The sequence below is a fragment of the Mesorhizobium sp. M1006 genome, from assembly GCF_040318825.1.
Lineage (GTDB): Bacteria > Pseudomonadota > Alphaproteobacteria > Rhizobiales > Rhizobiaceae > Mesorhizobium.
This window is the reverse complement of record NZ_JAMYMZ010000013.1, coordinates 113,219-159,695: the sequence shown is the minus strand read 5'-3', so window position 1 is coordinate 159,695 and position 46,477 is coordinate 113,219. Positions and strand designations below refer to the sequence as shown.

Here is a 46,477-nt window from a genome sequence, read left to right as displayed (position 1 = left end):
CGAGGAGGTCGCGTCGACCTTAATCAAGACGCTTCGGTGCGAGTGGATCCACGGCTTCATCGCCGACTTCTTCAACACTATCGGTGGAAAGTTGCCATCCAGCCGCTATTGCGCCCGCTTCGCTGTCACCGGCGAACATTACTGAACGCAAACAGATTAATCAAAGCCGTAGCGAGGCTCACCGACATTGCAACAGCAAGACTAGACTTCCGCAGCGGATCGCAGCTTGGCAAGTCTCACGTCTCCGGCCGAACGAACTGGCTGGCGACCTTAGGTTGTAGGCGCGAATGTCACCGTCGGGCGTGATTACCAACTCTGTGATGTTCGCCCGTTGTTTTCGATGTGATAGATCAGGTTGACAAGGTAGACCCTAGAACCCGTCAAAAGTGGGTAAATGGAGCTATTAGGGACAATGCGTTCGCAGGAAGAATGGTCAAGCGAAGAAGACGCTCGTGCCTACCGAGAGCTCCGAACCTTGGTCGATAAATGGAAACGCCTCGGATACAAGACCTATCCGGATGGAACCGAGTGGATTGGCCATACCCCGCATCGAGCGCCTCAAGCGTATTTGCATCAGCTGTACGCACCACTTGGCGCCATCGGAATTGGGCAGATGGAGTCTGAAATTTCGCGTCGACTCCCAGATAATTTCCGTTGCTTTCTCATGCTCCACAACGGGATAGGTCTGTTTGCGAATTATATAAGCGTCTATGGGCTGCGACGTAGCTGGTCACGCACAAATTTAGTGGAGGCGGGTCAACAACCCTTCTCCATACTGGAACCAAATATAAAGAGACGACCAGGCAATGCACCAGACGATGTTCTCTTTATTGGTGCGCTAGGGGACAATGACGATTTAATTGGCATGAATCCGGACGGGGGGATCTTTCGCTGGGAGAGTGATGATCCTCTGTCCGGTTCGACCAAGTCCTACTCAAGCGTGTTCACCTTCCTGCTGGAAGAAGCCAATGAGGCGGCGGCCCTGTTCGACCCGGATGGGCGCGAACGCGACTGAACTCGGGCAGCAGGCGACAGGTTGACATTCAGACTGAATATCCCCGGTCGCTTTTTTCACAACGGATGCCGGAAGACCCGGCGACGCTGCGTCGCGCCCAAGCCTAGGTTAGAGCCGAATTCCGGAGCCAGCCGTATCCACCATGCAGACCTATGATTTCATCATCGTCGGCTCCGGTTCGGCCGGCTCGGTCCTGGCCGAAAGACTGTCGGCTTCCGGCCGCTTCTCGGTGCTGGTGCTCGAGGCCGGCGGCAGCGACCGTCGCTTCTACGTGCAGATGCCGCTCGGCTACGGCAAGACCTTCTTCGACCCGGCGGTCAACTGGAACTACAAGGCCGAGCCGGATCCCGGCCTGGCCGGCAATGCCGACCACTGGCCGCGCGGCAAGCTGCTCGGCGGCTCGAGTTCGATCAACGCCATGGTCTGGATCAGGGGCGCGCGTGAGGATTTCGACGCTTGGGCAGCGGCCGGCAATCCCGGCTGGGGCTTCGATGACCTGCTGCCCGCCTTCAAGGCGCTGGAGGATAATCAGGCCGGCGCCGACCAATGGCGCGGCGTCGGCGGGCCGCTGCATGTCACCGACTGCTCGACCTCCGTCCATCCGCTCACCAAGCGCTATCTCGCCGCCGCCAACCAGGCCGGCCTGCCGCTCAACCCGGATTTCAACGGCGCCTCGCAGGAAGGCGTCGGCGTCTACCAGATCACCACCAGGAACGGCCGCCGCATGTCGGCGGCGCGCGCCTTCCTGCGCCCGGCGATGAAGCGCAAAAATGTCCGCGTCGAGATCAACGCGCTGGCGACAAAGATCCTGTTCGAGGGCAAACGCGCCGTCGGCATCGAATATCTCCAGAATGGCGCGACGAAAACCGCCCGTGCCGGCCGCGAGGTCATCCTGTCGGGCGGCTCGGTCAATTCGCCCCAACTTCTCCAGCTCTCCGGTGTCGGCCCGTCGGCGCTTCTTGGCGCGCTCGGCATTCCCGTCGTTCACGCCAACGAGAATGTCGGGGCAAACCTGCAGGACCATGTCGGCATCAACTACACGTTCAAGGGCAGTCTGCCGACGCTCAACCAGATCCTGCGCCCGTGGTGGGGCAAGCTGCTGGTCGGCATGCAATACGTGTTTTTGCGCTCAGGCCCGCTGTCGCTGTCGATGAACAATGCCGGCGGCTTCTTTCGCACCGATCCGGCCACGGCACGGCCCAACATGCAGCTCTATTTCCAGGCGTTTTCGACCGTCGTTCCGAAGAGCGGCGAACGCCCGATCCTGACGCCCGATCCATGGCCGGGCTTTTCCATCGGACTGTCCAATTGCCGTCCGTCGAGCCGCGGCGAAATCATGATCCGTTCCGCCAATCCGCGCGATTATCCCAAAATCGTCGCCAATGCCTTTTCGACCGAGGCGGACGTCGCTGAAATGCTGGCGGCGGTAAAATTCGTCCGGAAGATCGCCTCGATGCCAGCGATGGCGGAGATCATAGAGGAAGAGGTTTTGCCCGGTCCCTCGATCACCTCCGACGCGGATCTCATTCAGGATTTCAGGAAGCGCTCGGGCACCGTCTATCACCCGGTCTCGACCTGCCGCATGGGGCCGGACCCGGCGCGCGCCGTCGTCGATCCGCGCCTCAAGGTACACTGCATCCAGGCGTTGCGCGTCATCGACGCCTCGATCTTTCCGGACAACATAACCGGCAACACCAACGCCGCCGCGATCATGACCGGATGGAAGGGCGCCGAACTGGTTCTGGAGGATCAAAAATGAAAATCACCGACGTCAAGACCTGGGTGGTCGGCAATCCGCCGCCCGGCATCGGCGGCAAGTATTTCATCTTCGTCAAGCTCACCACCGATGGCGGCGTCGTCGGCTATGGGGAGGCCTACAACGCCACCTTCTCGGCACATGTCACCGCAAAAATGGTCGAGGACATGGCAGAGCGCTATCTCGTCGGCCGCGATCCGCACGACGTCGAAAACTTCTTCCGCCGCGCCTATTCATCCGGCTTCACCCAGCGCCCCGACGTGTCGGGCATGGGCTGTTTCTCGGCGCTCGAAATCGCCTGCTGGGACATTATCGGCAAGGAGGCCGGCAAGCCGGTCTACAAGCTGCTTGGCGGCCAGGTGCACGAAACGCTGCGTTCCTATACCTACCTCTACCCGCACAGCGGCAGCGTCCATTCGGAGGACGCCCGCGGCAAGAACGTCTACAACGACCCCGATCTGGCCGCCGCCTGCGCGCTCGAATATGTCGAGCAGGGTTTCAATGCGGTCAAGCTTGACCCAGCCGGCCCCTACACCGCCTTCGACGGCCACCAGCCGCGCCTCGTCGACATCGACCTCTCCGCCCGCATGGTCAAGGCGATCCGCGAGGCGGTCGGCACAAGAGCCGACATCCTGTTCGGTACGCACGGCCAGTTCACCGCATCGGGCGCGCTGCGCCTCGCCCGCGCCATCGAGCCCTATGATCCGCTGTGGTTCGAGGAGCCGGTGCCGCCCGACATGCCCGAGGTGATGGCGCAGGTCGCCCGCGCGACCCCGATCCCGATTGCCACCGGCGAGCGGCTAACAACCAAATTTGAGTTCGCCCGCGTCATCGAGAACCGTGCGGCGACCATTCTTCAGCCCGACCTTGGCCGCTCCGGCGGCATTCTCGAAACCAAAAAGATCGCCGCCATGGCCGAAGCCTACCACATCCAGGTCGCGCCGCACTGCTATTGCGGGCCGATCGTCGGCGCCGCCAACATCCAGCTCGCGGTAACGCTGCCCAACTTCCTCATTCTGGAATCGCTGAAGCAGTGGAACGGCTTCCACGAAAAGCTGCTGAAGAAGAAAATCGAATGGCAGGACGGCAACGTCATCCCGTCGAAGGAGCCGGGCCTCGGCGTCGAGCTCGACGAAGCCGTCTGCGAGGCGCATCCCTGGACCGGCAAGGACCTGCATTTGCAGATGATGCAGACGCCGCTGATGCCGTGATCTGTCGAGCGGGCGACAATGTCACGCGATTTCAACGTGTTGGACGTAGGGCTGGAATCACCGCCGAAAGAACTTGAATCAATCCCTCAACGCCTTGATTCAATATCTCAGCGTCAATGCGCCGGGCAGGATTTCGAAGGTCGCCGGTATGCGACCCGGCGATTCGCCGTCTATGTCGATCAGCGCGGCGTTCTTTTGCACATCGCCGAGCGGCTCGACAACCACTTTCTTGCCGCGCAAAATGGTGATCGCCGGATGGTTGCGGTGCCGCCCGCCATAGAGCAGGCGGATGTCCCAGATCAGCTTCAGCTTGCCGGCGGCGCGCAGGATGACGATGTCGAACTCGCCGTCGTTAAGCTCGGCGTCGGGCGCGATCATCATGCCGCCGCCGAAGAATTTGCCGTTGGCCACCGCCACCAATGCCATGCGCGCCTCGACCGGGGCACCGTCGTCAATGGTGATCGCCACCTCCTGGAAGCGGTAGCGGAGGAATTCCCAGACCGTGCGCCAGTAGAACAGCGCCTTGGCCGAAACCTTGCCCTTGCGCTTGTCGGCATTGACGGCACGGTCGGTGGCGCCGGAAAGCCCGAGACTGGCGATGTTGATGAAATGGCGGCTGGCCAGCGCGCCATGGTCGTCGACATAGCTGATGCAGCCGGCATCGACCTTGCGCGGCTTGGCCTCGGCAATCCGCTTCAGCGTCAGATCGACATTGTTCGACAGGCCGAGCCCGCGGGCGAAGTCGATGCCGGTGCCGCACGGCAGCAGCCCGAGTTCGGCCGTCCGGCCGCTTTCCCGGAAAGCCTTCAGCAGCCCGTCGGCGACCTCGCTGGCGGTGCCGTCGCCGCCCGCCGCGATCACCAGCTCGAAGCCGATGGCGGCAAGGTCGAGCGCCAGCCGTTCGGCATCGCCCTCGGCCTGCGTTTCACGCAGCTCGAAATCGCCGAAATGTCTTTTCAGCGAAGCCGCAACCTCGGGCCAATGCCGCTTGAGCCTGCCGCCGCCGGCGATCGGATTGAGAACCACCGCGACCTTCAAGCCTGCCTCCCCAAGGCCATCGAACACGCCTTCCAATCATTTGCCGGCATTGAAGCCCGCGCCGGGCCGCGGGGCAAGGGTCGATTACCCGACAATGCGGCTTCGGCATCGAGGCGGCAAATCCCGACCGGCGGCGGCAGAGATCGGAAAGTCGCTATTTTGGCAGGGTCAGTCCCCGATAATCCCGCTATCCACAGGCTCGCGGCAGTTTCGCCAAACGCTTATCCGACGTACGTTAAAACCCATCTCAGGCGGCTACCGATCGCCACGCCGAAAGGCAAAGCGGAACGGCGGATTTCCTGAGGCCCGTACGGCCCTGAACGAGAACAGGCTTGCTTGTTGGAGGGATGGACGCCGAGACCTACGGGGCCGCGGAAAGCGTGCGAACGCCGACGGCGGACCGATGCTGCCATGAAGGACGGCAAAAACCTTCGATGGCGCGCTGGGCAAAGCTCGCAAGAGTGGAGACCGGCGTGGTCCGGAACGGACGCTGCCTTCGGGCGGCGACTGGCAGGACCGTCAAAATCAAGGCCGGCATGGCGCGACATCTTTCGGGAGTTGCTGCCGCGACCGTGTCCTGATCTGACAGGGAGGCGCTGGGAGAAATCCCGGCGCCGACTGTCTTTGTGGCCCCGCCTGACGATTTTGCCGGCGACGCTTCACGCTGCGCCAAAATCAGCTACTATCCATTTGTCGTCGGGGGCCGTTTAAAGGGGCTGACGGCAGGGGGACATTTCATGATGCTCATCCAGAAGCTTGCTGTTGCCTATGCTTTCCTGTTCTTCGGCGTTGTTGCCATCGGCTATGTGCCGGCTTTCAACGACGCCGGCGGCAATCTGTTCGGCCTGTTCTCGCTGCAATGGTACGACGATTTGCTGCACGCCTTCTCCGGCGTCTGGGCGCTGGCCGCCGCCTTCATCTCGCACCGCCAGGCGGTGTTCTATTTCAAGCTGTTCGGCTCGGTCTATCTGTTCGACGGCGTGCTCGGCCTGGTCACCGGTTCCGGCTGCCTCGATGGCGGCATCTTCATCAACGGCTTCCGCTCCCTGAACGATATCGAATTCCCGGCCCGCTTCTTCGCCAACCTGCCGCACATCTTCATCGGCGGCTTCGCCGTCTACGTCGGGTTCTGGCTGTCGAAACGTGTGTACGACCATTTCGCCACGGCCTGACCGGCCATGTTCCTGTTCCGCTGGCTGAAGCGCATCATCAAGGCGATCCTCTGGCTCGTCGTCATTGTCGTGTTGATCCCGATCGCCGGGCTTGCCTACGGCTTTCTCACGACGCCGTCGCTGGACACAACGCCATTGCCGGGCGTCGCCGAGGGTGCCCCGCCAAAGGCGCTGGCCGACAAGATCCGTGCCGAGATCCCCGGCTACCAGCGGCCGGAGGAATCGACCTTTCTTACCTATCCGGAATGGGCCATCGTCTACGCCGCCCGCGAATATGCCGGCTTCGTCGACAAGAAGCAGCCGAGCGGTTTTCCCTATCTCTCCTATATCGGCCGCTTCTGGCAGGACTATGCGATGGTCATCCGCGCCAGCTCCACCTACAAGTTCAACCTCGACAACCACCAGATGCTGGTGGTCATCGGCACCAGCCACACGATCGAGCACGCCATCCAGTGGGCCTATGAAAATACGATCGGCCGCGTCACCGAAGCGATAGCCGGCAAGCGCACCGCCGTCGACATCTACCAGGCCAAGGTGGCGGCCGATTATGCCGGTTTTCTCGACCAGGTGCCGTGGTACCAGTTTCCCTATGCCGAAAAGCGTGCCGGCCTGTTTGCCGTCCAGCCGGCAGCGGACGACAGCGCCGTCCGCACCAGCGAACGCAAGCTCGCTTTCGGCCTCGCCGACACGATCAAGCAGGGCTATGCCGATCTGATCAAGTCGGCGCTCGCCGCCACCACCGATCCCGCCTTGCTCGATATTCATGTCTGGGCCAAGGGTCCGGTCGGCGAGGTGACGCGCAACGAACCCGACACCTTGCTGGAGCGCGATCTCGGCGCCGACGGCGCGATCTTCGTCACCAGACGCTATCAGGTGTTCACCGACATGATCCCGCGCCTGATCGGCAAGGGCGTCTCCTTCGTCGAGATCGGCGGCAATGACGAGATCATGGTCACCATGCTTTCCAATGACGAGATCAATGTTCCCGAAGGTGCACGCACCTTGTTCAGCTACCCGCTTCCGGCGCAACCTTCGACGCGCCGCACCGGCCTGACCGTCGCCGTGCGCAAGCTGCACATCGTGCTGCCGGCGCTGATGACGGCGGGCGCCAGGCTCGAGCATGTCTACGATTACTGAGGCCTTTCGGTCACAGTCGGCCTCGGCAGGACGTTGCGTGATGCTCCGTCACGCTCATTCCACAATCGCGGCCAAATCCCGCCTTGTTCCGCAACGATTGATGATGCCGTAGACACGTTGTCTTGCGCACATGTGCCAGGCAACTCGGAGGGACACGACCGTGATCAAGACCGCCCTTGTCGCCATGACCATCGTCGGCTGCGATTGCGACGCCAGGCTTTGCGAATATATCGGCGAGACGCCCGCCAAATGGTCGACCATCGCCGAATGCGAAGCGGCGATGAAAAGCCAGATGCTGCACGAGCGCAATTTCGACTATCCGCTGGTCTCCGGCATCTGCCGGATACAGAACTCGTCTTCGTCATCGCAGCTCGCTGCGACCGCTTCCGAGCCTGAATTGACGACGGGCAGTACGGCCGCGACAGACCCGCTGCCACCGGAACTGAGCCATCGGCCCAGTGCTGCGGTCGGAACGCAGGCCACGGCGACGGAAACGGAAGCCGTCCGGCCGGTCGCCTATGAAGCGGCGGTCGATGGCGGCCGCGCCGTGCTCTACCGCACGAAGGCCGGCTACGCCGTGGTCAAGACCGATCTCGGCCGCGCCGCATCGGCAACGATCGGCATCGCCAGGCGTTCGGCGAACTGGCTGGCGGCGAAGCTGCCTGACGGTCTGTAGCCGCCGCTTCAGGCCGTGCCGATCAGTGCCTTGACGGCGCGATAAAAAATCGACGAAAACAGCTCGCCCGGATCGTATTGCAGCTTCTTCGCCAGGAAGGACGGCAGTTCCGGATAGGAGGCAAGCAGTTCCTTGCCTGTGTAGTGGAGCTGGTAGGGCAGGAAAAAACGCCCGCCATGCTTGATCGTCACGTCGATCAGCGCCCTTGTCAGCGTCCGCATCCTGGCATTACCGTCGGTGTCTGTCGGCTGATTGATGTAGAGCACCAGCGAATAGGCCGGCTCCGGCGCATAATTCAGCGCCACATCCTCCTTGTGGACGATGCGTACCGACGCGTTGAGCACCGGCAGGGTCTGGTTGCGCAGGATCTCGCGCGCTTCCGCGATGAACGGGTTATAGGCCGCCCGCGGGATGAAATACTCGTGCAGGATGTCGGTCTCATCGAGCAGATCGTTGAACAGATAGGGCACTGAATCGTGCATCGGATTGTTGCGCGTGACGAGGCAGGCCTCGCCCTCGCCCATTGCCGTCGTCCGCGCCACCGTGCAGCTCTCGAATTGCGGCTCCAGCGTCTTTTCGGTGAACCATTTCAGCTCCTGGAACAGGCTGCCCCATTTCGCCAGGTTAATGATCACCCGCTTGAGCCCGACCGAACCCGGTTCACCGATTGCCGGCTGGTCGGCCGGCGGCTGGTCGGCGACCTTATCATAGCGGTAGACGATCATATCCTCGAGGAAATTGCCCGGCGCAGTCGACAGATGCCCATAAAACAGACCGATCGCCCTGTTTGGCGCCAGAACCTCGGCGAAGAACGTCGGGAAATCGTCCGATTTGATGATCTCGCGCGAGGTCCGGTAGACGGCGTTGTCGACGATGTCGAGTGTCGCCTCCAGCACCACGCCGAACAGGCCGTAGCCGCCGACGACGTGGCGGAACAGCTCGGTATTTTCGGCCGGTGAGCAGGTCGTCACCGAACCGTCCGCCAGCATCACCCGCATCGATCGGATCGAACCGGCGACCGAGCCGGCCTGGTGGTCCATGCCATGCGCGTTGACCGACAGCGATCCGCCGACCGAAAAGATGTCGGTCGACTGCATCGCCTTCACCGCGAAGCGCGGGTGCAAAAGGTTCTGGATGTCGTGCCAGCGCGCGCCCGGCTGCAAGGTCATCGTCTTTGCAGCCGGGTCGATACTGACCTTGTTGAATTTACGCATGTCGAGGACCAGCGCGTTGTCGTCGAAGGCGTGGCCGCCCATCGAATGGCGCACCGCCGCGACCGAGACCTTCAGGCCATTGGCGCGGGCAAAGGCCAGCGCGCTCGCGATGTGGTCTTCCTTGCTGACTTCGATAACGCCGTAGACCGGTGTCATCGACAGGCCGCTGGCATCGTTGATGTTGCCGCCCTTGGTCAGCCATGGCAGCGCCGGATCGTAGGCTGGCGGGCCCTCCAGCGGCTTCTGCGCCAGGTCGATTCCGTCAATGTCGGCGATGCGCCCGGAATTCTTCTGCCCCGACGGACCGCGCGCCAGCCGCGCCACGGTCGTGCCGCCCCAGAGCATCGCGCCGCCGACCACGGTCGTACCCAGCAGCAGCCGCCGCGACAGGCGAAACCCCTTGCGTTCTTCGACCATAGCCCCACCCCACTGCCCCAGGAATAGCGCCTGATGGAGACAAAAACCAGTTGCCAATCAGACGTTCGGCGAACGATGATCCGGTTTGTCTGGCGAAAATGTCGAAAGCAGTCGCATCATGAAGCTTGCAGCCCGTATCGCGCTTGCCCTGTTGCTTGCGTTTGCTCCGGCATCAGCCGACGCGCAGACTCCTGGTCAAGGCGACGACAAGGTCGTCAGCGTAGCTGGCGACGATCCGGAGATGGCGGCCGCTATCGAGCAGGCGCGTGCCAGCCTCGACGACTTCCTGGTATTGGCCGACGCACCGCCATCCGGAACGGCCGACTTCCAATTGAAAGTCGTGGTCAGGGACGGGGACGCCACTGAACATTTCTGGGTCTTTCCCTTCCACCGGACGGCGGCCGGATTTGCAGGAACCTTGGACAACGAGCCGCAGACCGTGCACAACGTCGTGGCAGGCCAGGAGATCGAATTCAGCCGGGACGATATTTCCGACTGGGGCTACATGAAGAACGGCCGCCGGGTGGGAAGTTTCACTGTCTGCGTTCTCTTCAAAAAAATGTCGAAGGAAGACGCCGACTATTATCGCCAGAACTATGGCTTCGATTGCTGACGGCTGAATTCTAGTTCAACCGGCTTCTACATCCTTCACGCCGATCTTGCGGACCAGTGCCGCGGTCGCCAGGATCGTGGCCATGTCGGCGATCATCGGCGCAACATGCTTGGCATAGTCGAGCGGCACAGAGATGTCCGGCAGTTCGAAGAAGTTCTTCGTCTGCGGAAGCAGCAGAAAGCCGTCGCTGCCGTTGAGCGCGACGCGTGCCGGTTCCTTCGGCCATGTTTCGCCAAGCCATTCGAGCGCCTGCGCCAGCCGGCCGGTCACCAGCGGCCGCGCCGCTTCGATGTTGTCGGTGTGGAACTCGTAGGCGGCGTCGAGTTCGGGTACGCCGCATGACAGTTGTTCCGTCTTGCTGCCGAACATGCCTCGGAAGAAACCTACCACCATATTGGCACGGCGCGCCGCCACCAAGATTCCCGGGAACGGCGCAATGGTGTCGAACGCGATAATGACGCCCTTGAACGCCTGAGATGTGGTCTTGCCGTTCCTCTCCAGCAGCGTCACCTCGTAGAGCTCGAACGCAAAGCCTTCATACCGACCGGAGACGACGTCCTCGAAATACGAACGGTTGAACACGCCAATCGTCTCGCGCGGCAGCCGATCGAAGGAGTTCGGCGTTACGCCATGCTGATAGCGCACGTCCTGGATGAAGCCGAAGACGATCGGCAGCAAACTGTTGCGGAACGTCTGCTGCAATTTGCGCGCTGGCCTGATCGCCTGGAGATAGAGCAGGATCGCCGCCAGGAACCCGCCGATATAGAGGAACACATGCGGGGTCGAGAACCACTGCTCGTTGGGGTCGGCAACCGCGTTGAAGAGCCAGGCCACCAGCGCCACGAAGACAACCACCGATCCGATGAAAAGTGGCACCCGCCAGCGCGTCCGGCGATAGGCCGAAGCCCTTTGCGCCTCGTAGGCCTCGATGTCCTTCCTGAGGCCGGCGATCACCGCTTTGCTCGGCATGAAATCCGCAGTTTCCATCACCCACCCGCCCCACAAGCCCGCCCGCGTTGGGCATGATAGCCGGTTTGGTGGACCGCGTCAGCGCAGCTGTCAGCGCCCGGCACCGAAGATCGCATCGAGGCGGGCCAGAACCCTTTGCCTGGATTTTCCCGCCAGCGTTTCAACCGGCATCAGCCGCTCGTGATCGCCGGCGCGCAGCCGCATGAAGGCATGCAGCCGGTAGGCGGCGATGGCCCCGCGCGTGCCGGGATCGTCGCTGATGTCGACGACGAGAATGGCGCCGATGCGGCCGGGCCATGGCTGGCGCGCGAAGGCGGTGCCGATGAAATCGCCGAGCCCATAGGCGACGAGCGTCTTGCCGATCCGCTCGATCGGCTGCACGACATGGGCATGATGCCCGGCGATCAGGCCGACGCCATGTTCGGCCAGAAGTCGCGCCATTGCCCGCGTCTTCGCACGTGGAAAATGCCGGAATTCCCAATCCCAATGCGGCACCGCGCAGAGGAGGTCGACACCCGAAGCGGCAGCGTGCGGCCATTGCGTCGGATCGGCTTGCATCGAGACTCGGCCCGCCAACTGAGCCTCGTCGGTATTGCGCCACAAGGTAAAGGCGGCAAGGCCTATGGTCAGCGAACCAACCGCAAACCGCTCGACCGGAGCCGCACTGCCGATCGTGCGGATGCCTAATTGCTCCAGCGCGGCGACGGTCTCGTCGAAGCCGGCAATACCCTGGTCGAGCACATGGTTGTTGGCCAGCGACAGCACCAGTTTTTCACGCGAAATGCCGGCGGCGGCCAGCGCCTCGGCAAGGAACCGCTCGCTCATCGCGTGGTGCGTGCCGAGCCTGGTGCCCCAAACAGCGCTCGGCCGCTCCACCACCGGGCTTTCGCAATTGCCGACCACCAGATCGGCCGAGGCAAGCAGTGCCGCAATCGCCGGATCGCAGTCTGGCGCGCGGCGATTGGCCACCGCCGAGATATCGCCGACGAAAGCCAACCGCACCGTCCGCGCCGGCAGTGGTTCGAGCAGGGCTGCGGCCGCCGGAGCAAAGCCGCGCGCGTCGCCATTGAGCGAAGGCCGGAGAAAACGCGGCAGCCACGACAGTTTGTAGGAAAGCGGATAGTTCGACACGCGACGCCCAATCGTTTGCCTTGTGTAGACCGTCCGCCGGATTGATTGAAGCGTCGACTGTTGTGGGTGAACCGCAGGCCACAGGCGCAGCGAACCAAATGCGTGTATGATCCACTGCGGAGCGACAAAGGGGCGATCACGATGACGCGTTTTTCCAGGCTGGTGGCGTGCGCCATCATTCTTCTCCTGCCGCTGGCTTCACCCAGCGCCGCGGCTCCCGAAGCGGCGGCCCTGTTCGAGGCAAAAATCGTAGCCGAACGCGACAGCGCTCTTGCCGCTCTGGAAGCCGCCGCGCCAGGCGATCCGGCAGCCGCCTACGCCGCCGGCGCCGGCGAATTCTTCACCGCGCTGGAGATCCTGGCCGGCGGCCTGCACCGCCACGGTTTCGACAGCCCGCAATCCTTCATGCTGCCGCTGATGCGGCTGCCGGTGCCGGACAATGCCAACCCCGAGCCGCTGACCTACGAACAATTCCGCGCCATTCTCGTCGCCTTCCGCGACAGGCTGGAGAAATCCGCGGCCACGCTGGGTTCGGTACCCGCCGACGCGGACATCGGCATGGTCATCGACCTCACCCGCCTCGGCATCGACCTCAACGAGGACGGCACGATCGCGCCGGACGAAAGCGCCGCGGCGATCATGGCGTCTCTGTCACGCGGCGGCGGTGCGCCAGACGCGGCCGCACCCGCCCTCATCTTCCGCTTCGACCGCGCCGACGGCTATTGGCTGCAGGGCTATGCCGAGTTCCTGATGGCGCAGGCCGACTTCTGGCTGGCGCATGATTTCAGAAACACGTTCGACGGCTCCTTCCACATGCTGTTCCCGCGCGCAAAACTGCCGCTGCAGGATACGCTCGTGCCGCTGGACGGTGGCACGAATGGCGGCATCCTGACGTCCGAATGGCGACTAGCCGACTTTATCTCCCTGGTGCATCTCATTAACTGGCAAGTGGTCGAGCCTGAGCGCCGGCAAGCGGCACGCCGCCATCTCATGGAAATGATCCGGCTGTCGCGCGAGGATTGGAAAGGCATCCGCGCCGAAACCGACAATGACCGCGAATGGCTGCCGGGGCCGCAGCAGAAAGGCACCAGCCCGCTGACCGGTCTCGAAGTTGGTGAGCAGCAGGTACAGGCCTGGCTCGCCGCCCTTGATATGGCCGAGGATCTTCTGGAAGGCCGCACCTTGCTGCCGCATTTCCGCATCGCCGACAAAGGCATCAACATGAAGCGCTTCTTTGATGAGCCAAAAACCTTCGACCTGGTGCTGTCGATCACCGGCCCGGCCATCGCGCCCTATCTCGAGCGCGGCAAGACTCTCACCAGCGAGGAGTTCAACCAGATCCAGCGCCAGTTCGGCGGCGCCGGGTTTCTGACGTTCGCGCTTTGGTTTAATTGAGCGGCGCACTTCGACGTTGCTCCTGACAGCCTGCTGTCAGCAGCCAAATTGCGCGCGGCACCCTTCACCACTCCGCTCTTTCCATTTTGGCCGATACCTCCCATATTCGGGGCCATGGCCAGACTCTCCGACAAGAAAACGCCGCCGCCGGCGAATGACGAGCGCGCTTCGCCGCACAAGCGGCGCAGTCCGCTGACCGATTTCCTCGATGCCTCGGAGCCGCTGCATGGCTTTGCCGAAGCGCCGCAGGCCGAATTCACCGGCGCGCCGCTGACCGGCTCGATTGCCGACTGGGCCGAGCAGATCGAGCAGGAAGCCGAGAAGGAAGGGCGTCAAATCTCCCCCCTCGAGGGGGAGATGTCGCCGAAGGCGACAGAGGGGGTCGGCAAAGGAAGCGCTCGGCATCAAGGGTCGCCGAGCACTGCCGCACCGACCCCACCCGGCGGCTCCGCCGCCACCCTCCCCTCGAGGGGGAGGGAAGGCGCCAAGTCTGCCAAGAAAATCCCGGAGCGCTCCTCTTCTCCCGGCCGTACGGCACGCGGCACCTCGATGGGCGGCGCGGCTTCGGCGCGGGAGCGTACCGCGGCCGGTCTCAATCCCGTCGCCGGCCTCGATGTCTCCCTGGAAGAGGCCGAGACCATGGCCTCGGGCGGCGTCACCGCGACCGTCGCGGCGCTGTCGGCGCTGATCGAATCCGGCAATCCGCTGCACAAGGACGGCGTGCTGTGGACGCCGCACCGCCCTGCCCGGCCTGAGAAATCCGAAGGCGGCATCGCCATCAGGATGGTCTCGGATTTCGAGCCGGCCGGCGACCAGCCGACGGCGATCAAGGATCTCGTCGAGGGGGTCACCAGCAACGACCGTACCCAGGTGCTGCTCGGCGTCACCGGCTCGGGCAAGACCTTCACCATGGCCAAGGTGATCGAGGAGACGCAGCGCCCCGCTCTGATCCTGGCGCCCAACAAGACGTTGGCCGCGCAGCTCTACTCCGAGTTCAAGAAATTCTTCCCGGAAAACGCCGTCGAGTATTTCGTCAGCTACTACGACTACTACCAGCCTGAGGCCTATGTGCCCCGGACCGACACCTACATCGAGAAGGAATCCTCGATCAACGAGCAGATCGACCGCATGCGCCATTCGGCGACGCGCTCACTGCTCGAGCGCGACGACGTCATCATCGTCGCCTCGGTGTCCTGCATCTACGGTATCGGCTCGGTCGAGACCTATACGGCGATGACCTTCCAGATGCAGATCGGCGACCGGCTCGACCAGCGCGCGTTGCTCGCCGACCTCGTCGCCCAGCAATACAAGCGCCAGGACATCAACTTCGTCCGCGGCTCGTTCCGGGTGCGCGGCGACACGATCGAGATCTTCCCGGCCCACCTCGAGGACCGCGCCTGGCGCATCTCGCTGTTCGGCGACGAGATCGAGGCGATCACCGAGTTCGATCCGCTGACCGGCCAGAAGACCGGCGAGCTGAAGAGCGTCAAGATCTACGCCAATTCGCACTATGTGACGCCGCGGCCGACCTTGAATCAAGCCATCAAGTCGATCAAGGAAGAACTGAAGTATCGCCTGCAAGAGCTTGAAAAGGCTGGCCGCCTGCTTGAGGCGCAGCGGCTTGAGCAGCGCACCCGCTTCGACCTGGAGATGCTGGAGGCGACCGGGTCCTGCGCCGGCATCGAGAACTATTCGCGCTATCTGACCGGCCGCCAGCCGGGCGATCCGCCTCCAACCTTGTTCGAATACATACCCGACAATGCGCTGGTCTTCGTCGACGAAAGTCACGTCACCATACCGCAGATCGGCGGCATGTATCGCGGCGACTTTCGTCGCAAGGCGACGCTGGCCGAGTATGGTTTCCGCCTGCCGTCCTGCATGGACAACCGGCCGCTGCGCTTCGAGGAATGGGACGCCATGCGCCCGCTCTCCGTCGCGGTTTCGGCGACGCCCGGCGCCTGGGAGATGGAGCAGTCCGGCGGCGTCTTCGCCGAGCAGGTCATCCGCCCGACCGGCCTCATCGACCCGCCGGTCGAAGTACGCCCGGCCAAGACGCAGGTCGACGACGTCGTCGGCGAAATCCGCGAAACCACGAAGGCCGGCTACCGCACGCTGGTGACCGTGCTGACCAAGCGCATGGCCGAGGATTTGACCGAATATCTGCATGAGCAAGGCATACGCGTGCGCTATATGCACTCCGACATCGACACGCTGGAGCGCATCGAGATCCTGCGCGACCTGCGCCTCGGCGCCTTCGACGTGCTCGTCGGCATCAACCTGTTGCGCGAAGGCCTCGACATTCCCGAATGCGGTTTCGTCGCCATTCTCGATGCCGACAAGGAAGGTTTCCTGCGCTCCGAGACATCGCTGATCCAGACGATCGGCCGCGCCGCCAGAAACGTCGACGGCAAGGTCATCCTCTATGCCGACCAGATCACCGGCTCGATGGAGCGGGCAATGGCCGAGACCAACCGCCGTCGCGAAAAGCAGATGGAGTGGAACGCGGCCAACGGCATCACCCCGGAATCGGTCAAGTCGCGCATTTCGGACATCCTGGACTCGGTCTACGAAAAAGATCATGTCCGCGCCGATATCTCGCAGTTCACCGACAGCGCCGGCGCGATGATGGGCAACAATCTGAAAGCGCATCTCGACGCCCTGGACAAGCAGATGCGCGATGCCGCCGCCAATCTCGATTTCGAGAAGGCAGCCCGTATCCGCGACGAGATCAAGCGGCTGCGCGAGATGGAGCTGTCCATCTCCGACGATCCGCTGGCCAAATATGCCGACATGGAAAGCCCGGTCTCGGGCCGCGAAAAGGGCAAGCACAACAAGGGCGTGGCCAAACACCGTACATCGGAGGAACAGGAGCGTTTCCGCAAGCTCGACGAGGCACGTTCGGCCGAAGAGGCGGCCCGGCCCAACCTCTTCCGCAAGCCGGCACTCGACGAGATGGGCGCCGACGGCGCCGTGCCGGTGAAGAAGCCGCTGTTTTCGAAGCCCTCGCTCGACGCCATGGGGCCGGGCACGGATATGCCGACCCCGGCCGGCGCAGTGTCGCGTTCGCTGTTCAAGAAGCAGTCGGCCGAAGAGGCGCACGGCTCCGACTTCGGCATCCCGGGCGAACCGACCAAGCCGCTATTCAAGAAGAACTCGCTCGACGAGATGACCGTGCGGCGGACGGAAAAGCCGGTCGAAGGAAAGGTGCCAGCGAAACCACAGCCGATCTCCCCCCGTGTGGGGGAGATGCGCGGCAGGGCAGAGGGGGGCGCAAAGGAACGCAACGATTCCGCCAAACCCATTGTCCGCCAGCGCAGTGGTATCGGCTCCTACGAAGACCCGGCCGACGCCCGCCGTGAAAAGCGCCGCCCCGGCAAGACGGGGCGCCCGGGACGCTAGCGAGCTTCCCTTCTCCCCTTGGGGGAGAAGGTGGATCGGCGCGCAGCGCCGAGACGGTTGAGGGGTGCTGGACGGATCGCCGTCGGTGCCAAGCTGGAGCACCCCTCATCCGACCGCTTCGCGGCCACCTTCTCCCACAAGTGGAGAAGGGGGAGCCTATCCACTTGCCATCGGGCCTAGCCTTGGTGTAGCCAGTTTCTACAACTCGAACGTCTTGAAAGGAGGGCTGCGTGTTATTTTCTCACCACCGTCAGCGCGGCCCTGTCTTTGCCCTGCGAGCTAGCTTGCAGGGCTGACCAGGGACGGTCCGGGTTTTTCCCCGCTTCGATTTTTTGGTCTGCCCTTCGTGGTGCGCAATGCCGAGCCTAATGGCTGGCACGTGCACCGTCAAAGTGCATTGAGCCGGGCTCCGGCAAGACCAGAGAAATCAAAATGGCCCTGATCAGCCTCAAATCCCTCGGCGTCACCCTGAATGCGCCGCTGTTTTCCAACCTCGACCTCACCATCGGCACCGGCGACCGGCTCGGCATCGTCGCCGCCAATGGGCGCGGCAAATCCACTTTGCTGAAGTGCCTGACCGGCGAGATGGAGCCGACATCAGGCGACATCACCCGTACGCGCGGCCTGCGCGTCGGCTATGTCGAGCAAGTCGTCCCGGCAGCGCTGGCCGGGCGCAGCTTCCAGCAGGTGGTCGCTGATGCCTTGCCGGCCGGACAGGTCGAAAGCGAACAATGGCGCGTCGATGTGGTTCTTGACTCGCTTGACGTGCCAGAACCGATGCGCGGGCGGCCAATGCAGGCGCTGAGCGGCGGCTGGCAAAGGCTGGCGCTGATCGCCCGCGTCTGGGTCACCGATCCCGACGTCCTGCTTCTCGACGAGCCGACCAACCATCTCGACCTCGGCAAGATCAGCCAGCTCGAGACCTGGCTGAACGCGCTGCCGCGCGAGGTGCCGGTGGTGATCGCCAGCCATGACAGGGCGTTCCTCGATGCCACGACCAACCGCACGCTGTTCCTGCGTCCCGAACAATCACCGGTGTTTTCGCTGCCCTATTCGCGGGCGAGGCTTGCGCTGGACGAGGTCGACGCCTCGACCGAACGCAAGTTCCAGCGCGACATGAAAGTGGCGCAGCAGCTGCGCCGGCAAGCGGCCAAGCTCAACAATATCGGCATCAATTCCGGCAGCGACCTTTTGACGGTCAAGACCAAGCAGCTCAACCAGCGGGCAGAGCGCCTGGAAGAAGCGGCAGCGCCGGCACACCGCGAAAAGTCGGCGGGCGCGATCAAGCTTGCCAACCGCGGCAGCCATGCCAAGGTGCTGATCACGCTCGACGAGTTGGTGGTCGGAACACCTGACGGCACGGTTCTGTTCAGCACCGGCAAGCGCCACATCTGCCAAGGCGACCGCATCGTCCTGCTCGGCCGTAACGGCGTCGGCAAATCACGGCTGATCGGCCTGATCCGGAACGCCATCGTCGAGCCGGAAACGGCGGCGCAAAGCCTGAAGGTGACACCGTCGACCGTGCTCGGTCATAGCGACCAGGCGCTGTCCGGCATCGACGGCGATGACACGCCGCTGGCGATGCTCTCGCGCAAATTCGACGTCGGCGAGCAGCGCGCCCGCTCGCTGCTCGCGGGCCGGCGTCAGCATCGACATGCAGGAGCGAAGGATCGGCGTGCTGTCCGGTGGGCAAAAGGCGCGGCTGATGATGCTGGCGCTGAGGCTCGCCAATCCCAACTTCTATTTGCTCGACGAGCCGACCAACCACCTCGATATTGATGGCCAGGAGGCGCTGGAAGCGGAATTGCTGGAACATCAGGCGAGCTGCCTGCTTGCCTCGCACGACCGCTCCTTCATCCGCGCGGTTGGCAACCGCTTCTGGCTGATCGAGAAACGGCGGCTGACCGAGGTCGACGACCCGGAAGCTTTCTTCCGGGAGGTAGCCGAAGCCGGCGGTTAAAAAATTGCGGAAAAAATCCGGCGCTCTGTCGGATGATGATCGCATGCCACGTCCTTAGGTTGCCGACACGGTGATGCCGGCGCCAATCGAGGAGAAAGCATCATGTCTATTCTGTCATCCATAGGTCACGCCGTGACGCGTTACTCGGCGGCTCGCGCCCGTTATCGCAGCGAACGCGCCATCCTTTCATTGCCGATCGAGCTGCGCAAAGATATTGGCTGGCCGGAAATCGTCGTCGACGCGCAAAACAGCCCGCGGATTCGCATCGAAGGTTGAAAGGTGGCAGTTGGCCGTCGCGGCAGGCGCCATTTCGAATCCAAAAAACCATCGGCCGTGTAGGATCGTCGCCGTTCCGTTCGTCCTGTGGTTCGCAAAGGCAAACCAGACGCAAAGAGGAGCATGACATGAATGACCAGCCGCAGACCCAGCCCGCCGCCAAGGTGCTTGGCGGATTGACGCCCTACCTTCAGTTGGATGGCGCTTTCAAAGCCGCCGAATTTTACCAAAAGGCCTTCGGTGCCGAGCAGGTCTTTGCCTATCCGCCGGACGAACAGGGCCGTACCATGCATATCCATCTCCACATCAACGGTTCGACCCTGATGCTTTCCGACTTCTATCCCGAGCATGGAATGGCCGCTGTGAAGCCGCAGGGCTACACCATGCAGCTCCATCTCGGCAGCGACGATATCGACGCCTGGTGGCAGCGGGCCATCGAGGCGGGGTGCGAGGAAGTCGTGCCGTTGCAAGTGATGTTCTGGGGTGATCGCTGGGGCAATATGCGTGATCCGTTCGGCGTCGAATGGGCAATGAACGCACCGGTGAAAGCAGCTTAGCATTCCACACAGGCTGTGTCTGAAATCACCTCTCCCGCTCCAGAGGGAGAGGAAAACGATCGCATGGAGGAAATCAGATGTCCTATGTCGACGGTTTCGTACTTGCCGTACCGAAAGCAAAGCTCGATGCTTACAAGAAGCTGGCGGAAACCGGCGGCGCCGTCTGGAAGGAGCACGGTGCTCTTGCCTACGTCGAATGCGTCGGCGACGACGTCCCTTATGGCGAGCTCACCTCGTTCCCGCGCGCCGTGCAGGCCAAGGACGACGAGGTCGTCATCTTCTCATGGGTGGTCTACGAATCGCGCCAGAGCCGCGACGCGGTGATGGCCAAGGTGATGGCCGATCCTCGTCTCAAGCAGGACTGGGAGACCATGCCGTTCGACGGCAAGCGCATGATCTTTGGCGGTTTTCAGCCCTTCATCGAGCTGTAGGCGCCCCTCGATCAAGTTTATTGAGCAGCGGCTTCAGCCGGTCGCCATAGCGCTTCCACAGGTCGACCGAGCCCTGATACATCGGCTGGCGCACTTGCGCAGCCGACGCCGTTCGCACCGGCCGGTCGGTCTGGTGGAACGACAGCACGGCGTCGTCCCACGGCAGGCCGAGATGGGCGATCAGCGCCCGCGACTGGCCTTCTTGGTCGGCGACGAAATCCTCGTAGCGAACGTCGTGCACGACATCAGGCAGCACGGCATGCCAGTGCGCCATGATGTCGGTGTACAGATTGTGGAAATCGGCGAGCTCGTCGAGATCGTAGCCGTAGCGATGGCTGTCGCCGCGGAAGTGCACCTTGTAGATCGACAGGCAGGTCGCCGCCGCATCGCGCGCGCAATGGATGATCTTGGCCCGCGGCAGCATCATGTGGATGAAACCGACCAACAGGAAATTGCCGGGCATCTTGTCGGTGACGTGTCGAGAACCCGGATAGCGGGCGTGCAGCATGTCGAGATAGGCCTGGCCGGCCTCGGCATAGGCCTTGTCGGGCATGTCGGCGATGCCCCAGGGAAAGCCGCCCTTCATGCTGAGCGGAAACTGCTTGCCGACCGCCGTCTTCAATATGCTGAGCTCGCCGGCGCCATAGACCTGCGGATGGCTGGCGATGATCTGCTCGACCAGCGTGGTGCCGGAACGCGGCATGCCGACGACGAAGATCGGAGTGTCCTCGGCTATCTCGCTCGGCTTGTGCCTTTCAAAAAAGGCCTTGTCGAACACCGCCTTCATCGCCTCGAACTCGCCGCGCGTCTTGCCGGCGTCGTAGTCGATGCCCTGGCGGCGGATCGCGTTGCCTTCGGCGAAATAGTCGAAGGCGCGGCCATACTCCCTGAGGTCGTCATTGGCCTTGCCGAGACCGAAGGAAAGCTGCATGCGCGCCAGGCTGCCTTGCGGCGCCTTGGCGTGCTCCGCCTCCATGCGGGCAAGCTCGGCGTCGCGCTCCTTTTGGCGCTTGACCTGGGTAAGCATCAGCCAGGCCCTCGCCATGCCGGGGTCCACAGCCAGCGCCTGCCTGAAAAGATCCGCAGCCTCGTCGAGATTGCCCTTTTCCATCAGCCCGACACCCAGGCCGTGCAAAAGATCGGCATCCTTCGGCCGGATCGTCAGCGCCTCGCGAAAAACAGCCAGTGCCTCATCCAGCCGGCCCGCTTCCTGCAGCGTTTCGGCAAGCCCGACGCGGGCGCGGACATGGAACGGGTTACGGCCCATCGTGCCGCGATAAATATCCTCGGCGCCTTCGAATTGGCCGAGCTGCTTCAGCGACGAGCCGAGATTGTCACGCGCCGCCAACTGGTCCGGCCGAATCGCCACCACCTTGCGGAAGAGATCGGCGGCGGCCGCGACCCGGCCGAGGTCGCGCAGCACGGTGCCGAGATTGTTGAGGAAATCCGGATTGTTCGGTTGCAGACGCACCGATTGTTCGATCAGCGCCAGCCCCTCAGCGCTGCGCCCGGTCTGGTGCAGCAGAAGCCCGAGGAAATGCGCAGCAGCCGGGTGGTTGGCCTTTTGCGCCAGCACCTGTCGGTAAAGCGCCTCGGCTTCCTGCCGGCGCCCCGCCTGGTGCAACTGCAGCGCTTGCTGCACGTACTGGTCGAGCCCCAGTGGTGGCTGCCCGCCTGAGCCGTAACGTGCGCCTGCCGGTTGTCTCGGATCTCTGTTGATGGGAAACCTGCCGTGTTGTCCGCCTGCCGCGATCTAGGCCATCGCTGCGGCGCGTGCAAGAGCAGAGGCGGTCGCAAGGGAGCGAACCTCGGAACCCACCGAGCTAGCGGAAGTCGGCCGGCGTCAGCACATACATGTTCCTGCGGCCGTGCGAGTAGGCTTGGCGCGCAATCTCGTGGATCGACGAACGCTTGGCGTCGAAGGCGCTGAGAAATTCGGCCTCGGCTCCGCTTGCAGCCGGGTTTGCCGCCGAAAGTGCCGCGACCTCGACAAAGAATGGGACTTCGAGCATGCCGTCATGGCCGACGAAACGAATGCGCTTGGCCGCCGCGTCATAGGAGCGGCTGGGATTGGGAAAATTGAGCGTCATGGCTTGCGCGTCAAATCAGGCGGTTGCTTTCGGCAAGCTGGCGCGCCCGCCGCGCCGTGCCGTCGGTGTCGGCAATCCTTCGCCTTGCCGCCTCGTCGCTTCTTATCGTGAGACGCGGCGACAAGACCTTTATCGGCTTTGCGACAGGACTGACTGCAACTGTCGGGACATCCGGTGTTCTTGCGGAGTTCATGACTCTCTTCCTTCCATTACTAGATAAATACAAATGCCGGAGGAATTTTTTCGGAAGTTCTTCAAATAATTTTCGAGGTGCTCCGGGACCGTATCATCGTTCTGCGGATAACTATAGAAAAGTAATTTGACGTTGGTAGGGGTAAGAGGCCGAAAACTTCTTGAATAAGTCGTATTTTCAGACTAGAGGTATGAAACCGTTTGGGTCATGCTTGGCCCCGCGGTGTCAGGGATTCTCGGCCCGCCAAACTTATCCAAATCGCCGACACCTGGTACCGCAATGCAGGCTCCGCTTCCGGGGCAGGCCGGAAAGAAACTTCAAGGCACGAGAACTTCAAGGCACAAGCGAGAACTTCGAGGCGCACAAGAATGTCTGCTCGCACCACCCATTCCATAGCGCATTTCGCGGCACCTTTCGTGCTTGGCGGGCTGGATGGCATGCAGCCGGCCGGCGACTATGACATCGACCACGACGAAGAACTGATCGACGGCATGTCCTGGCCTGCCTGGCGCCGCGTCGCCACTTTCATCCATCTGCCGGCAAGGACAGTGAAAAGCGCGACCAGCCAGCTTGTCGCCATTGACCATGCCGAGCTCGACGCAGCGCTTCGGCACGACCAGGAGAATGTCACATGATCCGCTTCCAGCAGAATGCGCGGCGCACGGACACGCCGGCGCATATCTTCACCGTCGGCCAGACCGTCCGCATGAAGAGCCGCACCGGCCTTGCCCAAAAGACCGCGGAGCTGTTCCAGATCAAGAGCCGGCTGCCGGTCAAGGACGGCTCGCCGCAATATCGCATCCGCAGCGATCAGGAGACCTATGAGCGGGTCACCACGGAAGACAATCTCGAACCGGTCGACAACCCCGCCAACTGAGCCGACGCGCCGCAACGCTGCTTCACATGCTGATGATGCCGCAGATCCGCGTCGCCTGCGCATCTCCAACGGGAACGGCGCTGAGCTCTACGCCGGGGCCCAGATGGTGCTTATCCGGCCAGGCTGAGGTCGGTGCGCTAGCAGGGCCCGTCATCGACGACGCGATAGTCCGCCGCGCGGGCTTCGCATTCGTTGGGGAATGTGCGCAGTTCGCCATGGCGACGGGCACAGACCGGGCGGTATTCGCGGGTGCAGAATGTCTGCTCGCCGCCGCCACCACCGCCGCGGCACTCGCCCTCGCGAATGATGCGGTATCCGGCCCGTTCGGCAAGGCAGGCATTGGCGAAGGTCTGGCGGTCGCCGCCGCGCCGGGCACAGACCGGGTCATATTGCCTAGTGCAGAATTGCGGCCCCGGCCGTGGCGGGCGCGGCCCCTCATCATCCACCACGACGGTGCAAGCTGCGAGAATTGCCGACAGGAACAGGATGGAAAAAACCTGCCGCGGAAAGATTGCCGCAAGAAACCGCATGAATGTTCCCTCCCTCGAAACTCCTGCCCGCACAAATGGTGCCTGGGTCAGGCCGATCCTCGTCATTCCGCTGCCAGATGCAACCCCTGTTTGCAACTGGCGAGCCAGGGCGGTATGCCGGCGCAAGCCAAGACAGCACCTGCCCCGCTTGCTGGACCATGCCTGGGTGAAGTCTGGCCGATGACCGCGCAGAGAACCGGGACTATCGGTGCGATGCGTCGGGATGCGCCTGTTGGGGCCGCCCGCGGCTGTGTCTTGCAAGCATCACGTTTCCGTGCGATAAATTTTGTGTTCGGGCATTTGCGACCCGGAGAGCGGAACGTTTTGGACGACCTTTCCCCGATACTGTGAATCTCTGACAGCCCCGTTTTTCGGCGGGGGGTTTTACCCATGCGCCAATGCATGACTGCCGAAGCAACCACCGGGACTTGCCCACGGCGCCAGGCGGCGGGCGGAACCACCAAGACTGACACGGGTGAAGGAGTTTCCCCAATGGCCCAGACCGGCACCGTTAAATTCTTCAACGCTACCAAAGGCTTCGGCTTCATCACGCCCGATGGCGGCGCCAAGGATGTGTTCGTCCACATCTCGGCGATCGAGGCTTCCGGGCTGCGCACGCTCGTCGACGGTCAGAAGGTCACCTTCGATGTCGAGCCCGACCGTATGGGCAAGGGTCCGAAAGCGGTCAATCTCCGCGCTGCCTGAAACCACAGCGTGCCGCGCGTCCTTTCGGGGTGTGAGGATGCTGCAAGGCTTTTGGAGTGAACTTGAATTCTGTAAAGGCGCGGCGGTTTTCGTCGCGCCTTTCGTGTTCCGGGATGCTTGCCCGCACCCGCAAAACTTTCTCTTGCCGATGGCACTAAAATAAAGGACAAATTTCCGTCCGGGCATTTGCCGGCCCGAGACTGGACTTGTGGGATCAAAGGAGCTTCCCATGCCGCAGACCGGCACCGTCAAATTCTTCAATCACGCCAAGGGCTTCGGCTTCATCACGCCGGACGACGGGGCAAAGGATGTCTTCGTCCATATTTCGGCCGTGCAGGCGTCGGGTCTTCCCGGTCTTGAGGATGGGCAGAAAGTGACATTCGACACCGAGCCGGACAAGCGCGGCAAGGGTCCGAAAGCCGTCAACCTGTCGATCGGCTGAACCACCCCCGGACAGAATGGACGTGGGCCGGTCTGGCCTGCGGTGTTTGCCGCACGCTTGAACCGCCCAGTTAGATGAACCGCCTGGTCAAATTTCGTTCAGCCCCCGTTCAGCCACGGTCGCATATTAATCTTCGTTAAAGCCGGACCGCATCCCCGAAAACGACCCGGGCCGGCACGAAGGAGACCGACATGAACCGAATTTTCAAGACTGCCATCCTGTCCGCCGCGGTCGTTGCGACCACGCTTGCGACCTTGCCCGCGGCCAATGCCGACGAATGGCGCCATCACCGCCGCCACCACGGCCACGGCGACGCCGTTGCGGCCGGCGTGCTCGGCCTTGCGGCCGGTGCCCTGATCGGCGGTGCGCTCGCCAGCCCGCAGCCCCGCTATTACGACCCGGCCTATGATGATGAATACTACAGGCCTGCCCCGGTGCGCCGTTATTACGTGCAGCCGCGAGTGGCCTATGCCGAAAGCTATGCGGAGCCGTGGACCCGCGGCTGGTACGAATACTGCTCGGACCGCTACCGGAGCTTCAACGCCCGAACCGGCACGTTCACCGGCTATGACGGCGAACAGCATTTCTGCACCGCCAATTAGCGGAGGCAGTTTCCCGTCGGAAAAAAGCGCGGTCGCACAGGCCGCGCTTTTTGTTTCCGGCAAGCGGTTTCAGACCAGAAAAGGATTGCTCCGCCGCTCCTCACCAAAACGGCCGCCGGGACCATGGCCGCAGATAAAGCCGATGTCGTCGCCCAACGGCAAAAGCTTCTCCTTGATCGAGGCGATCAGCGCGGCGTGGTTGCCGCCTGGCAGATCGGTGCGGCCGACCGAACCGCGGAACAGCACGTCGCCGACATGGGCGAACTTCGCCGCCCGGCTATAGTAGACGACGTGGCCGGGTGCATGGCCCGGACAATGGAGCACCTCAAACACGTGCGAGCCGAACGAAACGGTCTCGCCTTCGGCAAGGAACCGGTCGGGGACACAGTTGCGCACGGGATCGGTGATGCCGTAGCGCTTCGCCTGGTTCTCGAGATTGGCGAGCAGCGGCCGGTCGGCGGCATGCGGGCCGATGATCTCGATACCGAGCGCCTCCTTCAGTTCCATGGCCCCGCCGGCATGATCGATATGGCCATGCGTGATCCAGATCGCGCCGGCAGTGATCGCATTGTCCTCGAGCGCCGCCAGCACCTTGTCGATGTCGCCGCCCGGATCGACGACAACGCCTTGCCTGTCGTCCATGTCGAAGAGGATGGTGCAGTTCTGCTGGAACGGCGTGACCGGCACGATGCCGGCGTTGAGCTGACCCATATTCGTCCTTTCACGCTGTCGGAGCGCTGCGCGTCCCCTCGAACGCGTCAGGAGAGCTCCAACCTTGAACCAGGCCCTGATGTAGAGACACACGCGAACGGCGTCCACCGCTCCCACAAACGGCAAACGAAATGGGCGGCCGAAGCCGCCCATTTGAAAACCTGAAACGTCAAAGCTTATTTCTTCATCGCGTTCATGACCGCACCGATGATGCCGGTCAGGATGGCGCCGCCGCCGGCACCGCCAACGATATTTGAAATGTTCAACGCGCTGCCGGCCCCTGCCGCCGTGGCGGCGGCTGCCGGATCGACCGAGCCACCCAGCAGACTGTTGAGGATGGCCGCACCGCCGACGCCGCCGACAGCGCCGCCCAGGATTTTGGTAAGCTGCCCCATCGCCGCAGTCTTGATAGCCGCGCCAACCGCCTGACCACCGATGATACCCGTAATCACCTGAATAATGATCGGAAGAAGCGTGTTCATATCCATATTTCCAGTCCCTCCATAGCTGCCAGCCTCCCGGGCCGACCCCATCATGAGACGCCGAATTGTGTGAAAGTCAAATGCAGAAGCGCTTAAATAAAAGGGGCGGCCCGAAAACCGCCCTTACTAGTTAAAAAAGCTGTGACTTTCGTTATTCTGCAGCGATTGCGTGCTTGGGCTGAACGGCCGCAGAATAGTCATTCATCAGCGTCTTGGCGATTTCGCCGACCTCGAATCGGTATGGACCGATCTCCGAAACCGGCGTCACCTCGGCTGCCGTCCCGGTGAGGAAGCACTGCTGGAAGCCTTCAAGCTCATCCGGCATGACGGCGCGCTCGATCACCTCCAAACCGCGGTCCTTGGCAAGGCCGATAACCGTGCGGCGGGTGATGCCGTCGAGGAAGCAATCAGGCTTGGGCGTATGGATCTTGCCGTCCTTGACGAAGAAGATGTTGGCGCCTGTCGCTTCCGCCACCTGGCCACGCCAGTCGAGCATCATGGCGTCGGCATAGCCCTTTGCCTCGGCGGCATGCTTGGACATGGTGCAGATCATGTAGAGGCCGGCCGCCTTCGATTTCGACGGTGCGGTGCGCGGGTCGGGGCGGCGCCATTCGGCCATGTCGAGGCGGATCCCCTTGAGCTTCTGCGCCGGGTCGAAATAGCTTGGCCACTGCCAGATGGCGATGGCGCAGTTGATCCGACTGTTCTGTGCGGAAACGCCCATCTGTTCGCTGCCGCGCCACGCGATCGGCCGGACATAGGCGTCCTGGAAACCTTGCTTCTTCAACAGCGTGCGGCAGGCGTCGTCGATCTCGGCGACCGAGTAGGGTATCTTGAAGCCAAGCAGGCGCGCCGATTCATGCAGGCGTTCGGTGTGGTCGGTCAGCTTGAAAATTTCGCCCCCATAAGCGCGCTCGCCCTCGAATACCGCGCTGGCGTAGTGCAGCCCGTGGGTCAAGACGTGGATCTTGGCGTCGGCCCATTTGACGAATTCGCCGTTCATCCAGATAAAGCCGTCCAGTTGGTCGAAGGGAACGGATGCCATGGTAACCTCCCGCGGGCGGCAGCCCGCACATCATTGTGTCGTTGCGTGTTTCGCCTCGGCCGCTGCGGGCGGCCATTGTCTCAAAGCGTAGGCGGATATTTAAGGTCTGGCAAACTCAGGAAGTTCCGGAAAAAACGGCTTCGCTTGCCTTTTCGTTCGCAATCCGCCGAAAAGCTTGCCAAAAATTACCATCGCGCGGAAAATACGTCAATAGTGCTGACATAATTTCCTGCTTCACACGGAGAAAAGATGACGAGCCACGCAGCCGCAGAGCCGATCAGGACGGCGATCACCGACGAGGACGGCATCGATTTCGCCATCATCGAGTTGTTCTTCTTCGCCTATCGCGACTTTACCTCCGATCCGGACCAGATCCTGGCCGATTACGGTTTTGGCCGCGCCCATCATCGGGTGTTGCATTTTGTCAATCGCCGGCCCGGCCTGACGGTCGCCGAGCTCCTCGATGTGCTCAAGATCACCAAGCAGAGCCTGGCGCGCGTGCTCAAGCAACTGATCGACACCGACCATATCGTGCAATTGCAGGGCCCCCGCGACCGCCGCCAGCGCGAGCTTTATCCGACGGCCAAGGGCCGTGCTCTGGCGCTGGCACTGGCGCGGCCACAGTCGCGCCGCATCCATGCTGCATTGGAAGATTCCGGAGCCACCGAACGCGCCGTTATCGAACGGTTCCTTGAAGCGATGGTAAATCCGGAACTAAGGGCGCAGATCGACATTGTGCCCGCAAAGATGTCAGGGAAAAACCATGGAGACCATTGAGAGGGTTGATCATCCGACAGCACCGGAAGACGACGCGCCGCATCTGCTGGTGGTCGACGACGACACCCGTATCCGCAATCTTCTGAAACAGTATCTGACCGAAAACGGTTTTCGCGTCACCGTCGCCGGAAATTCCGGCGAGGCGAGGCGCAAGCTCGCCGGCCTCGACTTCGATCTGATCGTGCTCGACGTCATGATGCCGGGTGAAAGCGGCGTCGATCTCACCAAGGCGCTGCGGGCCGAGAAAAACGTGCCGATCCTGATGCTCACCGCACTGTCCGAAACCGACAGCCGGATCACCGGGCTCGAGGCCGGTGCCGACGACTATCTGCCTAAACCGTTCGACCCGCGCGAGCTGATCCTGCGCATCAACAATATCCTGCGCCGCGGCGGCCCCGCGACGACGCCCAAGGTCGAACAGCTGGTCTTTGGCCCCTATACGTTCCAGATCGCCAGGCGTGAGCTGAAGCGCGGCGGCGAGGCGCTCAAGCTGACCGACCGCGAGCAGGAAATCCTGGCGATCTTCGCTGCGCGTGCCGGCGAGACGATACCGCGGCATGAGCTTGTCGGCGATGAATCCGAGGTCGGCGAGCGCACGATCGACGTCCAGATCAACCGGCTGCGCCGCAAGATCGAACGCGATCCGTCCAATCCGGTCTGGCTGCAGACCGTGCGCGGTATTGGGTATCGGCTCAGCGTGGAATAGAATGCCGCCGACAGCGGCCCTTTGCCGGGTCCCGGTGAGCGAAAGGACGAATGGCGACCACGCAACTCGAACGGCCGGGAGATGGCGGCTTCAGCGCCCGCGCGACGCGGGCGCTCAAGGCCGTGCCGCGCGCCTGGAACCGTTTCTGGCGCCTGGTGTCGCTTTACATGCCGAAGCGGCTCTATGCCCGCTCGCTGATCATCGTCATCGCGCCAATGATCATGCTGCAGTCGGTCGTCGCCTTTGTCTTCATGGAGCGCCACTGGCAGACCGTGACGCAACGCCTGTCGCAGGCCACGGTGCGCGACATCGCCGCCATCATCGACCTGATAGAGACCTATCCGCATGACGCCGACTACGCCAACGTCATCCGCATCGCCCAGGATCGCATGCAGCTGAAGGTCGACCTCCTCCCGCCCGACCCGCTGCCGCCACCCGGGCCAAAGCCGTTCTTCTCGATCCTCGACGAGATCCTTTCGTCCGAGATCACCCGCCAGATCAACCGTCCGTTCTGGATCGATACGGTCGGCAATTCCAATATCGTCGAGGTCCGCGTCCAGCTCGAGAACAAGGTGCTGCGCGTCTTCGTGCGCCGCAGCCAGGCCTATGCATCGAACACCCATATTTTCCTGATCTGGATGGTCGGCACCTCGCTGGTGCTGCTGATGATCGCCATTCCCTTCCTGCGCAACCAGATCCGGCCGATTCTGACGCTGGCCGAGGCGGCCGAGAGCTTCGGCAAGGGCCGGCCGATGCCGCGCGATTTTCGCCCGCGCGGCGCGGAGGAAGTCCGCCGCGCCGGCTTTGCCTTCATCCAGATGCGCGAACGCATCGAACGTCAGCTCGAGCAGCGCACCGCCATGCTGAGCGGCGTCAGCCACGATCTGAGGACCATCCTCACCCGCTTCAAGCTGCAATTGGCGCTTGCCGGGACCAAGGCGGCCGATACCCAGGCACTCGACCAGGACATCGACGACATGCAGTCGATGCTGGAAGGCTACCTTGCCTTTGCACGCGGCGAAGCTTCGGAAGATGCCGGTCAGTTCGATCTCGAAGCCTTCTTCGACAAGCTTCGCGAGGAAGCCGCGCTGCGCAAGCGCAAGCTGTCGACCGTGCTTGTCGGCGATCCGCATGTGCATGTGCGCCCCAATGCCTTTGCGCGGCTGCTGTCCAACGTCGTCGGCAATGCATTCCGCTATGCCAAGACGGTGGAGATCAATGCCAATCATGGGCGCGGTTCGCTGGTCGTCACCATCGACGATGACGGCCCGGGAATTCCGCCCGAAAAGCGAGAAGATGTATTCAAGCCGTTCGTGCGGCTGGACGAGGCCCGCAACCTCGACGCCAGCGGCACCGGCCTTGGCCTCTCCATCGCACGAGACATTGCCCGCAGCCATGGTGGCGACATTGTCCTCGAACGCAGCCCGCTCGGCGGCCTTCGGGCGGTGATCAAGGTCCCCGCTTGACGGCAGCGACACCCGGCCTTCATCGGCCCGTCATGAAACCATGGTGAAGAGCGCCAATGAAGCGCGCGATCCTGATTGATTCGGCCCTGCGGCCTCATTTCGACCCCGCGCCTGCCCGGGTGCGCTGGTGCGACGCCAGAGCTGCGGCGTGGTCGCCGCTCAGGCGTCGCGGCGAGGCAATCAAGCTTGCCGCCAAGGGACCGCCATGCGCATCCTGATGGTCACCGACGCCTGGCGCCCGCAAGTCAACGGCGTCGTCCACACGCTAGAGCGTCTCTCGGAGACCCTGAAATCCTTCGATATCGAGACGGACTTCCTGACGCCGAATATCTTTCGCACCCTGCCTCTGCCGACCTATCCCGATATCAGGCTGGCGCTGACGACGCCGCACCGCGTGGCGCAGCTGATCGAGGCACGCAAGGTGGACCACATCCATATCGTCACCGAAGGACCGCTCGGCATTATGGCCCGGCGCTACTGCCGCAACGCCGGCCGCCCGTTCACGACCAGCTATCACACACGTTTTCCGGAATATCTGAGCGCGCGCCTGCCGGTGCCTGAAGCATGGGCCTATCGCTGGCTGCGTGATTTCCACAATTCAGGACAGGGCACGCTGGTTGCCACCCAGTCGCTTGCCGACGATCTTGCGGCGCGCGGCTTCACCAAGCTCCGGCCGTGGACGCGCGGCGTCGACACCGACCATTTTCGGCCGGACAAAAGAAAGGACCTGGGATTTCCCGGACCGATCTTCCTCTGCGTTGGCCGCGTCGCGATCGAAAAGAACCTGCCGGCCTTCCTCGACCTCGACCTGCCTGGCAGCAAGTTGGTCGTAGGCGAAGGGCCGGAATTGGCGAAGCTGAAGGCCAGATATCACGATGCCCATTTCCTTGGCCATCGTCCGAACGACGAACTGGCCGAGATCTACGCCTCGGCCGATGCTTTCGTCTTCCCCAGCCGTACCGACACGTTCGGCAACGTCATCATCGAGGCGCTGGCCAGCGGCACGCCGGTCGCAGCCTATCCCGTCACCGGACCCATCGATATTGTGGGTGACGGCATCGGCGGCGCGGTGTCGGACGACCTGCGGCAAGCAGCGCTCGCCGCCCTTCACGTAGACCGCGCCGAGGCGCGGCAACGCGCAATGCGCTACAGCTGGAAGGCCTGCGCGGAAATGTTCATGGAAACGGTCGAAGAAGCGCTGGGTACCAGGCGTAAACTGGCTGCGTGAACAACAGCGCAGCTAGAACAACCTGCCGCCGTCCGGCACTTTGCGTTCGATTGCCCCAAGCACCACCGCGCCTTCTTCATCGGGAAAGCCGAGCGTCAGCACTTCCGACATGAATGGCCCGATCTGACGCGGCGGGAAATTGATCACAGCGAACACCTGCCGGCCGATCAGGGTTTCGGGCGTATAATATTTCGTGATCTGGGCCGAGGATTTCTTCACCCCGATCACGGGACCGAAGTTGATTTTCAATTTGATCGCCGGCTTGCGCGCCTCGGGAAAAGGCTCGGCCTCGACGATCGTGCCGGCGCGGATGTCGATGCGGTCGAAATCGGCAAAGCTGATCTCGGGTTTTCGCGCGTTGCTCGAACTCATCGACGATCAGGCGCTTCCGTAGGTTTCGAACAGCACGCCGGCCAACGCATCCTTGGCCGAAGTGCCTGACCAGACGACGAACTGGAACGCCTGGAAATAGCATTCGCAGGCCTCCAGCGCCGACGACAGCAGCACCTCGACCTGCTGGCTCGACGGCTCGACCCCACCGGCCAGCAGCAGCGACTGGCGGAACATGATGGCGCCTTCCTGCTCCCAGAGATCGAAATGGCCAAACAGCATCTGCTCGTTGATCAGCGAAAGCAGCCGCATCACCTCGAGCGCGCGCGCCTCCGGGACCTTGATGTCGAAGGCGCAGGCCAGGTGCAGCGCCTCGTAGTCCTCCATCCAGGAGAATGAAACGTGGTAGTCGGTCCAGCTTCCGGCAACAGAGATCGAGATCTCGTCGTCGCCGGCCCGCTCGAAGGACCAATCGTTGTTGTGCGCCACCTGCTCGATAACATCCACCGGATGGATTTCGCGGGAGAATTCGAGTTCGAGAAGTTCCATGAAATGCTTCCTGTCGTTCTGGGAGCGCCACCACACGCTCCGCGGGAGAGGCACACTCGAACAATTCTGCCTAGAACTCGGACGGCCAGGACTTCGTCAACGCAAAGACCCCGGACCGGACCCCACCGCCCGGCGCATGACCGTGCTCCGAATCATGCAACAAATTCAGTCTATTGATCGGGAGTCGCGTGACCAGCCAAATTTTTCGCACTGCGTCATTCGCATGTGGAAAGGCGCTGTCACAAAGATTCACGCAGTACCGGTAAGCGATTCACGACAAAGCGCTTTTTGCGATCCGGCTTTGTGGAAAAGTTTAACGATTTATTTCTTGTTATTTTTTTGCACGCGGCTTTGACGCAGCCGCAGGCGCTGGTTGACCGGTCAATTCGGCAAGCCTGGCCTCGAGCGCCTCGATGCGAGCGGCGAGGCGGGTGTTTTCTTCCCTGGCCTTCGCCGCCATGTCGCGAGCGGCCTCGAATTCCTCGCGCTGCACCACGTCCATGGAGTTGAGTATGCGCTCGGCCTGGCCCCTGAAGGCGGTCTCCACCTCGCGCCGCACGCCTTGCGCGGCACCGGCTGCATCGGTCATCAGCTTGGCGAATTCATCGAGAATGCGGTTCGGTCCGGTCGCCATGGCAAATCCTCGCTTGGTCGAATTGACGTAGTGGCGCGCGATTCGGAATGCAAGCATATGCTTGCCTTGACCCCGCCAAAAGCCTGCCGCATGGTCCGCGCCCGAACCTGATTGGGAACCCGGAGACCCTGTTGAGCGAATATTTGCTGCCGCTGGCCGCCCTGCCCTTTCCCAACATCGACCCGGTCATCGTCCGGATCGGACCGCTGGCGGTGCATTGGTACGGCGTCGGCTACATCGTCGGCATTCTGTTCGCCTGGTGGTATGCCAAGCGCCTCGTCACCAACCCAAAACTGTGGCCCGACGGCACCCTGCCGATGAAGCCCGTCGACCTCGACGACTTCATCGTCTGGGCAGCCATCGGTGTGGTGCTCGGCGGACGCACCGGCTACGTGCTGTTCTACGACCTGCCGCGCTACATCGCCAATCCGCTCGATATCGTCGCCGTCTGGCAGGGCGGCATGTCGTTTCATGGCGGCCTGATCGGCGTCATTCTCGCAATGACGCTGTTTTCCCGGTCTCGCGGCATCCGCACATGGTCGCTGTTCGACGTGGCTGCCGCCGGCGTGCCGGTGGGGCTTGGCCTCGTTCGCCTGGCAAACTTCATCAATTCCGAACTATGGGGCCGGCCGACCGACGTTCCATGGGCATTCGAATTCCCCAATGGCGGCCCATTTGCACGCCATCCGAGCCAGATCTACGAGGCGCTCCTCGAAGGGCTGGTGTTGTTCCTTGTCCTGCGCTTCCTCACCCATTCGCGGCTCAAGCTGAAGGCGCCGCGCTTCGTCGGCGGCGCCTTCATCGCCGGCTATGGCGCCTCGCGCATCTTCGTCGAATTCTTTCGCGAGCCCGACCAGCAGCTTGGCTACCTCCTTGGCACGAGCTGGCTGACCATGGGAATGGTGCTGTCACTGCCGATGGTGCTGGCCGGCATCTGGGCGATGGCTACAGCCAAGCCGGTGACAAAACCGCAGCCGGCATGACGCGGCTGAAGACCCGCATCGCCGAGCTGATCGGTGCGGTGGGACCGATCCCCATCAGCGAATACATGGCGCTCTGCCTGTTCGATCCGCTGGGAGGCTACTATACGACACGCGAGCCGTTCGGCGCCGCCGGCGACTTCGTCACCGCGCCGGAGATCAGCCAGATGTTTGGCGAGCTGGTCGCCATCTGGCTCTACCAGGCGTGGCTGGCGATCGACCGGCCGACGCCGGTCGCCATCGCCGAAATAGGCCCCGGCCGCGGCACGCTGATGAGAGATATGCTGCGCACGCTTTCGCGGCTCGATCCGACGCTTACCGCCAGCGCATCGTTCGCCTTGATCGAGACCAGTCCGCGGTTGACCGAGGTCCAGAAACGAACGCTTGCCGGGACGTCGGCCACCGTCGCCTGGCATGAGGCCGTGGACACACTACCGCAGGCGCCGCTTCTGATTGTTGGTAATGAGCTGTTTGACGCGGTGCCCATCCGCCAGTTCGTCCGCGCCGGAGCCGGCTGGCGCGAGCGGATGATCGGTCTCGACGATGCGAACCGGCTGCGCTTTTTCGTCGGCGCCGGCTCGCTCGACCCGATGCTGCTGCCGGAGGATGCCGAGAATGCGCCGGAAGGTGCGATCGTCGAGGTGGCGCCAGCCCGCGCCGCCCTGATGGCGGCCATCGCCGGGCGACTTGCCGGATTTGGCGGCGCCGGCCTGTTTCTCGACTACGGTCACCTCCAGCCCGGGATCGGCGACACCTTGCAGGCCTTGCGCAAGCACCGTCATGAGGACGTGCTGGCCAATCCGGGGCGGGCCGATCTCACAGCCCATGTCGATTTCGCTGCCCTCGCGGCAACCGTTCGGGCACACAGCCTCGATGCCCACCTCTCAACGCAAGGTGAATTCCTGCTCAAGATGGGGCTTCTCGAACGAGCTGGCCGGCTCGGCGCCAATGCCGATGAGGCAGCTCGCGAAAAGATCGCGGCCGACGTCGAGCGCCTCGCCGGCCCGCTGGCCATGGGCGAACTCTTCAAGGTGCTTGCCGTCCTCCCCGCCGGCATTGCCGTTCCGCCGTTTCCAAGCACGGATTGACTTTTCGCTGCCGCCTCTCCCACTCTCCCGTCTCCGACTAGCGCCCGACATCAACTGCGCCAGCCTTCAACTGACCAGCCTTCAACTGACCAGTCTTCAACTGCGCCCCTTCAACTCGCTTGACGAAATCGCCCATACGGACAACAAAGCCGCCATGCTGAATCAGACCAAACCGGATCCCGTTCGGTCGCCCTTGCTGGAAACGGCGCAAGGCATCCGCCACGGCTACTTCACGCGCGTCGGCGGCATTTCCAGCGGCATCTACCGGGGCCTCAACATCGGCACCGGCTCGAACGACGACCAGACGCTGGTGCGCGAGAATCGCCGCCGGGTCGCCGAATGGATGGGCGTGCCAGCAAACCATCTGCTGACCGCTCACCAAGTTCATTCGCCGGACGTCGTCATTGCCAGGGAGCCTTTTGCCGGCGAGCGGCCCAAGGCCGACGCCATTGTCACCGACCGGCCGGGCATTGCCGTCGGTGCCTCGACCGCCGACTGCGGACCGGTCCTCTTCGCCGACGCCGAGGCGCGCATTATCGGCGCCGCCCATGCCGGCTGGAAAGGCGCTTTCACCGGAGTGCTGGAAAACACCATCGCGGCAATGGAAAGCCTCGGCGCCCGGCGCGACCGCATCGTCGCAGTGCTCGGTCCTTCGATCGGCCCACGGAATTACGAAGTCGGACCGGAATTCGTCGCCCGTTTCGTCGACGCCGATGCCGGCAGTGCCCGCTATTTCGCGCCCTCCGCAAATGCCGGACACGCGATGTTCGATCTCAACCGCTACACGGTCGACCGGCTGACCAAGGCTGGCGTCAATGCCGAAGGACTTGGCCGCTGCACCTATGCCGAGGAAGAGCTTTTCTACTCCTATCGGCGCAGCACGCATCGCAACGAGCCCGACTACGGGCGGCAGGTTTCGGCAATCGTTTTGGAGGCTGACTGATGGCGCTGCATTTCGAACGCTCGGAATTCGACGCGCGGCGCGATCGACTGATGATCGAGATCGCCGAAAAGAAGCTCGACGCCGTCCTGCTGTTTGCCCAGGAAAGCATGTATTGGCTAACCGGCTACGACACCTTCGGCTTCTGCTTTTTCCAGTGCCTGGTGGTCAAGGCCGACGGCTCGATGGTGCTGCTGACGCGTTCGGCCGACTTGCGCCAGGCGCGCCACACCTCGATCATCGACAACATCGTTTTGTGGACGGACCGCAACGGCGCCAATCCGGCGGTAGATCTGCGCAATCTGCTCAACGAGCTTGACCTGCTCGGCGCCCGGATCGGCGTCGAATACGACACCCACGGCCTGACCGCCTATAATGGCCGGCGCCTCGACGAGCAGTTGCAGACCTTCGGGCAGATCGCGGATGCCTCCGGCATTGTCAGCCGGCTACGGCTATTCAAGAGCCCGGCAGAAATCGCCAAGGCGGAAAAAGCCGCAAATCTGGCCGACGACGCGCTGGACGCAGCACTGCCGCTGATCAAGCAGGGTGGCGATGAGGCGCTGATCCTCGCCGCCATGCAAGGTGCGATCTTTGCCGGCGGCGGCGATTATCCGGCCAACGAGTTCATCATCGGCTCCGGAGTCGACGCCCTGCTTTGCCGCTACAAGGCCGGTCGCCGCAAGCTCACCAAGAACGACCAGCTGACGCTCGAATGGGCCGGTGTCTTCCATCACTACCATGCGGCAATGATGCGCACGGTGTTGACCGGCAAGGTATCGAAACGCCACCAGGAATTGTTCGATGCCGCCCGCGCCGCGCTACTTGCAGTCGAGAAGGCGATGACGCCCGGTAATACGTTCGGCGACGTGTTCGACGCCCATGCCCGCACCCTCGAAGCCCACAACTTGACCAAGCACCGGCTCAATGCCTGCGGCTATTCGCTCGGCGCCCGCTTCACCCCGTCCTGGATGGATATGCCGATGTTCTATCAGGGTAATCCCGAACCGATTGCGCCGAACATGACGCTGTTCGCCCATATGATCATCATGGACTCCGAAACCGAAACCGCGATGACGCTTGGCCGCACCTATCTGACCACCGAATCCCAGCCGAAGCCGCTGTCCCGCCATGATCTCGACTTGATCGTGCAGTGAATCCATAATGGAGAGAGTGTGAGGGGCGTTCGTCGCCAAGGAGTTTTCAGGCTAATGAGACGATCGCATGTGACGACCGTGTCATTGCTCGTGGCGCTGGCACTGGCGGCCTGCACCAATGCGAAGGACGTTCTCGAACCCTCGGCCATTGCCCCGCAATCGACGCAATCCCTCTCCGGAGCCGGAGGTGCCGCGACGCCCCCCGCAACTCCGGCTCAGCCTGCCGGCACCGCGCAAACTGCAGATACGGCGCAGCCTTCCGCTGCAGCAGCCGTGCCGCCCGCCAAAAGCGCGGCTGCCATTGCGCGGACCCGGCTGCAGGTGGCGCCGATCGTCGGCGCCTCGGTAGAAGCCGCGACACCGCTGACCGCCGAGCTTCAGACACGCGCCAGGCAGCGCGGCATCACCTTGGCCGGCAGCACCGACCAGACCCCAACACATGTGCTCAAGGGCTATTTCTCGACCATGACGGAAGGCAAGGACACTACCGTCATCTATGTCTGGGACATCTATGACCCGGCCGGCAACCGGCTGCATCGCATCAACGGCCAGCAGAAGGCGCCCTCTGTTGGCGGCGGCGAAGGCTGGACGGCGGTCGCCCCGGCGACCATGCAGGCAATTGCCGACCAGACAATCGACCAGTTCGCCACCTGGCTTGGCGGCGGCGCCGGCTGACCTGGAGTATGATTTCCGAAAAGTGAATCCGGTTTTCGGAAAAGACCATCCTCAGACTGAAAGATAGAGCTATCCCCGATTCCGTCGGCATCGAAGTGGACCTATCGCGGCATCGTCAAGCCGTAAGCGTTTATTGAGATTAGCCGGCGGATTCCCATTCACGACGCTTGCAATACCGGCGCGGGCCGCTAAAAGCCCGACTAAGAGGCTGGAGTGCTATCGGAGTCTCTCAATCCTTCGCCAGGAACGGTGCATGAAGCTCTTCGCGGGCAATTCCAACAGGGTGCTGGCCGAATCAGTCGCCCGCTACCTCAACATTCCGCTGGGCAAGGCCAGCGTCAGGCGCTTCGCCGACCAGGAAATCTTCGTCGAGATCCAGGAGAATGTGCGCGGCGAGGACGTCTTCATCCTGCAGTCCACCTCGTTCCCGACCAACGATCATCTGATGGAACTGCTCATCATGATCGACGCCTTCATGCGCTCTTCGGCCAAGCGCATCACTGCGGTTATTCCTTATTTCGGCTATGCCAGGCAGGATCGCCGTGCCTCGGGCCGCACACCGATCTCGGCCAAACTGGTCGCCAACATGATCACGAGGGCGGGCGTCGACCGGGTGCTGACCCTGGATCTCCATGCCGGCCAGATTCAAGGCTTCTTCGACATCCCGACCGACAATCTGTTTTCCGTGCCGGTCATGGCCCGCGACGTAAAGGCGAAATACAAGCAGCTTGCCAATGTCATGGTGGTGTCGCCGGATGTCGGCGGCGTGGTCCGCGCCCGCGCGCTCGCCAAGCGCATCGACGCCCAGCTTGCCATCGTCGACAAGCGCCGCGAGCGCCCCGGCGAATCGGAAGTCATGAACGTCATCGGTGACGTGCGCGGCAAGGATTGCCTGTTGATCGACGACATCATCGATTCGGGCGGCACGCTGTGCAATGCGGCCGATGCGCTGCTTGCCGATGGCGCCACCAGTGTGACCGCCTATACTACCCATGGCGTTTTGTCCGGCGGCGCCATCGCCCGCATCGGCGCCTCGAAACTGCAGGAACTGGTCATCACCGATTCCATCCAGCCGACCCAGGCAGTGCTGGACGCCGCCAATATCCGCGTCATCTCCATCGCCGAACTGATGGGCGAGGCGATCTCGCGCACGGCGACCGAGGAATCGGTGTCGAGCCTGTTCGATTAATGCGTGTCGCGCAAAACTGTGCAGCGGTTTTGCGATAACGACATGCATACAACAAGAACCCAAAGCGCGTCGCATGAGGCCGGTCGAACGCGACGCCCTTCAGGGCTGCGCCTCAGGCCGAGCCGGACCACTTGTTCGTCGCACACCTTCGCCAGCATCACGGGCGCCCCGCATGTAACCGCGTGGCGAGGCTCCCAGCATGCGCTTGAACATGGTGATGAACGCCGGCACGCTGTCATAGCCGAGATCGAGCGCCACCCTCGTGATCGGCTCGCCGTCGGCCAGCCGTGGCAGCGCCGCGAACAGACAGGCCTGCTGACGCCAGGTCGACAGCGACAATCCGGTCTGGCGGTGGAACGCGCGGGTGAAAGAGCGGCGGCTCATGCCGACGATAGCGGCCCACTCGTCGATCGTCGCATGCGGTGACGGTGCCGAGACGAAGCGCCGGCACAGCGTCGCCAACCTTGCATCGGACGGGAACGGAAGGCCGAGCGGCCGTTCCGGCAGGTTCGGGATTTCGTGCAGCAGGAGCTTCATGATCAGTCCGCCCCGCCCCTTCAGCTCGGCGCCTTGCGGCAGCTTTTCCGATTCCACGATCAGGCTGTGCATCAGGTCGGTGATGCCGACGACACGCAACCCGTCCGGCAGGCCGGGAATGGCCTCCGGCATCACATAGACGGACCGCATGCTGACGTCGCCCAGCATCTCGACGGAATGTTCGGTGCCGGCGGGGATCCACATCGCGTGGTCCGGAGGCACCATCCAGCGCCCATGCCGCGTCGTCACCAGCACGACACCGACCAGCGCGTGCAGCAACTGGCTGCGGCTATGATGGTGCCGTGGCACATGGTAGCCGTCCGGATATTCGGTCGGCAGCGCCACTGCCGGCCCGACGGCCTCTTCCAGCCATTGCCAGCGACGCTCATGCAACAGCCCGAGATCGGTGTCGCCCGCTCTGAACATTTCCCTGCCATGCGGCATCAGCTATGGCCCACTTGCGAAACTATTGGACCAAACCACGAAAGAAGTCGCGTGACAAGCAACGTATAAGGCTGCGCCCTATAAGACCGCCTGCGGGAGCGCCCGCCAAAAAGACCACGGAGCCTGCCTTGACCGATACCACAGCAACCGCCGACGCCAAGCCGGCAGCGGCCAGCCACATTTCAGCTCAGGCGACGGCCTTCACCGTCATCCTGGCGGTGAGCTTCTGCCATTGCATCAACGACATCATGCAGTCGCTGCTGTCGGCGATCTATCCGCTGCTGAAGGACAATTATGGTCTCGATTTCTGGCAGATCGGCCTTTTGACTTTTACCTTCCAGGTGACGGCATCCTTGCTGCAGCCGGTGATCGGCATGATTATCGACAAGCGGCCGATGCCTTATTCGCTGCCCTACGGCATGGCTTCTTCGCTGATCGGGCTGGTCGTGCTGGCCTATGCCGGACATTACTCGCTGCTCCTCATCGGCGCCTCGCTGATCGGCATCGGCTCGGCGATCTTCCACCCGGAATCCTCGCGCATCGCCCGCTTCGCCTCCGGTGGCCGGTTCGGTCTTGCGCAGTCGCTGTTCCAGGTCGGCGGCAATTTCGGCCAGGCGATGGGGCCGCTGCTGGCAGCATTCATCGTCGTGCCCTTCGGCCAGACCAGCATCGCCTGGTTTGCCGGCGGCTCGCTGATCGGCATCATCGTGCTGTGGCAGGTTGGCGGCTGGTACAGCCGCCTGCGCGCCGCACAGGGCACCCGCAAAGCGGCAGGCTTCGTTTCGCCTTTCCCGCGCCGCAAGGTCCTGGGCGCGCTGGCGGTGCTGACCTTGCTGGTATTGACCAAGAACGCCTACATCGCCAGCCTGTCCAGCTACTACACCTTCTATGCCATCCATAAATTCGGCGTTTCGGTGCAGATGTCGCAGGTCATGCTGTTCCTGTTCCTCGGCGCCTCGGCCCTGGGCATCCTGCTCGGCGGCCCGTTCGGCGACCGCTACGGACAGAAGGCGATGATCTGGTTCTCGATCGTCGGCGTGCTGCCCTTCACCCTGGCCCTGCCCTACGCCAATTTCGAGTGGACAATGGTTCTCACCGTGCTGATCGGCCTGATCCTGTCCTCGGCCTTCTCGAACATCGTCGTATTCGCGCAGGAACTGGTGCCCGGCCGGGTCGGCATGATCGCCGGCATCTTTTTCGGCTTCGCCTTCGGCATGGGCGGCATCGCGGCCGCCGTGCTTGGCGTCGTCGCCGACATGAAGGGCATCGATTTCGTCTTCCAGGTCTGCTCGTATTTGCCGCTGCTCGGGCTGCTGACGGTTTTTCTTCCCAACATGAAGGAGGCGAGGAAGCTCAAGGCGGGGACCACGATCGGGTGAAGTTTGGGTTGGACTTCGGCTTCCCCGCCCACCGGGCAGCGCGAAATTCGGTTCTCGACATAGACTTCGAGCCGGTCAGGGCCGCCGCTTAGCGACATCGCGGCCATTGGCTGACACGCTCCGTCATCTGAAACACGCTCCGTCATCTGAGCTTGAAAGCACGCGTCGCCCGCATCAGCCGGAATGCCTGCTCGGCAGCGTTCGCCAGCAGCGTGTCGGCGTCACGGATCGCGTCTTCGAGGGAACACGGTCGGCACAGAATGCTGAAGAAGGCATCGATGCCGATGTCGTGGGTCGCCTCTGCACCTGCTCCGATCGTTCCTGCCAAGGCGATGACGGGCAGATTGTGACGTTTCGCGCGCCGGGCAATCTCGGCTGGTATCTTTCCAAAGCTCGTCTGACCATCCAGGCCACCCTCGGCTGTCATGACGATGTCGGCGTTTGACAGCCGATGATCGAGATCCATATACCGCAGGATCAGGTCGAAGCGCGGATGCAGCCGGGCTCCAACAAAGGCGTGAAGTCCGGCGCCGAGTCCCCCGGAAGCTCCTCCGCCGACAAGCGGCGTCACGTCGACGCCGAGGTCGCGGCGAACGACGTGAGCGACATTTTCCATGCCCTGCTCGAGCAAAACCACCTGATCAGGTGTTGCACCCTTTTGCGGGCCGAACACCCGAGCGACGCCTCTCTCGCCGAGCAGCATGTTGTAGGGATTTACCGCGACGTCGACACGAACATTCGAAAGGCGATGATCACGACTGGAAAGATCGACACGAGCTAGCGATGAGAGGGCCGAGCCGCTCCCCGAAATGGGACGGCCGCCGCCATCGAGCAGACGCACGCCTAATGCTTGGGCCATGCCGGTTCCTGCATCGTTGACACCCGAGTCACCGCAGCCGATCAGAATTCTTTCCGCGCCAAGATCGAGCGCAAAACGAATCAACTCACCAACCCCATAACTTGTAGTGCGGGTCGGGTCACGCATGTCCGTGGGGACGAGCCGGAGCCCGGCAGCCGCCGCGATTTCCAGAACTGCTGTCCGTTTCTTTCTTCGCCCGAGAAAACCGACATTGGCCGCCACGGGTTGTCCCACCGGTCCCGTCACTGTGACGGAATGCAGCTCGCCATCAGACAATTCAACAAGGGTCCGCGTAAAATCCTCGCCGCCATCCACCATTGGAAGGCCCAGGATCTTTGCTGTCGGAACGGCATTGCGAACGCCGCGCGCCAATGCAGCGATGACATCACGAACGCCGAGGCTCTCCTTAAAGCCGGAGGGTGCGACCAATACTCGAAGCCGTCTTCGTTTCGTCAATCCTTTCTTTTTCGACATTCTACGGCTCTCCAACAAGTTGCAGATGGAGCGTGTTGAGCAGGGCTCCGGTGGCTGGCCACACGGCGACCGCGAACACGACGATGAGGATGAACTGCATCGGCAGCAGGATTGAGCTGAGCAAGGCGAGGTCTTTCGGGCCGTAGCCTTCCTCGTCGACCCCCGCGAAAAGCGCCACCGGTTTCGCGCAGATCGCGAGGGTTTGGCAAAAGCCGGTCGCCGAGACGAGGACAAACATTGCCAGGAGAGGGTCGAGCCGCGCTGTCGATGCGAGCATCAGCGCCGGGGGCAGCAGCACCGAGACACGCGCCGTGCGACTGTGGATCACGAGATGACTGAAAAGCCCAAGCAAGGCTAATAAGGAGATAAGCGCCAACGGGCCCAAGCCGGCGCCGCGCAGCGGATCGACAGTCGTCTCGATCAACCACCGATTGAGGCCTGATGCCGTCAGGCCGTCTGCCAAGCAGATCGTCGCCGCCAGAAACAAGAGCAGCTTCCACTCCGCACCCTTGATTGCATCGCCAAACGCCACGGAGCCTACTCTAGGAAGTGTGGCCAAGAGAGCGCCGCCAAGAGCGACAACGGTGGCATCAAGTCCGTGGACAGGTTCGGTCAGCCACGCGATGACAACCCCGCCGGCGATCCAGAGTATCGGCTGCCGTGCCAATCCGGCACCGCCACTAGTCACCGTCGTTGGCTGCAAAAGGGTCATCCGCCGTTCGACCGGCGACAGGAAAAGCCGGAGCAGGCATTCGACCGAAAGGAAGGTGCTTACGGCCGCAAACGGCAGGCCGAAAGCGATCCATTCCAGATAGCTTACTTTCACACCCGAGAGGCGGCCGACCATTTCGATCGCCAGCAGATGGGCACCGGCGCCGACGGGCGATGCAATGGCCGAGAGCAGGATAACAGTGGGGAACAGCAGCGCGAAGGCCCTTCGCAACCGGGCGCTTCCACAGCGTCCCGCGATCGCCTGAAAGGCGGGGATCATCAAAGCTGCGCGACCTGAGGTCGACGGAATGACGAAGGCTGTGGCGATCATGACGGCCGTCAAGGAATAGGCGATTGCGCGAACCGATCGCATGCGCCCCGTCACGAGGCCGAGAACGCGATCTGCGACCCCACTCGCCTTGAAGGTGGCCGCCAACATGAAGGAGGCAAGCAATAGCCAGATCAACTCATCGCCGAGCGCATGAAACAGCGCGCCTGGATCACGGTTGACCAGCAGCGCCATTGCCAGCCCGGCGGCGATCGCAACGAAGGTGTCGTCGAACGGCGTCAGGGTCCACCCGATGATCGCGACAAGCAGGATCTCGAGCGCTCGCCGGGCGTCGGACGGGAGCGCGGAGAGGCCGAATTCAATGATGGCCACACACAGGGATACACAGGTTCCGATCAGTGCGGCTCGCCATATCGGCCAGAGCACCGGCGGTGTCCTTTCCCGAAGGGTGGCGTCACTGTCGGTCCGAAAATCTACTTGTGCCAACCGAAACCTCGTCTAGTTCGCCGCCAACGTGGCGATGAGGGCGTCGCACACCCTCCGCTCGAACTTAGGAGGTTCCGATTAGACGCTTGCGAGGGCTCCGGTTAGAATTTGGTGAGAGGCATTATCCGATCGCCGGCAGGATTACCGCATGACCGTTCGAGGCCGCATCTTCCTATTTCAAATCGTCATTCTCGCCCTTGTCGGACTGATTTCAGGACTGGCATTCGCAACACTCCAGCTGACAGAGGAATTCGTCCGCCGAATCGACAGCGTCCACGGGCGGTTCGAGGCGCTCGCCGAACTCAATGGGCAAGCCAACAATTACACCGAGCAACTCGCTGAAGTCTTGCTGCTTGGGCCCGAGCAAATGCCGGATTTCGAAGCGGCGCGAGAAGCAGTGAAATCCGGATTCTACAAGCTGGAGGGCGCCACTCGCGAGGAACTCGGTGCTCTCGGATATTGGAGCGATAGACGCCAGGAGGAGGCCGAACTCAGATTCGTCGGTCGCGTCAAGGCGCTGTTTGAGGCGATCGATCGGGCCGCCCAGCGACTGTTCAGCCAGCGAACAAAGGGGGATCCAAAGGGCATCGTAGACGCCTTCCGCAACGATGTGGAGCACCGATTAGAGAACGATCTTGAAGAAATGATTGAAGCCGCTTTGCACGATGAGCGCAGGGAGGTTGGAGAGGAACTCGCCGGCGTCCGTGGCGCACAATGGCGGCTGCTGCTGCTGACCGGCGGCTTCGCTGCGTTGCTCATGCTGGGCAGTCTGGGGTTCGGCCTGGTCCTGCGACGATCAATCGCCACACCTGTGCGTGAACTGAACGAAAGCGCCAAAGCCATCGCTGCAGGCAAGCTCGACCATCGCGTTTCCGCGACCGGACGCGACGAGTTCGCTTCCCTCTCGCGAAGTTTCAACAGCATGGCCGAGGCTCTCGAGATCGAACGTGCTGCTCTGATTTCGGTACAGGACCGCTTGGAGGCGGAGGTTCAGTTGCGCACCCGTGAACTGCGGAAAGCCAATGAGCAACTGAGAGCGATCGATAGCCGACGCACACAATTTTTTGCGGAGGCAAGCCACGAACTCCGCACGCCGTTGACGATTCTCCGCGGAGAGGCCGACGTTGCCCTCCGCGGCCAACCGCGTGTTCGATCTTACCGCGAAGCTCTGAGCCGAATCCGCAATTGCGCTGAAGATATGGCTCGCAACCTGGGGGACCTTCTGGCATTCGCCCGCTCCGAAGCTGAAAATTTCAGGTTCTCCTTGCGCAACATCGATACCGGCGAGGTTGTGAAGGCGGCCGTTCAGGAGGCTTCCGTACTCGCAGGTCCCAAGCAGATATCCATTGATCTGTCGCTCAACCCAGACCATTGCCTCATTCGGGGTGACGCCCAGCGCCTAAAGCAAGCGCTGCTGATCGGCTTCGACAACGCCATAAAGTACTCAAAGCCATATCAGACGATAGCAGTCGAGATGGCTGAGCGTCATGGAATGCTTGAGATCGCCATCCGCGACAACGGTTCAGGGATCGATGCCA

Annotated in this window: 48 protein-coding genes (1 of these 48 only partly in view); 31 read left to right on the top strand and 17 right to left on the bottom strand. The window is 62.6% G+C overall.

Annotated features, from left to right (window positions below; all coding sequences use genetic code 11):
- The first annotated feature begins 412 nt into the window (after positions 1–412).
- The 3 genes from NKH60_RS15535 (at position 413) to NKH60_RS15525 (ending at position 3,982) form a co-directional block, all read left to right on the top strand.
- Complete coding sequence (locus tag NKH60_RS15535; RefSeq protein ID WP_352872637.1) at positions 413–1,015, top strand: SMI1/KNR4 family protein; 603 nt, start codon at positions 413–415, stop codon at positions 1,013–1,015.
- Positions 1,016–1,157: 142 nt separating this feature from the next.
- The gene (locus NKH60_RS15530) at positions 1,158–2,774 is read left to right on the top strand and encodes a GMC family oxidoreductase (RefSeq protein ID WP_352872635.1); all 1,617 of its coding nucleotides are present in this window, start codon (positions 1,158–1,160) and stop codon (positions 2,772–2,774) included.
- On the top strand, positions 2,771–3,982 hold the full coding sequence (locus NKH60_RS15525) for a mandelate racemase/muconate lactonizing enzyme family protein (RefSeq protein WP_352833488.1): 1,212 nt from the start codon (positions 2,771–2,773) through the stop codon (positions 3,980–3,982). The genes NKH60_RS15530 and NKH60_RS15525 overlap by 4 nt, the downstream gene beginning before the upstream one ends.
- Positions 3,983–4,081: 99 nt before the next feature.
- Here NKH60_RS15525 and NKH60_RS15520 read toward each other — a convergent pair whose 3' ends face one another.
- Positions 4,082–5,020 (bottom strand): diacylglycerol/lipid kinase family protein, encoded by a 939-nt coding sequence (locus NKH60_RS15520; protein WP_352833485.1) that lies wholly within the window; start codon positions 5,018–5,020, stop codon positions 4,082–4,084.
- A gap of 737 nt (positions 5,021–5,757) precedes the next feature.
- Here NKH60_RS15520 and NKH60_RS15515 point away from each other — a divergent pair.
- The 3 genes from NKH60_RS15515 to NKH60_RS15505 all read left to right on the top strand — a co-directional run bounded on the left by NKH60_RS15515 (position 5,758) and on the right by NKH60_RS15505 (position 8,005).
- Positions 5,758–6,192, top strand: coding sequence for a hypothetical protein (locus NKH60_RS15515; protein WP_352833483.1), 435 nt, complete (start codon positions 5,758–5,760; stop codon positions 6,190–6,192).
- Between the two features lie 6 nt (positions 6,193–6,198).
- The gene (locus tag NKH60_RS15510) at positions 6,199–7,329 is read left to right on the top strand and encodes a hypothetical protein (protein ID WP_352833480.1); all 1,131 of its coding nucleotides are present in this window, start codon (positions 6,199–6,201) and stop codon (positions 7,327–7,329) included.
- A 160-nt stretch (positions 7,330–7,489) separates the two neighbouring features.
- Positions 7,490–8,005 carry a hypothetical protein gene (locus NKH60_RS15505; RefSeq protein WP_352833478.1) on the top strand — a complete coding sequence of 172 codons (516 nt, stop codon included), beginning with the start codon at positions 7,490–7,492 and terminating at the stop codon, positions 8,003–8,005.
- A gap of 8 nt (positions 8,006–8,013) precedes the next feature.
- On the opposite strand, the gene NKH60_RS15500 is transcribed toward NKH60_RS15505, so the two are convergent.
- Positions 8,014–9,636, bottom strand: a complete 1,623-nt coding sequence (locus tag NKH60_RS15500) for an FAD-binding protein (protein WP_352872631.1) — start codon at positions 9,634–9,636, stop codon at positions 8,014–8,016.
- 118 nt (positions 9,637–9,754) lie between these two features.
- On the opposite strand from NKH60_RS15500, the gene NKH60_RS15495 reads away from it, so the two are divergent.
- Positions 9,755–10,249, top strand: a complete 495-nt coding sequence (locus NKH60_RS15495; protein ID WP_352469768.1) for a YegJ family protein — start codon at positions 9,755–9,757, stop codon at positions 10,247–10,249.
- 15 nt (positions 10,250–10,264) lie between these two features.
- On the opposite strand, the gene NKH60_RS15490 is transcribed toward NKH60_RS15495, so the two are convergent.
- Both NKH60_RS15490 and NKH60_RS15485 read right to left on the bottom strand, forming a co-directional pair.
- On the bottom strand, positions 10,265–11,236 hold the full coding sequence (locus NKH60_RS15490; protein ID WP_352833474.1) for a DUF3137 domain-containing protein: 972 nt from the start codon (positions 11,234–11,236) through the stop codon (positions 10,265–10,267).
- A gap of 72 nt (positions 11,237–11,308) precedes the next feature.
- The gene (locus NKH60_RS15485; protein ID WP_352469766.1) at positions 11,309–12,349 is read right to left on the bottom strand and encodes a CapA family protein; all 1,041 of its coding nucleotides are present in this window, start codon (positions 12,347–12,349) and stop codon (positions 11,309–11,311) included.
- A 141-nt stretch (positions 12,350–12,490) separates the two neighbouring features.
- Here NKH60_RS15485 and NKH60_RS15480 point away from each other — a divergent pair, with 141 nt between their 5' ends.
- The 7 genes from NKH60_RS15480 (at position 12,491) to NKH60_RS15455 (ending at position 20,367) form a co-directional block, all read left to right on the top strand.
- A complete protein-coding gene (locus NKH60_RS15480) occupies positions 12,491–13,744 on the top strand; it encodes a hypothetical protein (RefSeq protein WP_352469765.1) in 1,254 nt (417 codons plus the stop codon).
- A 114-nt stretch (positions 13,745–13,858) separates the two neighbouring features.
- A complete protein-coding gene (gene uvrB / locus NKH60_RS15475; RefSeq protein WP_352502229.1) occupies positions 13,859–17,143 on the top strand; it encodes an excinuclease ABC subunit UvrB in 3,285 nt (1,094 codons plus the stop codon).
- A 432-nt stretch (positions 17,144–17,575) separates the two neighbouring features.
- The gene (locus tag NKH60_RS15470) at positions 17,576–18,922 is read left to right on the top strand and encodes an ATP-binding cassette domain-containing protein (RefSeq protein ID WP_502907744.1); all 1,347 of its coding nucleotides are present in this window, start codon (positions 17,576–17,578) and stop codon (positions 18,920–18,922) included.
- Complete coding sequence (locus tag NKH60_RS35160; protein WP_502907743.1) at positions 18,849–19,103, top strand: P-loop NTPase family protein; 255 nt, start codon at positions 18,849–18,851, stop codon at positions 19,101–19,103. The genes NKH60_RS15470 and NKH60_RS35160 overlap by 74 nt, the downstream gene beginning before the upstream one ends.
- Positions 19,104–19,205: 102 nt before the next feature.
- Positions 19,206–19,379 (top strand): hypothetical protein, encoded by a 174-nt coding sequence (locus NKH60_RS15465; protein ID WP_023719167.1) that lies wholly within the window; start codon positions 19,206–19,208, stop codon positions 19,377–19,379.
- A gap of 128 nt (positions 19,380–19,507) precedes the next feature.
- Positions 19,508–19,936 (top strand): VOC family protein, encoded by a 429-nt coding sequence (locus NKH60_RS15460; protein WP_352469762.1) that lies wholly within the window; start codon positions 19,508–19,510, stop codon positions 19,934–19,936.
- 77 nt (positions 19,937–20,013) lie between these two features.
- On the top strand, positions 20,014–20,367 hold the full coding sequence (locus NKH60_RS15455; RefSeq protein ID WP_352683481.1) for a DUF1428 domain-containing protein: 354 nt from the start codon (positions 20,014–20,016) through the stop codon (positions 20,365–20,367).
- On the opposite strand, the gene NKH60_RS15450 is transcribed toward NKH60_RS15455, so the two are convergent.
- The 3 genes from NKH60_RS15450 to NKH60_RS15440 form a co-directional block, all read right to left on the bottom strand.
- A complete protein-coding gene (locus tag NKH60_RS15450; protein ID WP_352833469.1) occupies positions 20,354–22,009 on the bottom strand; it encodes a tetratricopeptide repeat-containing sulfotransferase family protein in 1,656 nt (551 codons plus the stop codon). The genes NKH60_RS15455 and NKH60_RS15450 overlap by 14 nt on opposite strands.
- A gap of 181 nt (positions 22,010–22,190) precedes the next feature.
- Positions 22,191–22,457, bottom strand: coding sequence for a DUF1488 family protein (locus NKH60_RS15445; protein ID WP_023678405.1), 267 nt, complete (start codon positions 22,455–22,457; stop codon positions 22,191–22,193).
- A gap of 10 nt (positions 22,458–22,467) precedes the next feature.
- Positions 22,468–22,650 (bottom strand): hypothetical protein, encoded by a 183-nt coding sequence (locus NKH60_RS15440; protein WP_023678406.1) that lies wholly within the window; start codon positions 22,648–22,650, stop codon positions 22,468–22,470.
- Between the two features lie 368 nt (positions 22,651–23,018).
- Between NKH60_RS15440 and NKH60_RS15435 the strand changes: the two genes are divergently transcribed.
- Positions 23,019–23,285: a hypothetical protein gene (locus tag NKH60_RS15435; protein WP_352469759.1), complete on the top strand. Its 267-nt coding sequence runs from the start codon at positions 23,019–23,021 to the stop codon at positions 23,283–23,285.
- Positions 23,282–23,527: a hypothetical protein gene (locus NKH60_RS15430; protein ID WP_023678408.1), complete on the top strand. Its 246-nt coding sequence runs from the start codon at positions 23,282–23,284 to the stop codon at positions 23,525–23,527. The genes NKH60_RS15435 and NKH60_RS15430 overlap by 4 nt, the downstream gene beginning before the upstream one ends.
- A 137-nt stretch (positions 23,528–23,664) precedes the next feature.
- Here the strand turns inward: NKH60_RS15430 and NKH60_RS15425 are convergent, their stop codons facing one another.
- Entirely contained in the window at positions 23,665–24,057 is a 393-nt protein-coding gene (locus tag NKH60_RS15425; RefSeq protein WP_352833466.1) for a Kazal-type serine protease inhibitor family protein, read from the bottom strand.
- A gap of 492 nt (positions 24,058–24,549) precedes the next feature.
- Here NKH60_RS15425 and NKH60_RS15420 point away from each other — a divergent pair, with 492 nt between their 5' ends.
- From NKH60_RS15420 to NKH60_RS15410, 3 genes are all read left to right on the top strand, one after another.
- Complete coding sequence (locus tag NKH60_RS15420; protein WP_006202520.1) at positions 24,550–24,762, top strand: cold-shock protein; 213 nt, start codon at positions 24,550–24,552, stop codon at positions 24,760–24,762.
- 229 nt (positions 24,763–24,991) lie between these two features.
- Entirely contained in the window at positions 24,992–25,204 is a 213-nt protein-coding gene (locus NKH60_RS15415; protein ID WP_006202521.1) for a cold-shock protein, read from the top strand.
- Positions 25,205–25,395: 191 nt separating this feature from the next.
- A complete protein-coding gene (locus NKH60_RS15410) occupies positions 25,396–25,806 on the top strand; it encodes a BA14K family protein (protein WP_023678410.1) in 411 nt (136 codons plus the stop codon).
- A 69-nt stretch (positions 25,807–25,875) separates the two neighbouring features.
- Here NKH60_RS15410 and NKH60_RS15405 read toward each other — a convergent pair whose 3' ends face one another.
- From NKH60_RS15405 to NKH60_RS15395, 3 genes are all read right to left on the bottom strand, one after another.
- On the bottom strand, positions 25,876–26,517 hold the full coding sequence (locus tag NKH60_RS15405; protein ID WP_352450491.1) for an MBL fold metallo-hydrolase: 642 nt from the start codon (positions 26,515–26,517) through the stop codon (positions 25,876–25,878).
- A gap of 176 nt (positions 26,518–26,693) precedes the next feature.
- Complete coding sequence (locus NKH60_RS15400; RefSeq protein WP_352450492.1) at positions 26,694–27,005, bottom strand: hypothetical protein; 312 nt, start codon at positions 27,003–27,005, stop codon at positions 26,694–26,696.
- A gap of 145 nt (positions 27,006–27,150) precedes the next feature.
- Positions 27,151–28,044, bottom strand: a complete 894-nt coding sequence (locus NKH60_RS15395) for a branched-chain amino acid aminotransferase (RefSeq protein WP_352872625.1) — start codon at positions 28,042–28,044, stop codon at positions 27,151–27,153.
- Positions 28,045–28,293: 249 nt separating this feature from the next.
- Here NKH60_RS15395 and NKH60_RS15390 point away from each other — a divergent pair, with 249 nt between their 5' ends.
- The 4 genes from NKH60_RS15390 to NKH60_RS15375 all read left to right on the top strand — a co-directional run bounded on the left by NKH60_RS15390 (position 28,294) and on the right by NKH60_RS15375 (position 32,221).
- Complete coding sequence (locus tag NKH60_RS15390) at positions 28,294–28,821, top strand: MarR family winged helix-turn-helix transcriptional regulator (RefSeq protein ID WP_352456926.1); 528 nt, start codon at positions 28,294–28,296, stop codon at positions 28,819–28,821.
- Entirely contained in the window at positions 28,808–29,527 is a 720-nt protein-coding gene (locus tag NKH60_RS15385) for a response regulator (RefSeq protein ID WP_023678415.1), read from the top strand. Before NKH60_RS15390 ends, NKH60_RS15385 begins: the two co-directional genes overlap by 14 nt.
- 50 nt (positions 29,528–29,577) lie before the next feature.
- Positions 29,578–30,993: an ATP-binding protein gene (locus tag NKH60_RS15380; protein ID WP_352833464.1), complete on the top strand. Its 1,416-nt coding sequence runs from the start codon at positions 29,578–29,580 to the stop codon at positions 30,991–30,993.
- Between the two features lie 205 nt (positions 30,994–31,198).
- Positions 31,199–32,221 carry a glycosyltransferase family 4 protein gene (locus NKH60_RS15375; protein WP_352872623.1) on the top strand — a complete coding sequence of 341 codons (1,023 nt, stop codon included), beginning with the start codon at positions 31,199–31,201 and terminating at the stop codon, positions 32,219–32,221.
- Positions 32,222–32,233: 12 nt separating this feature from the next.
- On the opposite strand, the gene NKH60_RS15370 is transcribed toward NKH60_RS15375, so the two are convergent.
- The 3 genes from NKH60_RS15370 to NKH60_RS15360 all read right to left on the bottom strand — a co-directional run bounded on the left by NKH60_RS15370 (position 32,234) and on the right by NKH60_RS15360 (position 33,734).
- Positions 32,234–32,593, bottom strand: coding sequence for a tRNA-binding protein (locus NKH60_RS15370; RefSeq protein WP_352833459.1), 360 nt, complete (start codon positions 32,591–32,593; stop codon positions 32,234–32,236).
- Between the two features lie 6 nt (positions 32,594–32,599).
- Complete coding sequence (locus NKH60_RS15365; protein WP_352833456.1) at positions 32,600–33,100, bottom strand: type III secretion system chaperone family protein; 501 nt, start codon at positions 33,098–33,100, stop codon at positions 32,600–32,602.
- A gap of 331 nt (positions 33,101–33,431) precedes the next feature.
- Positions 33,432–33,734, bottom strand: a complete 303-nt coding sequence (locus tag NKH60_RS15360; RefSeq protein ID WP_352469829.1) for an accessory factor UbiK family protein — start codon at positions 33,732–33,734, stop codon at positions 33,432–33,434.
- Between the two features lie 131 nt (positions 33,735–33,865).
- Between NKH60_RS15360 and lgt the strand changes: the two genes are divergently transcribed.
- The 6 genes from lgt to NKH60_RS15330 all read left to right on the top strand — a co-directional run bounded on the left by lgt (position 33,866) and on the right by NKH60_RS15330 (position 39,760).
- The gene (gene lgt, locus NKH60_RS15355) at positions 33,866–34,717 is read left to right on the top strand and encodes a prolipoprotein diacylglyceryl transferase (protein ID WP_352833453.1); all 852 of its coding nucleotides are present in this window, start codon (positions 33,866–33,868) and stop codon (positions 34,715–34,717) included.
- Positions 34,714–35,802, top strand: coding sequence for a class I SAM-dependent methyltransferase (locus NKH60_RS15350; protein WP_352833451.1), 1,089 nt, complete (start codon positions 34,714–34,716; stop codon positions 35,800–35,802). The genes lgt and NKH60_RS15350 overlap by 4 nt, the downstream gene beginning before the upstream one ends.
- Before the next feature lie 154 nt (positions 35,803–35,956).
- Positions 35,957–36,745, top strand: a complete 789-nt coding sequence (gene pgeF, locus NKH60_RS15345; protein WP_352833448.1) for a peptidoglycan editing factor PgeF — start codon at positions 35,957–35,959, stop codon at positions 36,743–36,745.
- Entirely contained in the window at positions 36,745–37,896 is a 1,152-nt protein-coding gene (locus tag NKH60_RS15340) for a M24 family metallopeptidase (protein ID WP_023678425.1), read from the top strand. The genes pgeF and NKH60_RS15340 overlap by 1 nt, the downstream gene beginning before the upstream one ends.
- A gap of 54 nt (positions 37,897–37,950) precedes the next feature.
- On the top strand, positions 37,951–38,571 hold the full coding sequence (locus NKH60_RS15335) for a hypothetical protein (protein WP_023678426.1): 621 nt from the start codon (positions 37,951–37,953) through the stop codon (positions 38,569–38,571).
- 253 nt (positions 38,572–38,824) lie between these two features.
- Positions 38,825–39,760, top strand: coding sequence for a ribose-phosphate pyrophosphokinase (locus NKH60_RS15330; protein ID WP_254819191.1), 936 nt, complete (start codon positions 38,825–38,827; stop codon positions 39,758–39,760).
- Between the two features lie 99 nt (positions 39,761–39,859).
- Here NKH60_RS15330 and NKH60_RS15325 read toward each other — a convergent pair whose 3' ends face one another.
- Positions 39,860–40,741, bottom strand: a complete 882-nt coding sequence (locus NKH60_RS15325; protein ID WP_352770932.1) for an AraC family transcriptional regulator — start codon at positions 40,739–40,741, stop codon at positions 39,860–39,862.
- Positions 40,742–40,869: 128 nt separating this feature from the next.
- Here NKH60_RS15325 and NKH60_RS15320 point away from each other — a divergent pair, with 128 nt between their 5' ends.
- Complete coding sequence (locus NKH60_RS15320) at positions 40,870–42,120, top strand: MFS transporter (protein WP_352833442.1); 1,251 nt, start codon at positions 40,870–40,872, stop codon at positions 42,118–42,120.
- A 142-nt stretch (positions 42,121–42,262) separates the two neighbouring features.
- Here NKH60_RS15320 and NKH60_RS15315 read toward each other — a convergent pair whose 3' ends face one another.
- Both NKH60_RS15315 and NKH60_RS15310 read right to left on the bottom strand, forming a co-directional pair.
- Complete coding sequence (locus tag NKH60_RS15315; RefSeq protein ID WP_352772583.1) at positions 42,263–43,453, bottom strand: glycerate kinase family protein; 1,191 nt, start codon at positions 43,451–43,453, stop codon at positions 42,263–42,265.
- Position 43,454: 1 nt separating this feature from the next.
- Positions 43,455–44,825, bottom strand: coding sequence for an SLC13 family permease (locus NKH60_RS15310; RefSeq protein ID WP_352833439.1), 1,371 nt, complete (start codon positions 44,823–44,825; stop codon positions 43,455–43,457).
- A 262-nt stretch (positions 44,826–45,087) separates the two neighbouring features.
- Between NKH60_RS15310 and NKH60_RS15305 the strand changes: the two genes are divergently transcribed.
- Positions 45,088–46,477: the 5' portion of a sensor histidine kinase gene (locus NKH60_RS15305; RefSeq protein ID WP_352833436.1), read on the top strand. The gene runs 215 nt beyond the window's last position; 1,390 of the gene's 1,605 nt are visible here — the first part of the coding sequence; it begins with the start codon at positions 45,088–45,090; the stop codon falls past the right edge of the window.

What these genes read in the sequence shown, in the direction of transcription:
- NKH60_RS15535 (WP_352872637.1), top strand. Translation starts at nt 413, where the DNA reads ATGCGTTCGCAGGAAGAATGGTCAAGCGAAGAAGACGCTCGTGCCTAC.
- NKH60_RS15530 (WP_352872635.1), top strand. Translation starts at nt 1,158, where the DNA reads ATGCAGACCTATGATTTCATCATCGTCGGCTCCGGTTCGGCCGGCTCG.
- NKH60_RS15525 (WP_352833488.1), top strand. Translation starts at nt 2,771, where the DNA reads ATGAAAATCACCGACGTCAAGACCTGGGTGGTCGGCAATCCGCCGCCC.
- NKH60_RS15515 (WP_352833483.1), top strand. Translation starts at nt 5,758, where the DNA reads ATGATGCTCATCCAGAAGCTTGCTGTTGCCTATGCTTTCCTGTTCTTC.
- NKH60_RS15510 (WP_352833480.1), top strand. Translation starts at nt 6,199, where the DNA reads ATGTTCCTGTTCCGCTGGCTGAAGCGCATCATCAAGGCGATCCTCTGG.
- NKH60_RS15500 (WP_352872631.1), bottom strand. Translation starts at nt 9,636, where the DNA reads ATGGTCGAAGAACGCAAGGGGTTTCGCCTGTCGCGGCGGCTGCTGCTG.
- NKH60_RS15495 (WP_352469768.1), top strand. Translation starts at nt 9,755, where the DNA reads ATGAAGCTTGCAGCCCGTATCGCGCTTGCCCTGTTGCTTGCGTTTGCT.
- NKH60_RS15490 (WP_352833474.1), bottom strand. Translation starts at nt 11,236, where the DNA reads ATGGAAACTGCGGATTTCATGCCGAGCAAAGCGGTGATCGCCGGCCTC.
- NKH60_RS15480 (WP_352469765.1), top strand. Translation starts at nt 12,491, where the DNA reads ATGACGCGTTTTTCCAGGCTGGTGGCGTGCGCCATCATTCTTCTCCTG.
- uvrB (WP_352502229.1), top strand. Translation starts at nt 13,859, where the DNA reads ATGGCCAGACTCTCCGACAAGAAAACGCCGCCGCCGGCGAATGACGAG.
- NKH60_RS15470 (WP_502907744.1), top strand. Translation starts at nt 17,576, where the DNA reads ATGGCCCTGATCAGCCTCAAATCCCTCGGCGTCACCCTGAATGCGCCG.
- NKH60_RS35160 (WP_502907743.1), top strand. Translation starts at nt 18,849, where the DNA reads ATGATGCTGGCGCTGAGGCTCGCCAATCCCAACTTCTATTTGCTCGAC.
- NKH60_RS15465 (WP_023719167.1), top strand. Translation starts at nt 19,206, where the DNA reads ATGTCTATTCTGTCATCCATAGGTCACGCCGTGACGCGTTACTCGGCG.
- NKH60_RS15460 (WP_352469762.1), top strand. Translation starts at nt 19,508, where the DNA reads ATGAATGACCAGCCGCAGACCCAGCCCGCCGCCAAGGTGCTTGGCGGA.
- NKH60_RS15455 (WP_352683481.1), top strand. Translation starts at nt 20,014, where the DNA reads ATGTCCTATGTCGACGGTTTCGTACTTGCCGTACCGAAAGCAAAGCTC.
- NKH60_RS15445 (WP_023678405.1), bottom strand. Translation starts at nt 22,457, where the DNA reads ATGACGCTCAATTTTCCCAATCCCAGCCGCTCCTATGACGCGGCGGCC.
- NKH60_RS15440 (WP_023678406.1), bottom strand. Translation starts at nt 22,650, where the DNA reads ATGAACTCCGCAAGAACACCGGATGTCCCGACAGTTGCAGTCAGTCCT.
- NKH60_RS15435 (WP_352469759.1), top strand. Translation starts at nt 23,019, where the DNA reads ATGTCTGCTCGCACCACCCATTCCATAGCGCATTTCGCGGCACCTTTC.
- NKH60_RS15430 (WP_023678408.1), top strand. Translation starts at nt 23,282, where the DNA reads ATGATCCGCTTCCAGCAGAATGCGCGGCGCACGGACACGCCGGCGCAT.
- NKH60_RS15425 (WP_352833466.1), bottom strand. Translation starts at nt 24,057, where the DNA reads ATGCGGTTTCTTGCGGCAATCTTTCCGCGGCAGGTTTTTTCCATCCTG.
- NKH60_RS15420 (WP_006202520.1), top strand. Translation starts at nt 24,550, where the DNA reads ATGGCCCAGACCGGCACCGTTAAATTCTTCAACGCTACCAAAGGCTTC.
- NKH60_RS15415 (WP_006202521.1), top strand. Translation starts at nt 24,992, where the DNA reads ATGCCGCAGACCGGCACCGTCAAATTCTTCAATCACGCCAAGGGCTTC.
- NKH60_RS15410 (WP_023678410.1), top strand. Translation starts at nt 25,396, where the DNA reads ATGAACCGAATTTTCAAGACTGCCATCCTGTCCGCCGCGGTCGTTGCG.
- NKH60_RS15405 (WP_352450491.1), bottom strand. Translation starts at nt 26,517, where the DNA reads ATGGGTCAGCTCAACGCCGGCATCGTGCCGGTCACGCCGTTCCAGCAG.
- NKH60_RS15400 (WP_352450492.1), bottom strand. Translation starts at nt 27,005, where the DNA reads ATGGATATGAACACGCTTCTTCCGATCATTATTCAGGTGATTACGGGT.
- NKH60_RS15395 (WP_352872625.1), bottom strand. Translation starts at nt 28,044, where the DNA reads ATGGCATCCGTTCCCTTCGACCAACTGGACGGCTTTATCTGGATGAAC.
- NKH60_RS15390 (WP_352456926.1), top strand. Translation starts at nt 28,294, where the DNA reads ATGACGAGCCACGCAGCCGCAGAGCCGATCAGGACGGCGATCACCGAC.
- NKH60_RS15385 (WP_023678415.1), top strand. Translation starts at nt 28,808, where the DNA reads ATGGAGACCATTGAGAGGGTTGATCATCCGACAGCACCGGAAGACGAC.
- NKH60_RS15380 (WP_352833464.1), top strand. Translation starts at nt 29,578, where the DNA reads ATGGCGACCACGCAACTCGAACGGCCGGGAGATGGCGGCTTCAGCGCC.
- NKH60_RS15375 (WP_352872623.1), top strand. Translation starts at nt 31,199, where the DNA reads ATGCGCATCCTGATGGTCACCGACGCCTGGCGCCCGCAAGTCAACGGC.
- NKH60_RS15370 (WP_352833459.1), bottom strand. Translation starts at nt 32,593, where the DNA reads ATGAGTTCGAGCAACGCGCGAAAACCCGAGATCAGCTTTGCCGATTTC.
- NKH60_RS15365 (WP_352833456.1), bottom strand. Translation starts at nt 33,100, where the DNA reads ATGGAACTTCTCGAACTCGAATTCTCCCGCGAAATCCATCCGGTGGAT.
- NKH60_RS15360 (WP_352469829.1), bottom strand. Translation starts at nt 33,734, where the DNA reads ATGGCGACCGGACCGAACCGCATTCTCGATGAATTCGCCAAGCTGATG.
- NKH60_RS15350 (WP_352833451.1), top strand. Translation starts at nt 34,714, where the DNA reads ATGACGCGGCTGAAGACCCGCATCGCCGAGCTGATCGGTGCGGTGGGA.
- pgeF (WP_352833448.1), top strand. Translation starts at nt 35,957, where the DNA reads ATGCTGAATCAGACCAAACCGGATCCCGTTCGGTCGCCCTTGCTGGAA.
- NKH60_RS15340 (WP_023678425.1), top strand. Translation starts at nt 36,745, where the DNA reads ATGGCGCTGCATTTCGAACGCTCGGAATTCGACGCGCGGCGCGATCGA.
- NKH60_RS15335 (WP_023678426.1), top strand. Translation starts at nt 37,951, where the DNA reads ATGAGACGATCGCATGTGACGACCGTGTCATTGCTCGTGGCGCTGGCA.
- NKH60_RS15330 (WP_254819191.1), top strand. Translation starts at nt 38,825, where the DNA reads ATGAAGCTCTTCGCGGGCAATTCCAACAGGGTGCTGGCCGAATCAGTC.
- NKH60_RS15325 (WP_352770932.1), bottom strand. Translation starts at nt 40,741, where the DNA reads ATGCCGCATGGCAGGGAAATGTTCAGAGCGGGCGACACCGATCTCGGG.
- NKH60_RS15315 (WP_352772583.1), bottom strand. Translation starts at nt 43,453, where the DNA reads ATGTCGAAAAAGAAAGGATTGACGAAACGAAGACGGCTTCGAGTATTG.